Annotated in this window: 51 protein-coding genes (2 of these 51 only partly in view); 38 read left to right on the forward strand and 13 right to left on the reverse strand. The window is 44.6% G+C overall.

Annotated elements, in window-relative coordinates:
• Positions 1-488 carry the 3' end of a chorismate synthase gene (gene aroC / locus FKN93_RS01435; protein WP_170904301.1) on the forward strand. It extends 598 nt beyond the left edge of the window, so the window shows 488 of its 1,086 coding nt (coding positions 599-1,086); its start codon lies beyond the left edge, outside the window; it ends in the stop codon at positions 486-488.
• A gap of 98 nt (positions 489-586) precedes the next feature.
• Here the strand turns inward: aroC and FKN93_RS01440 are convergent, their stop codons facing one another.
• Entirely contained in the window at positions 587-1,213 is a 627-nt protein-coding gene (locus FKN93_RS01440; protein ID WP_170904302.1) for a trimeric intracellular cation channel family protein, read from the reverse strand.
• Between the two features lie 198 nt (positions 1,214-1,411).
• On the opposite strand from FKN93_RS01440, the gene FKN93_RS01445 reads away from it, so the two are divergent.
• The 3 genes from FKN93_RS01445 to FKN93_RS01455 all read left to right on the forward strand — a co-directional run bounded on the left by FKN93_RS01445 (position 1,412) and on the right by FKN93_RS01455 (position 2,853).
• The gene (locus FKN93_RS01445; RefSeq protein ID WP_040904143.1) at positions 1,412-1,942 is read left to right on the forward strand and encodes an elongation factor P hydroxylase; all 531 of its coding nucleotides are present in this window, start codon (positions 1,412-1,414) and stop codon (positions 1,940-1,942) included.
• Between the two features lie 10 nt (positions 1,943-1,952).
• Complete coding sequence (locus FKN93_RS01450) at positions 1,953-2,210, forward strand: YfcL family protein (RefSeq protein WP_004394778.1); 258 nt, start codon at positions 1,953-1,955, stop codon at positions 2,208-2,210.
• A 118-nt stretch (positions 2,211-2,328) separates the two neighbouring features.
• On the forward strand, positions 2,329-2,853 hold the full coding sequence (locus FKN93_RS01455) for an NADPH-dependent FMN reductase (protein WP_004394779.1): 525 nt from the start codon (positions 2,329-2,331) through the stop codon (positions 2,851-2,853).
• Between the two features lie 107 nt (positions 2,854-2,960).
• Here the strand turns inward: FKN93_RS01455 and mnmC are convergent, their stop codons facing one another.
• Positions 2,961-4,985 (reverse strand): bifunctional tRNA (5-methylaminomethyl-2-thiouridine)(34)-methyltransferase MnmD/FAD-dependent 5-carboxymethylaminomethyl-2-thiouridine(34) oxidoreductase MnmC, encoded by a 2,025-nt coding sequence (mnmC, locus tag FKN93_RS01460; RefSeq protein WP_170904303.1) that lies wholly within the window; start codon positions 4,983-4,985, stop codon positions 2,961-2,963.
• Positions 4,986-5,111: 126 nt separating this feature from the next.
• On the opposite strand from mnmC, the gene fabB reads away from it, so the two are divergent.
• The 3 genes from fabB (at position 5,112) to FKN93_RS01475 (ending at position 8,732) form a co-directional block, all read left to right on the forward strand.
• A complete protein-coding gene (gene fabB / locus FKN93_RS01465; protein ID WP_004394781.1) occupies positions 5,112-6,323 on the forward strand; it encodes a beta-ketoacyl-ACP synthase I in 1,212 nt (403 codons plus the stop codon).
• A gap of 266 nt (positions 6,324-6,589) precedes the next feature.
• Positions 6,590-7,735 (forward strand): 4-phosphoerythronate dehydrogenase, encoded by a 1,146-nt coding sequence (locus FKN93_RS01470; protein ID WP_040904146.1) that lies wholly within the window; start codon positions 6,590-6,592, stop codon positions 7,733-7,735.
• On the forward strand, positions 7,719-8,732 hold the full coding sequence (locus FKN93_RS01475) for an aspartate-semialdehyde dehydrogenase (RefSeq protein ID WP_004394783.1): 1,014 nt from the start codon (positions 7,719-7,721) through the stop codon (positions 8,730-8,732). Before FKN93_RS01470 ends, FKN93_RS01475 begins: the two co-directional genes overlap by 17 nt.
• 79 nt (positions 8,733-8,811) lie before the next feature.
• Here the strand turns inward: FKN93_RS01475 and fcrX are convergent, their stop codons facing one another.
• On the reverse strand, positions 8,812-9,258 hold the full coding sequence (gene fcrX / locus FKN93_RS01480) for a ferric iron uptake transcriptional regulator FcrX (protein WP_004394784.1): 447 nt from the start codon (positions 9,256-9,258) through the stop codon (positions 8,812-8,814).
• 256 nt (positions 9,259-9,514) lie between these two features.
• Here fcrX and FKN93_RS01485 point away from each other — a divergent pair, with 256 nt between their 5' ends.
• Entirely contained in the window at positions 9,515-10,024 is a 510-nt protein-coding gene (locus FKN93_RS01485; protein WP_040904148.1) for a DUF4442 domain-containing protein, read from the forward strand.
• A gap of 6 nt (positions 10,025-10,030) precedes the next feature.
• Here FKN93_RS01485 and FKN93_RS01490 read toward each other — a convergent pair whose 3' ends face one another.
• Positions 10,031-10,915, reverse strand: a complete 885-nt coding sequence (locus tag FKN93_RS01490) for a LysR family transcriptional regulator (RefSeq protein ID WP_040904150.1) — start codon at positions 10,913-10,915, stop codon at positions 10,031-10,033.
• Positions 10,916-11,039: 124 nt separating this feature from the next.
• Here FKN93_RS01490 and FKN93_RS01495 point away from each other — a divergent pair, with 124 nt between their 5' ends.
• Together FKN93_RS01495 and FKN93_RS01500 are read left to right on the forward strand one after the other, a co-directional pair.
• On the forward strand, positions 11,040-11,450 hold the full coding sequence (locus FKN93_RS01495; protein ID WP_040904151.1) for a CidA/LrgA family protein: 411 nt from the start codon (positions 11,040-11,042) through the stop codon (positions 11,448-11,450).
• Positions 11,450-12,145: an LrgB family protein gene (locus tag FKN93_RS01500; protein ID WP_170904304.1), complete on the forward strand. Its 696-nt coding sequence runs from the start codon at positions 11,450-11,452 to the stop codon at positions 12,143-12,145. Before FKN93_RS01495 ends, FKN93_RS01500 begins: the two co-directional genes overlap by 1 nt.
• Positions 12,146-12,210: 65 nt before the next feature.
• Here FKN93_RS01500 and fldA read toward each other — a convergent pair whose 3' ends face one another.
• Both fldA and FKN93_RS01510 read right to left on the reverse strand, forming a co-directional pair.
• Entirely contained in the window at positions 12,211-12,738 is a 528-nt protein-coding gene (gene fldA / locus FKN93_RS01505) for a flavodoxin FldA (protein WP_004394788.1), read from the reverse strand.
• Between the two features lie 114 nt (positions 12,739-12,852).
• A complete protein-coding gene (locus tag FKN93_RS01510) occupies positions 12,853-13,617 on the reverse strand; it encodes an alpha/beta fold hydrolase (RefSeq protein ID WP_040904153.1) in 765 nt (254 codons plus the stop codon).
• Positions 13,618-13,709: 92 nt separating this feature from the next.
• On the opposite strand from FKN93_RS01510, the gene seqA reads away from it, so the two are divergent.
• Entirely contained in the window at positions 13,710-14,246 is a 537-nt protein-coding gene (gene seqA / locus FKN93_RS01515) for a replication initiation negative regulator SeqA (protein ID WP_004394790.1), read from the forward strand.
• 107 nt (positions 14,247-14,353) lie between these two features.
• Positions 14,354-16,000, forward strand: coding sequence for a phosphoglucomutase (alpha-D-glucose-1,6-bisphosphate-dependent) (gene pgm / locus FKN93_RS01520; protein ID WP_170904305.1), 1,647 nt, complete (start codon positions 14,354-14,356; stop codon positions 15,998-16,000).
• A 63-nt stretch (positions 16,001-16,063) separates the two neighbouring features.
• On the opposite strand, the gene FKN93_RS01525 is transcribed toward pgm, so the two are convergent.
• Complete coding sequence (locus FKN93_RS01525) at positions 16,064-16,816, reverse strand: DUF1853 family protein (RefSeq protein WP_170904306.1); 753 nt, start codon at positions 16,814-16,816, stop codon at positions 16,064-16,066.
• A 93-nt stretch (positions 16,817-16,909) separates the two neighbouring features.
• On the opposite strand from FKN93_RS01525, the gene FKN93_RS01530 reads away from it, so the two are divergent.
• Entirely contained in the window at positions 16,910-17,668 is a 759-nt protein-coding gene (locus tag FKN93_RS01530; RefSeq protein ID WP_161438117.1) for a Nif3-like dinuclear metal center hexameric protein, read from the forward strand.
• An 87-nt stretch (positions 17,669-17,755) separates the two neighbouring features.
• Here FKN93_RS01530 and FKN93_RS01535 read toward each other — a convergent pair whose 3' ends face one another.
• The gene (locus FKN93_RS01535) at positions 17,756-19,045 is read right to left on the reverse strand and encodes a citrate synthase (RefSeq protein WP_115152656.1); all 1,290 of its coding nucleotides are present in this window, start codon (positions 19,043-19,045) and stop codon (positions 17,756-17,758) included.
• Positions 19,046-19,442: 397 nt separating this feature from the next.
• Between FKN93_RS01535 and sdhC the strand changes: the two genes are divergently transcribed.
• From sdhC to FKN93_RS01585, 10 genes are all read left to right on the forward strand, one after another.
• Positions 19,443-19,835, forward strand: coding sequence for a succinate dehydrogenase cytochrome b556 subunit (sdhC, locus tag FKN93_RS01540; protein WP_040904155.1), 393 nt, complete (start codon positions 19,443-19,445; stop codon positions 19,833-19,835).
• Positions 19,829-20,173: a succinate dehydrogenase, hydrophobic membrane anchor protein gene (sdhD, locus tag FKN93_RS01545; protein ID WP_040904157.1), complete on the forward strand. Its 345-nt coding sequence runs from the start codon at positions 19,829-19,831 to the stop codon at positions 20,171-20,173. The genes sdhC and sdhD overlap by 7 nt, the downstream gene beginning before the upstream one ends.
• Positions 20,174-21,940 (forward strand): succinate dehydrogenase flavoprotein subunit, encoded by a 1,767-nt coding sequence (gene sdhA / locus FKN93_RS01550; protein ID WP_154170478.1) that lies wholly within the window; start codon positions 20,174-20,176, stop codon positions 21,938-21,940.
• A gap of 14 nt (positions 21,941-21,954) precedes the next feature.
• Entirely contained in the window at positions 21,955-22,665 is a 711-nt protein-coding gene (locus tag FKN93_RS01555; protein WP_004394796.1) for a succinate dehydrogenase iron-sulfur subunit, read from the forward strand.
• 85 nt (positions 22,666-22,750) lie between these two features.
• Positions 22,751-25,561, forward strand: coding sequence for a 2-oxoglutarate dehydrogenase E1 component (sucA, locus tag FKN93_RS01560; protein ID WP_170904307.1), 2,811 nt, complete (start codon positions 22,751-22,753; stop codon positions 25,559-25,561).
• A 28-nt stretch (positions 25,562-25,589) separates the two neighbouring features.
• Positions 25,590-26,798 (forward strand): 2-oxoglutarate dehydrogenase complex dihydrolipoyllysine-residue succinyltransferase, encoded by a 1,209-nt coding sequence (gene odhB, locus FKN93_RS01565; RefSeq protein ID WP_161425577.1) that lies wholly within the window; start codon positions 25,590-25,592, stop codon positions 26,796-26,798.
• Positions 26,799-26,970: 172 nt separating this feature from the next.
• Positions 26,971-28,137, forward strand: coding sequence for an ADP-forming succinate--CoA ligase subunit beta (sucC, locus tag FKN93_RS01570; RefSeq protein WP_154170483.1), 1,167 nt, complete (start codon positions 26,971-26,973; stop codon positions 28,135-28,137).
• Positions 28,137-29,009, forward strand: coding sequence for a succinate--CoA ligase subunit alpha (sucD, locus tag FKN93_RS01575; RefSeq protein WP_004394800.1), 873 nt, complete (start codon positions 28,137-28,139; stop codon positions 29,007-29,009). Before sucC ends, sucD begins: the two co-directional genes overlap by 1 nt.
• A 369-nt stretch (positions 29,010-29,378) precedes the next feature.
• On the forward strand, positions 29,379-30,539 hold the full coding sequence (locus FKN93_RS01580) for an aminotransferase class I/II-fold pyridoxal phosphate-dependent enzyme (protein WP_170904308.1): 1,161 nt from the start codon (positions 29,379-29,381) through the stop codon (positions 30,537-30,539).
• Entirely contained in the window at positions 30,536-31,954 is a 1,419-nt protein-coding gene (locus tag FKN93_RS01585; protein WP_170904309.1) for a Na+/H+ antiporter NhaC family protein, read from the forward strand. The genes FKN93_RS01580 and FKN93_RS01585 overlap by 4 nt, the downstream gene beginning before the upstream one ends.
• A 55-nt stretch (positions 31,955-32,009) precedes the next feature.
• Here FKN93_RS01585 and znuB read toward each other — a convergent pair whose 3' ends face one another.
• Together znuB and znuC are read right to left on the reverse strand one after the other, a co-directional pair.
• Entirely contained in the window at positions 32,010-32,798 is a 789-nt protein-coding gene (gene znuB / locus FKN93_RS01590; RefSeq protein ID WP_158138756.1) for a zinc ABC transporter permease subunit ZnuB, read from the reverse strand.
• Positions 32,791-33,576 (reverse strand): zinc ABC transporter ATP-binding protein ZnuC, encoded by a 786-nt coding sequence (gene znuC / locus FKN93_RS01595; protein ID WP_170904310.1) that lies wholly within the window; start codon positions 33,574-33,576, stop codon positions 32,791-32,793. The genes znuB and znuC overlap by 8 nt, the downstream gene beginning before the upstream one ends.
• 78 nt (positions 33,577-33,654) lie before the next feature.
• Here znuC and znuA point away from each other — a divergent pair, with 78 nt between their 5' ends.
• From znuA to FKN93_RS01620, 5 genes are all read left to right on the forward strand, one after another.
• Positions 33,655-34,542, forward strand: a complete 888-nt coding sequence (znuA, locus tag FKN93_RS01600; RefSeq protein ID WP_158138755.1) for a zinc ABC transporter substrate-binding protein ZnuA — start codon at positions 33,655-33,657, stop codon at positions 34,540-34,542.
• 480 nt (positions 34,543-35,022) lie between these two features.
• The gene (locus FKN93_RS01605; protein ID WP_170904311.1) at positions 35,023-38,343 is read left to right on the forward strand and encodes an AraC family transcriptional regulator; all 3,321 of its coding nucleotides are present in this window, start codon (positions 35,023-35,025) and stop codon (positions 38,341-38,343) included.
• Between the two features lie 684 nt (positions 38,344-39,027).
• Positions 39,028-39,255, forward strand: a complete 228-nt coding sequence (locus FKN93_RS01610) for a FeoA family protein (protein WP_154170489.1) — start codon at positions 39,028-39,030, stop codon at positions 39,253-39,255.
• Complete coding sequence (gene feoB / locus FKN93_RS01615; RefSeq protein ID WP_170904312.1) at positions 39,255-41,525, forward strand: Fe(2+) transporter permease subunit FeoB; 2,271 nt, start codon at positions 39,255-39,257, stop codon at positions 41,523-41,525. The genes FKN93_RS01610 and feoB overlap by 1 nt, the downstream gene beginning before the upstream one ends.
• Positions 41,522-41,752, forward strand: a complete 231-nt coding sequence (locus FKN93_RS01620) for a FeoC-like transcriptional regulator (protein WP_154170493.1) — start codon at positions 41,522-41,524, stop codon at positions 41,750-41,752. The genes feoB and FKN93_RS01620 overlap by 4 nt, the downstream gene beginning before the upstream one ends.
• A gap of 78 nt (positions 41,753-41,830) precedes the next feature.
• Here the strand turns inward: FKN93_RS01620 and FKN93_RS01625 are convergent, their stop codons facing one another.
• Both FKN93_RS01625 and argS read right to left on the reverse strand, forming a co-directional pair.
• The gene (locus FKN93_RS01625; protein ID WP_170904313.1) at positions 41,831-42,259 is read right to left on the reverse strand and encodes an HIT domain-containing protein; all 429 of its coding nucleotides are present in this window, start codon (positions 42,257-42,259) and stop codon (positions 41,831-41,833) included.
• 111 nt (positions 42,260-42,370) lie between these two features.
• Positions 42,371-44,104, reverse strand: coding sequence for an arginine--tRNA ligase (gene argS, locus FKN93_RS01630; protein ID WP_154170497.1), 1,734 nt, complete (start codon positions 44,102-44,104; stop codon positions 42,371-42,373).
• Positions 44,105-44,310: 206 nt separating this feature from the next.
• On the opposite strand from argS, the gene FKN93_RS01635 reads away from it, so the two are divergent.
• On the forward strand, positions 44,311-44,910 hold the full coding sequence (locus tag FKN93_RS01635) for a VOC family protein (RefSeq protein ID WP_170904314.1): 600 nt from the start codon (positions 44,311-44,313) through the stop codon (positions 44,908-44,910).
• Here the strand turns inward: FKN93_RS01635 and FKN93_RS01640 are convergent.
• Positions 44,902-47,679 carry an insulinase family protein gene (locus FKN93_RS01640; RefSeq protein ID WP_170904315.1) on the reverse strand — a complete coding sequence of 926 codons (2,778 nt, stop codon included), beginning with the start codon at positions 47,677-47,679 and terminating at the stop codon, positions 44,902-44,904. The two genes, FKN93_RS01635 and FKN93_RS01640, sit on opposite strands and share 9 nt — an antisense overlap.
• Positions 47,680-47,909: 230 nt before the next feature.
• Between FKN93_RS01640 and sixA the strand changes: the two genes are divergently transcribed.
• The 9 genes from sixA to FKN93_RS01685 all read left to right on the forward strand — a co-directional run.
• A complete protein-coding gene (gene sixA / locus FKN93_RS01645; protein WP_004394813.1) occupies positions 47,910-48,377 on the forward strand; it encodes a phosphohistidine phosphatase SixA in 468 nt (155 codons plus the stop codon).
• A 287-nt stretch (positions 48,378-48,664) separates the two neighbouring features.
• Positions 48,665-50,758 (forward strand): flagellar biosynthesis protein FlhA, encoded by a 2,094-nt coding sequence (gene flhA, locus FKN93_RS01650; protein WP_170904316.1) that lies wholly within the window; start codon positions 48,665-48,667, stop codon positions 50,756-50,758.
• 30 nt (positions 50,759-50,788) lie between these two features.
• Positions 50,789-52,255 carry a flagellar biosynthesis protein FlhF gene (gene flhF, locus FKN93_RS01655; protein WP_161426686.1) on the forward strand — a complete coding sequence of 489 codons (1,467 nt, stop codon included), beginning with the start codon at positions 50,789-50,791 and terminating at the stop codon, positions 52,253-52,255.
• Positions 52,256-52,268: 13 nt separating this feature from the next.
• The gene (locus FKN93_RS01660; protein WP_170904317.1) at positions 52,269-53,156 is read left to right on the forward strand and encodes a MinD/ParA family protein; all 888 of its coding nucleotides are present in this window, start codon (positions 52,269-52,271) and stop codon (positions 53,154-53,156) included.
• On the forward strand, positions 53,149-53,883 hold the full coding sequence (locus FKN93_RS01665) for an RNA polymerase sigma factor FliA (RefSeq protein WP_040904165.1): 735 nt from the start codon (positions 53,149-53,151) through the stop codon (positions 53,881-53,883). The genes FKN93_RS01660 and FKN93_RS01665 overlap by 8 nt, the downstream gene beginning before the upstream one ends.
• 45 nt (positions 53,884-53,928) lie before the next feature.
• Positions 53,929-54,297, forward strand: coding sequence for a chemotaxis response regulator CheY (gene cheY, locus FKN93_RS01670; protein WP_040904166.1), 369 nt, complete (start codon positions 53,929-53,931; stop codon positions 54,295-54,297).
• 120 nt (positions 54,298-54,417) lie between these two features.
• The gene (locus FKN93_RS01675; RefSeq protein ID WP_004394818.1) at positions 54,418-55,134 is read left to right on the forward strand and encodes a protein phosphatase CheZ; all 717 of its coding nucleotides are present in this window, start codon (positions 54,418-54,420) and stop codon (positions 55,132-55,134) included.
• 9 nt (positions 55,135-55,143) lie between these two features.
• On the forward strand, positions 55,144-57,462 hold the full coding sequence (locus FKN93_RS01680; RefSeq protein ID WP_170904318.1) for a chemotaxis protein CheA: 2,319 nt from the start codon (positions 55,144-55,146) through the stop codon (positions 57,460-57,462).
• A gap of 34 nt (positions 57,463-57,496) precedes the next feature.
• Positions 57,497-57,671: the beginning of a chemotaxis response regulator protein-glutamate methylesterase gene (locus FKN93_RS01685; RefSeq protein WP_004394820.1), read on the forward strand. Its footprint extends 944 nt past the window's final position; 175 of the gene's 1,119 nt are visible here — the first part of the coding sequence; its start codon is at positions 57,497-57,499; its stop codon lies off the right edge, out of view.

Consider the following 57,671-nt stretch of genomic DNA (forward strand, 5'->3'; position numbering starts at 1 on the left):
GTGATTCGATTGGTGCCAAAATTCAAGTCGTGGCAACCAAAGTTCCCGTAGGCTTAGGTGAACCGGTATTTGATCGACTCGATGCGGATATTGCTCATGCACTGATGAGCATTAATGCGGTTAAAGGGGTAGAGATTGGCGACGGCTTTGATGTGGTGCGCCAAAAAGGCAGCGAACATCGTGATTTGCTCACCCCGGACGGCTTTGCAAGCAATCATGCCGGGGGGATTTTGGGCGGAATTTCTTCAGGTCAAGACATTGTTGCCAATATCGCCTTAAAGCCGACGTCGAGTATTACCGTGCCTGGACAAACCATTACCCGTCAAGGTGAGCCAACGGAGCTTATCACCAAAGGGCGACACGACCCTTGCGTGGGTATTCGCGCGGTACCGATTGCTGAAGCGATGTTAGCCATTGTGCTGATGGATCACTTGCTGCGTCATCGTGGTCAAAATCAATCAGTACACACTGAAACGCCTATTTTATAATGCTAATCGACACACTCAGCGCCCGTCACAGGGCACTGAGTGTTGTGAGTTATTGACCAACAACGGGTTCAGAGGTTCTGGCTCTTAAATTATGGTAATTAGTGCAGCGGTTTATCGGTTTCAACTAAATGGAATGATGGTAAGCGCCATTTAAAACGCACCGCGGCCATGCGCAGAAGATAACCGACCACTAACGTTGCAATGGTATTGGTTGTCTCATTGATGCCAAGTTCTAATAAGGTGAGATAAAGCCCTGATGCAATCAACGCTACAGAAGCGTAAAGCTCATCATGCAGTACCAGTGGTGGTTGGCGGCAGATTAAATCACGCAACAAGCCACCAAATACCCCAGTGACTAAGGCCGCGACCATACAGATCATCACATGATGCCCCATTTCTAAGGCGACTTTGGTGCCGATAATGCTAAACACGATCAATCCTAACGCGTCCAAGCGAATAAATAACCCTTTGAGTTTAATCACCCAACGATAAATCCCAGTGGTTAATACACCGGCTAAGCAAGTAATCGCCAGATACTCAGGATTTTTTACCCAGCCAAGCGGATAATGACCGAGAAGAATATCACGCACCGTGCCACCACCAATCGCCGTTGCGCTTGCCACTAGCATAACGCCAAACCAATCCATTTTCCGACGACCAGCACTAAGAGCTCCGGTCATTGCTTCTGCTGTGATGCCAATAATGTATAGAACGCTAAGTAGCATAGTTAACCTTATCACGTATTGATTACTTGAGCCGAAAAAGGCGCAAGTGTAGAGCGAATCGAGCAGTTTGACGAATGAGTTTTTATAGGGCGAAAAGGGCAGCCAGATTACTTAATCTAATAATTTTGTTTGAACGCTTTACCCTAAAGGAAAAAATCGCGAGAATGCTGGCCATTAAGCCGACGAGAGTAGCTGTTGATGACCCATCAGTATCAAGATTTAATCGCTATTTTTAATCAAACTTTTTTTACCGACTACCAGACTCAACTTGAGCTAGGCGGTGACGAACCCGTATATTTACCCGCCGATGAACAGACGCCATATCATCGGATCATTTTTGCGCGCGGGTTTTATGCGTCGGCACTGCACGAGATCGCTCATTGGTGCGTTGCTGGGCCTGAGCGCCGCTTACTAGAAGATTTTGGCTATTGGTATGAGCCGGATGGTCGTTCAGCGCAAGTACAAGCGGAGTTTGAGCGGGTAGAAGTAAGGCCGCAGGCTTATGAGTGGATTTTAGCGCAAAGCGCAGGATTCCCCTTTACGGTAAGCTGTGACAACCTACATGGTGATCATGAGCCTGATAGGTTGGTGTTTATGCACAAGGTTCATCAACAAGTGTTGGGGATACTAAAAACTGGTTTGCCTCCTCGAGTGGCGCGATTATCACAGGCTTTACGGGCGTTTTATCACACTCCGCCGTTGAGCGCTGATCAATTTATAGTGAAATAATGAGAAGACGATGATTATTGAATTTGAAGAACAATTATTGGACCGAATTGATGCCCGTATTGAGTCGGCGTCTGATGATGAGTTATTTGCTGGTGGTTATTTACGCGGGCATATTTCTTTATCGGCCGCGGCTTGTGAAGAGCAAGGTATTGATGATATTGAGCGATTAAAAGCACGTATTGAGCAAAGTCTTGAAGAAGCACGTTCGGAGCTGACACCTGCTGACCGGGCGATCGTTTATGCGTTATGGCGTGAATTGAGTGCTTGATATTCTTGATGAGAGTTCTTATTCGGAAAATTTGAATATCATCGTATAATTTTTGTAGTTGCGATAACAATGACCAATGTTTACTCTGTGCTTATTATATAAACCATGAGGTTATCCTATGAAAGTTATCGCATTTGGCGCGAGCACCAGCTCTCAATCTATCAATCAAGCGCTAGCCACTTACGCGGCAAAGCAAATTGAGGGTGCGCAAGTTACCGTATTGAATATTAATGATTATTCTGTACCGATGTTCAGCGAAGATCGAGAGAAAGAGCTAGGGCAAGCGGAAGGCGCACAAGCCTTTTTACGTGATTTAGCGCAAGCCGATGCCTTTGTGATTTCTTTTGCTGAGCATAATGGACATTATCCTGCCGCTTATAAAAATTTGTTCGACTGGACTACTCGTATTGATCGTGAGCTGTTTAAAGGTAAGCCAGCGGTGTATCTTGCTACGTCACCAGGCCCCGGTGGTGCTCAGTCGGTGCTAGCCGCCGCCGTTGCCTCAGCGCCATTTTTCGGTGGTAATGTTAAAGGCTCGCTTTCTGTCCCTAGCTTTTATGATAATTTCGACTTGGCAGCTGGTGAAGTGACTAACTCAGAGATTGCCGAAAAAATTAAAGCTACAGTAGCATTACTAGGTTAAGTTTTTTCGTATCCGTTGTATTCATGAAGCCTCGCTTATCCAGCGAGGCTTCATGATTTTAAGGGCGCAAAAATCGGCTTCAGGCGCTGAAACCGCAGCGTATAAAGTTAAGCCCCTTTTTCTGTGATTGCCTTACCTTTCTTTAATTTACGTACCCACATCCGGCTCGGATGCAGAGAGGCTAGCACATCGACAGGCAAAGGCAGTGGTTCACCGCAGATCTGCGCGGCCAAGACTTCGGCCATCAGTGGTGCAGAGCTCAAACCTCGGGAACCTAAACCCAGTAAAGCGTACAATTGAGGGTATTGGCTAATGGTTGGGATTTGATGCTCTCTTTTTTGTGGCAAATCTGCGTATTGCTCAATGATTGCATCACGTCGTCCCACATTACCCACAAAAGGCAAATGATCGCGACTGACACAGCGAACCCCTTGACGAGATTGGTTGTCTGATGTGTCCACCGCCATCGGCCAAGTTTGATTCGCTAGGCAACGGGTTAAACGCGCACTATTTTCTTGCTGTGCTTTGGCATCGAAGGTTTGGTCAAGGTGCTGTCTATCGTAACTGGCACCAATACAATGGGTGCCATGACGCGGGCTGCTTGGGGTCATGTAGCCGTCATAGCACAGTACTGAACGCAGCGCTTGTAAAGTGTGATTGGTCGGCGCATGACTGACTTGGCCTTTGACTTTGCCTAGTGGTAAATGCTCAGTTTGAGCAAAGGCATCAAATTGATGGCCATTAGCGATCACCACACATTGATGCTGAAACGGCTGACCTTGAGCATTCAATTGCCACGTTCTCGTTTCGGCTTGCCAGGCTAACGAGTCAATCGCTTGTTGATAATGGGCGGTAACCGATCCTTTGCTGACTAAATCGGCTAACAGTGCTTGAGTGATCTCTACCGGGCATAACCATCCACCCAGTGGATAATGGATGCTCGGCATATCCACCGCAAGGCCAATGTGCTGGCTGGTTTGTTCTGCAGTGAGATAATGCACGAGTTCGCTTGGGAATTCACCTTGGGTAAGACGCGTTAATTTATCGGTGGATTTTTCATCCCACATTAACTGAGTCACGCCACACCAATCGTATTCAAAATTGACTTGCTGAGCGAGACGTTGCACAAATTGACGAGTAAACAGAAACGCTGGCGCAAAGACGCGGGACACATTGCTATGTTGGCCATTTAATAGCGGATAAATGGCTCCCTGTCGATTGCCAGAAGCCCCCTGCGCGGGCGCTTTATCGGCGCAATATAAGGTCACAGAAATGCCGCGTTGAGTTAAGGCATAGGCGAGTGCTGCGCTGGCAATACCACCGCCGATGATCGCCACATCGTGGACAGATTCTGTCGCTTCAATCTGATAATAAGGTTTAATATTGTGGTACGGTTTTTTATGCTCAATCTTGCCAGCCAGCATTTCTCGTTTGGTGCCAAAACCTTTCACCTTTTTCATGCTAAAGCCAGCTTGATTGAGCCCTCGGCGGACAAACCCAGCAGCGGTAAAGGTAGCGCAGGTACAATTTTCTTTGGCCAATTGGCTCATGCCATCAAATAAAGCTTGGCTCCACATGTCAGGGTTTTTACTGGGCGCGAAGCCATCGAGAAACCACGCATCAACCAAGCCACGTTCGGAAACGGCTACTTGAGGTAAGCTGGTTTTGATATCGCCAAACCACAAGTCTAAAATAATCGCCCCATCCGCCAAAATAATTCGATGGCATTCAGGTAGTGCCAAAGGATAGGCTTGATGCAACTGCTCGGCGTAGTGAGCGAGCTCTGGCCAAGCTTGATGTGCTTTGATCAGATCGCTTTTATTGAGCGGATATTTTTCAAAGCTGATAAAGTGCAAGGTCTTAATGGTTGCATCAGGATTTTGCTGGCGAAACTGGTCAAAACATTGCCACGTAGCGAGAAAATTGAGTCCAGTGCCAAAACCCGTTTCAGCAATCACAAAATGGCGTTGGTCATATTCTCGCCATCTTTGTGGGAGATGATTCTGATTGAGAAAGACGTAGCGTGTCTCTTCTAAGCCATTGGCATTGGAAAAATAGACGTCGTCAAATTGGTCTGAGACCGGCGTTCCGGCGTCATTCCACGCCAATTGTGCGTGAGTAATGGAAGTCATAAGCGATGATTTCTAGCAAATAAGGCATTTATAGAGCAAGATTGTACGGATTTATAGGAAAGCTGACCACTTCTGTTACTTATCTTGGTTATCATTTAGCGGAATTTTGAATTATAGGAATGTCACATGAAACGAGTCGTCATCACCGGGATGGGAATTATTTCCAGTATCGGTAACAACGTCCAAGAAGTTTTAGCGTCTCTTAAAGCCGGCAAATCAGGCATCACTGCTTCCGAGCAATTTAAAGAGCAGGGGCTACGTTCACAAGTTTGGGGTGATTTAAAGATAAACCCTGCTGAGCATATTGATCGCAAACAGATGCGTTTTATGGGCGATGCGGCGGCTTATGCTTATCTTTCTATGGAGCAAGCGATTGCTGATGCTGGATTGACGCCTGAGCAAGTGTCGAATGACCGTACCGGCATCATTGCGGGTTCTGGCGGTGCATCTTCACTTAACCAATCCATTGCCGTGGATACGCTACGTGAGAAAGGCGTTAAGCGTATTGGGCCGTATATGGTGCCTCGTACCATGTCTTCCACGGTGTCGGCTTGTTTGGCTACACCGTTTAAAATTCGTGGCGTTAACTATTCGATTAGCTCAGCCTGTGCGACTTCAGCACACTGTATTGGTAACGCGATGGAGCTGATTCAACTCGGCAAGCAAGACATTGTGTTTGCTGGTGGCGGTGAAGAACTGGATTGGACATTGACGATGATGTTTGATGCCATGGGCGCGTTATCCACCAAATACAATGACACACCAGAGAAAGCGTCTCGCACCTATGACGCTGATCGCGATGGTTTTGTGATTTCAGGCGGCGGCGGCATGCTGGTGATTGAAGAGTTAGAGCATGCTTTGGCACGCGGTGCAAAAATTTACGGCGAACTTGTGGGTTATGGCGCAACCTCTGATGGCTACGATATGGTTGCGCCATCTGGTGAGGGTGCGGCTCGTTGTATGCGAATGGCGATGCAAAATGTCGATAGTGTTGATTATGTCAACACCCATGGTACATCAACACCAGTCGGTGATGTAAAAGAACTGGGCGCGATTCAAGAAATTTTTGGCGGTAATAGCCCTGCTATTTCTGCGACTAAAGCCATGACTGGTCACGCATTAGGCGCAGCAGGGGTTCATGAAGCGATTTATTCGACCTTGATGCTGCATCATAATTTTATCGCACCGAGTATTAATATTGATACTCTGGATCCGGCTGCAGAGGGGCTAGATATTGTCACGCAACCACGTGAACAAGAGCTCAATAGCGTTATGTCAAACAGTTTTGGCTTTGGTGGTACCAACGCCACATTGGTGATCAAAAAGTACCAAGCATAATCACCATTTGAGGTGAACCGTTTCCAGAGCCGATCGGCGTAGCCGATCACACAGACGCAGACTCTGTCCTATTGAGAGCAGGACGAGATCCTTTTGTTCTGGGTATTTGCCCGGTAGCCTTTGGCTCCGGGTATTTTTATGCTCGACACACAGAATGCTTTTCTGCACAATGCCCAACAAAATACCCATCACGTGTTGGCAAATAAGACCCCATGGTTTTTGGCCTATCATGATCCTAAAGACAACCCAATAGTGTGAATTCGGCTATGAAAATCTTGATCGACGAAAATATGCCTTACGCTGAGCAGCTGTTTAGTCAGCTCGGTGAGGTAATTCTTAAACCAGGTCGCACATTAACCGCTGACGATTTGATCGACATTGATGCGTTAATGATTCGTTCGGTGACAAAAGTAGATGCAGCTCTATTAAGTAAAGCGAATCGATTGGCTTTTGTCGGTACGGCAACGGCTGGGATGGATCACGTTGATCAAGCGCTATTGGCTGAGCGAGGGATATTTTTTACCGCCGCACCAGGCTGTAATAAAGTCGGCGTTGCAGAGTATGTGTTTAGTGTCTTAATGGTACTTTCTCAGCAGCAAGGTTTCTCTATTTTTGATAAAACGATTGGTATTATTGGTGCAGGCCAAGTCGGTAGCTACTTAGCCCATTGTTTGACTGGGTTAGGACTCAACGTTTTGATCAATGATCCTCCCAAGCAAGCACAAGGGGATACGCGAGCATTTACACCACTGGAGCAACTATTAACTGAAGCGGATGTGATTACCTTGCATACGCCGATCACTCAGCAAGGTGAGTGGCCTACTCACCATTTAATTAATGAGCAGGTGTTGGCTGGTTTACGAGGCGATCAAATTTTGATTAATGCTGCGCGAGGTCCAGTGGTCGACAATGACGCATTAAAAGCTCGTTTACAACAAGGCGATGGCTTTACCGCAGCCTTAGACGTGTTCGAATTTGAACCGCAGGTGGATTTAGAGCTCCTGCCGTTGTTAGCGTTTGCGACGCCTCATGTTGCTGGTTATGGCTTGGAAGGGAAAGCGCGCGGTACCACCATGGTGTTTAACCAATACTGTGAGTTTTTAGGCCAAGCGCATTGGGCTAATCCATCCAGTTTACTGCCGACGGCTCCTGTACCTGAAGTGGTGCTGAATCGAGCTTGGGATGAAGCAACGTTGCTCAACTTAACGCAACTTATTTATGATGTTCGACGAGACGATGCTCTGTTTCGCCGTCAAATACATCAACCTGACGCGTTTGATAAAATGCGCAAACAGTATTGGGATAGGCGTGAATATAGCGCAATTAAGCTAGTAGGTGAGGCATCGTGTCAATTAGAACTGCTAGCGCAACTCGGATTTACAATAGAGGTTACAAATGAGCCAAGAATTTAATGTTGCGATTTTCGGTGCAACGGGTGCGGTCGGTGAAACCATGCTGGAAGTATTGCAAGAGCGTAAATTTCCTGTTGGTGAACTTTTTCTACTCGCGAGTGAACGTAGTGAAGGGAAAACCTATCGCTTTAATGGAAAAACCGTACGAGTACAAAATGTTGAAGAGTTTGATTGGTCCTCGGTGCATATTGCGCTTTTTTCGGCAGGTGGTGAGCTTTCTGCTCACTGGGCACCGATCGCTGCCGATGCGGGCGTAATCGTTATAGATAACACCTCTCATTTTCGTTATGACTACGATATCCCTTTAGTGGTTCCAGAAGTCAATCCACAGGCGATTGCCGAGTTTCGTAACCGCAACATTATTGCTAACCCAAATTGTTCCACCATTCAAATGTTGGTGGCGTTAAAACCCATTTATGATGCGGTAGGGATCGAGCGAATTAATGTCACGACTTACCAGTCTGTATCTGGAGCCGGTAAAGCAGGAATTGATGAGCTAGCAGGACAAACGGCAAAACTACTGAGTGGCATTCCAGCTGAGACGCATGCTTTTAGTCAGCAAATTGCCTTTAACTGTATCCCGCAAATCGATCAGTTTATGGATAATGGTTATACGAAAGAAGAGATGAAGATGGTATGGGAAACCCAAAAAATCTTCAATGATCCTTCGATCATGGTTAATCCAACCTGTGTTCGCGTCCCGGTATTTTATGGTCATGCCGAAGCATTGCATATTGAGACTCGTAGCCCCATTGATGCCGAGCAGGTAATAAGCCTATTGGAACAAACGGCAGGGATTGAAGTTTTCCAAGGGCAAGACTACCCGACTCAAGTGCGTGATTCCGGTGGTAAAGATACGGTGTTGGTTGGACGCATCCGTAATGATATTAGCCATCATAGCGGGATTAATTTGTGGGTGGTAGCAGACAATGTTCGTAAAGGGGCAGCAACCAACGCGGTACAGATTGCGGAAGTATTGATCCGAGATTATCTGTAAATAGTCGCGGCGTTATCGATACCCTCGTCGATATTGAGTGAACAAAAAAACCACCTCGCGGTGGTTTTTTTCGGTTATCTTATCGAGCTTTATGCGCGGAAGGGTTGTTTTTGCAACCGCCATCAGCACATTTGCCATAAAGATATAAACTGTGATTAGTTAGCTGAACATTGTAACGCGCAGCGATCTCTTTTTGACGCTGTTCGATTACCTCGTCAGAAAACTCAATCACTTCGCCACAATCAAGACAGACGAGATGGTCATGATGGTGTTGGGTTGAGAGTTCGAAAACTGATTTTCCACCTTCAAAATGATGACGAGTCACGATACCAGCGTCATCAAATTGGTTTAACACGCGATAAACGGTCGCAAGGCCGATCTCTTCACCGAGATCAATCAGCTTTTTGTACAGCTCCTCAGCACTAATATGTTGGCACTCAGGCTGCTGCAATACTTCTAAAATCTTTAGCCGTGGAAGGGTTACTTTAAGACCTGCATCCTTTAGCGCTTGGTTATTGTCTGACATATACTTTCCCGTTGATGATCTGCAGTCGTAAACAGAGGTCAATGTTGTTCCACATTATAGGCCACTCGATTAAAACAATAAACCACGAACTTCAAAGGGTTACTGTAATTACTACAAAATCGAGTTTCATCACGGAGAAATCTGATCTGACCAGTTACAATTATGCAACATTAACTTGTGTGTAGCTTCGCTGAGTGAGGTGCTCATTGAGCATCACGATCAGTGAAGATGAGATAGAGTCTAAGGCACGGATAGCATGAATAAAACACTTGAGAAGTTGTATAAACCTAATATTGTGAAGTGGGCATTAAATAGTTGGCCACCTTTTTGGGGATCTGGGATAAAAATCGAGTCAATCAGCGAAGACTTTCGTGAAGCTAGATTGCGTTTAAAGCTTCGTTGGTGGAACAAAAATGCCAATCGTTCCCAATATGGTGGCAGCATCTTCTCTTTAACGGATCCCGTATATTCATTAATGCTGATGGGGATTTTAGGTCGCCAGTATTATGTTTGGGATAAAGAAGCGAGCATTAATTTCATTAAGCCGGGACACAGTGATTTGTATGCTGAGTTTTTGATTTCTCAAGCTCAACTGGATGCGATATTAGTGGCGACGGCAAATGGCGATAAATGCTTTCCTGAATTTATTATTCACGTCAAAGACAAACAGGGTGATGTGGTTTCTGAAGTGCATCGTAAGTTGTATGTTCGTAAAAAGCCTAAGTATCGTCAAGAGAGTGATTATCAAACCGATAACGCTGCATAATGGTGTTCAGCGAGACGATGGATGAGTATGACAAAGTTGTATCCAAGCTTCTGCAGTGCGAGAGACGTAACGTTCACTATGCCAAATAACACTTAATGTCCAGTCAATACTGGGATTGAGCGGCTTAATTAAGACGCCTTCATTTTGGATTCTTAAGCAGAGTGGTTCGGGTAAAAAGGCCACTCCGATGCCACTTTTTACAAGCGCAACGAGAAAATCCCATTGGCTACTTCGCGCCGCAATTTGTGGGGTAAATCCATGCGCTAGACATTGCTGATGCACATAGTCACTAAGAGTAAACTCTTCAGTGTAAAGATAAAAAGGCGCTTCTTTGAGTGATGGCCAATCAATCGTTGTCATGGCAGTCCAAGGCATGGTTTGCGGTAATACGGCATAAATTGGGTAACTGTCTAATACTAAAGTGCTGAGATGTTGCTCTGCGTGGCGCGATAGCATCGTAATGGCAACATCCAATTCTCCATTAAGTACCGCTTGTTCTATTTTTCGCCCGCCATACTCGACGATCGTCATTTCTACGGCTGGGTAGGTTTGTCGATATTGTCTAATCAAGCCAGCATAAAGATGCCCCACCATAGGAGGAATACCTAGCCGAAGTTGCCCTCCTTGGAGTTGGTGCAGATCGATCAGTTCAGCTTCTAGCTGAGTAAAGTGGGTCAAAATCTCTTGTGCACGTAAATACACAATGTGTCCTGCATCGGTTAGCCAAAATCGATGGCCTTGACGATGGAGTAATGGCTGCCCGATCTCTTGTTCAAGGCTACGGATCATTTTGCTGATCGTCGGTTGGGTAACAAAAAGTTTCTCCGAGGCACGGGTAAAGCTCTGTTGATTGATGAGTTCAACAAAATAGCGTAGGGCTTTAATATCCATAAGAAAGTGATTCTCTGTGTTAATTGATTCCATATTGGCATAATTTTTATAATAAAAATTCATTTTATGAAATTTTAATGCTCTCTATACTGTGATTAATTTCACACAATGAGCGAATGATGCCATGAGGAAGATTGAAACTGTTTTGCTGACCATTGGGCAAATTGTTGCGTTAGGTTTGATATGGGTAATCGCCGATCGTTTGGTTGATTACTTACACTTGCCTATCCCTGCCAATCTCACAGGTATGTTGTTACTGCTGACGTTGGTGTTCAGTAAGATTGTTAACGTTGAATGGCTGCGACGAGGTGCGGCTTGGCTTTTAGCGGAAATGTTACTGTTTTTTGTTCCGGCGGTCGTAGCCGTGGTCAATTATCAGCCGCTGGTGCGTGAACAGGGCGGACGAATTATCTTAGTATTAGTGCTGAGTACCGTTTTAGTGATAGCGGTGACTGCGTGGGTCGTGGATAAATTATACCGCCTGGAGCTTAAATTAGCGCGCCGAAAAAGTAATAAGTTAACAGGAGCCTTATAATGTTGCACTCTGTCTCATTACTCGGCATGACGTGTTTGGTACTGACTTTAGCACTCTATTACGTCTGTAAAATGCTCTATCAGCGCAAACGAACAATTTTTTTGATGCCTTTATTGCTGGCCCCATTACTGTTGGTGCTGATTGTTATTGGTATGGATATTCCTTATCCATCGTATATGGAAGAGTCTCGCTGGCTATTATGGTTACTTGGGCCTGCCACCGTCGCCTTTGCGATTCCTGTGTACGATAATCGGCTTTTAATTCGACGTCATTGGTTGTCATTATCGGTTGGTGTGGTGGTTTCCGTGATTGTGGCTGTGAGCAGTACCGTCTTACTGGCACGCTGGTTTGAATTACCAGAGTTACTGCAGCGTAGCTTAGCCATGCGCTCGATAACGACCCCTTCTGCCGTGGAAGCAACACGTGCCATTGGCGGTGAAAGTGACTTAACGGCCCTGTTTGTGGTACTCACGGGTGTTATTGGAATGGCGGTTGGTGAAAGTATATTAACTTTCTTATCGATTCGTTCTCGATTTGGGCGTGGGGCTAGCTTAGGGGCTTCTGCCCATGGTGCAGGCACCGCGAAAGCGTATCAAATGGGAAATGCAGAAGGGGTGGTATCGAGTGTCGTCATGATGATAGCCGGTATGGTAACGGTACTGATTGCGCCCTTTTTAGGCCAGCTATTGTGGTAAATAGATCCAATAATTCATAAAGAGTTTGTGTTAAAAAAACCGCCCAAGTGAGGGCGGTTGCTGGTTTAGTCTTCTAGCTCAGCTAAGCACATTTCTTCGTATACTTGCTGAACCCAAGCGGTCACACGTTGCTCGGTCAACTCTGGTTGACGGTCTTCATCAATGCATAGACCAACAAAATGATTATCATCGACTAATGCTTTAGACGCTTCAAACTCATAACCTTCCGTTGGCCAATGACCAATAATCGTTGCGCCTTTGGCTTGAATGATGTCTCGAACGGTGCCCATAGCATCACAGAAATACTCTGCGTAGTCTTCTTGATCACCACACCCAAAAATAGCCACGAGTTTAGTCGAAAAATCAATGGCTTCTAATTCAGGGAAAAAATCATCCCAATCACACTGTGCTTCACCATAGTACCAAGTGGGAATGCCAAGCAGTAAAAGATCAAAGTTATCAATATCTTCTTTACTACTTTTCGCGATATCTTGTACGTGAACCAGTTGTTTGCCGAGTTGTTTTTGAATCATTTTTGCAATAGCTTCGGTGTTACCTGTATCGCTACCAAAAAAGATACCTACACTTGCCATAGAGTCTTTACCTTTAAATCAATCTGCTTGCGCGAACTATACCACTGTTATTTGTTAAAGTTAATCCACCTATTGACTTTCAAATTTCCCTTAACTTGTTATGGATTAAGCGCTTTAGACAATAAATTTACGAATCGCACGGAGCACTTCTGCTGGTTTTTCAGCATGTAACCAGTGGCCAGTATTGGCGATAACATGTGCTTTGGCGTGGCTAAATTGTTGCTGGATAGCGGGTTGATGCTCTGCCATTAAATAGTTTGAATCTGCCCCTTTAATAAATAAGGTCGGGGTTGAGTTACAGGCAATCGGTTCCCAACCAAGAATATTCCAGTAGTTGGCTTTAATCGCAGGTACATTAAATCGCCAAGTCATGACGCTATCTTGGTTGACCAAGGATTTCCCCAGAAATTGGCGAACGCCTTCCTGATCGATATGCTGGGCTAAAAGGGTCATCACTTCACTGCGAGAGGACGGTTTTTGTTCTAAAACCGCATCGAGACCATCGATCACCTGTTGATGACGATGCACGGTATAGGCAACGGGTGCCATGTCTAGCACGATTAACCGTTGAACGATATCGGGGGCAAGATCGGCTAATTTCATCGCTACTTTACCGCCCATGGAGTGACCAATGATCGTCGCTTGAGTGATAGCCAACTCGGTGAGCAGTTGATCGACATCGCGCGCCATTAACGCGTAGTTATGTTCTGAAGCGTGAAACGATTGTCCATGGTTACGCAAGTCAATACTCAGTACCTGATGATCGTGTTTCAGATCTCTCGCGAGTAGTCCTAAATTGTCCAAATTACCAAATAAACCATGGATCAGAACGACGGTGTGACCCTCACCTTCTAGTTTGTAATTAAGCAGTGCTGACATTTTATCTTATTAGTAATGGGTTTAACGTAGAGTATCGGTAAAGATCTCGCTATAATCCCCCAGAGTTTAAACATAGAGATTGTGAAAAGCGAATGAAAACAATTGAGGTTGATGAAGATCTATACCGTTATATTGCCAGTCAAACCCTACATATTGGTGAGAGCGCTTCCGATATTTTACGTCGCTTATTGAAGGTTGATAGTCAGCGTTTTTCGGCGATGCCTGCTATCACTGCTCCTAAAGGGTTAGTGGTCAGTAAAGATGCGGCTCAAGAGACAAAAGTTGATAGCGTTAAGGCGATGCGCGAGTTACTGATTTCAGATGAATATTCTGCACTGAAAAAAGCCGTTGATCGTTTTATGTTAGTCCTATCCACACTCTATCGTATCGATCCAGCGAGCTTCTCTGATGCCATGATCGTTAAGGGACGCAAGCGAGTTTACTTTGCTGATAACGAAGCGACGTTGCTCGCGAACGGGCAGACGACGAAACCAAAAGCTATTCCAAATACGCCGTTATGGGTGATTACGAATAACAATACCAGCCGTAAACAGCAAATGGTTGAGCAAGTGATGCTGAAAATGAATTTCCCTGCGGATATTATTGAAAAAGTGACCTTGTCTATTTAACGTGGCACGATCAGCAGCGAAAAGTCTGACTAGAACCTCATACTGGGCATGTAAAAATGCGTATTATGAGGTTTTTTATTGATTATTATTTTTAAAAGGATGTCATTATGGCTATGCACCCTCGTGCAGGACAAAAAGCACAGCAACAAGATTTACATAATATTCCGGCTTTAGTTTCTCATTACTACCTTTTACAACCTGATGCGAGTAATCCGCAGCATAAGGTTGAATTTGGTACTTCCGGCCATAGAGGGTCGGCTGATAAATTCACGTTTAATGAACACCATATTTTAGCTATTGCGCAAGCGATCGTTGATCTACGTACTGAGTTGGGTACGACCGGACCTATTTTTGTCGGTAAAGATACCCATGCTTTATCTGAGCCAGCCTTAAGTAGTGTGCTCGAAGTGCTTATTGCCAATCAGGTTGAGGTCATTATTCAACAAGATAACGGTTATACGCCAACGCCGGGTATCTCTCATGCTATCTTGACCTATAACTTGCAACATGCCGATAAAGCAGATGGTATCGTGATCACCCCATCACATAATCCGCCTCAAGATGGCGGTATCAAATACAATCCTACCCATGGTGGACCCGCGGAAGGTGAGCTTACCAAAGCGATTGAAAATCGAGCCAATCAGCTAATTGCCGATGGTTTGAGCGGGGTGAAACGCGTGGCTATTGTTGAAGCGAAGCATTCACCTTTATTGAAGCAGGTTGATTTAGTGAAACCTTATGTTGACGACTTAGTGAATGTTGTCGATATGGCCGCGATTCAGAAAGCCAAACTGAAGATAGGTGTCGACCCATTAGGTGGCAGCGGAATTGATTATTGGCGACAAATTGCTCAAACGTACGATTTAGATTTAACGTTAGTCAGTGAAGCGATTGATCCTACGTTCCAATTTATGTCACTGGATAAAGACGGCGTGGTGCGTATGGATTGCTCATCTCCCTATGCGATGGCTGGTTTATTAGCACTGAAAGACCAATACGATTTAGCGTTTGGTAATGACCCTGATTATGATCGTCATGGGATTGTTACCCCACAAGGTTTAATGAACCCTAACCATTTTCTGGCGGTTTGTATTGACTATCTTTACCGTCACCGCTCTGCTTGGCAATCTGATGTTGCTGTGGGCAAAACTCTTGTTTCTAGTGCGATGATTGATAAAGTCGTTGCGGATTTAGGCCGCAAATTGTGTGAAGTGCCAGTCGGATTTAAATGGTTTGTTGATGGCTTGTATAACGGTCGTTTTGGTTTTGGTGGAGAAGAGAGTGCTGGTGCTTCTTTCTTACGTCAAGATGGCACCGCTTGGTCAACCGATAAAGATGGGATTATTTTATGTCTACTCGCGGCTGAAATAACCGCGGTGACGGGTAAAAACCCTCAGCAATATTACGATCAATTAGCAGCGAAACATGGTGAGTCGCACTACAGCCGAATTCAAGCTGTAGCCAATGGACCTCAAAAAACGATCTTGAGTCAGCTTTCCGCCGAGATGGTGACCGCTCAAACCTTAGCCGGAGATATGATCACCGCCCGTTTAACCCATGCTCCAGGTAATGGAGCTGCGATTGGTGGTTTAAAAGTGACAACTGATTACGGTTGGTTTGCGGCTCGTCCATCAGGGACAGAAGATATTTATAAAATCTACTGTGAGAGTTTTAAAGGTGCAGAGCATTTAAAACAGATCGAGCATGAAGCGCAAGAGATTGTTAATCAAGTCTTTAAAAATGCGGGATTATAATTAATCATATCTCGAATTTAGCTTAAGACAGGCCATGAATTAACGTTCATGGCCTGTTTTTTATTATGTGGTGGCAGGCCAGTCATTGGGCATAATAAACCAAAATATTCCTGACTGACTTTGGCAATGAACAAAACCTAAGTCTTCACCTTGGTAACGTGGGCTTTGTTTATCTCGGCCCGTTAACCATTGTGGTTTTTCTAATCGATACAAGGGCTCGTCAATCAATGACTGTTGATGTTGATAACACCAATGACCCTGAATTTGAGAAGGATTGAGCGGGTGGCCTAAACATTCGTTGGGTACGGGTTCTGGTTGAAAAGGGTTAGTATAAAGACGACCTTGCATGAGCAAATGGGGCTTCGCATTAGCCCATAACGGATAATGTTTACAAAACGCTTCGTTGCTTGAAAGGGGAAGTTGATGGTTGAGCATATGATTTAACTTGAGATCAAGTCTATCTTCTGCATTGGGCCCATACCAATTCCCTTGATGAAGAAGATAGAATTTAACGGCCACTTCCCAATGTTCGTATTGCTCTGTTTTGCGGTTTTTGGCAATAAAATCAATCGAACCTAACGTTGTGCCTTGTTGATTTAGCTGAATCTCTTCTGAAACGGCGTTATAGCGAGGCGTGGCAGTGAATAGTTGTTGACATAAAAATTGATAAATAAATCCCAGTCGCTGATTACCTTGATAAGTTGGCCACTGCTGATAAGACGGTTGAATGAAAGGAACTTTAGAGACTATTGGCTCTGACCCTTGAAAGAGTGGAGGAGTGGTTACCACCCATTGCATAAGCTGTTTTATATCCATTGTGAGCACCATCTACGGTTACCATTCCGTTTTCGACATTCTAGCCTGAAATTGTTATAAACACGTCATAACAATAGTGTAATGGAACGAAATATGAACAACTTACAGTTAGAAGCGTTGTTAAATGAGATCTTGTCTCCACAATTAGTGAAAGATTACTGTCCTAACGGCTTGCAAGTGGAAGGTAAAGCCGAGATAAAAAAAATCATTACTGGAGTGACGGCGTCGAAAGCGCTCATTGAACAAGCCATTGAGCATCAAGCTGATGCTTTACTTGTCCATCATGGTTATTTTTGGAAAGGCGAGCCAGAAGCGATTCGTGGCATGAAAGGGCAGCGATTACGACAGCTGATTAAACATGACATTAATTTGTTTGCCTATCATTTACCGCTGGATATTCATCCGCAATTGGGTAATAACGCTCAGCTCGCTCAGTTACTTGGGATTGAAGTGGAGGGCGGCCTAGAAGGGCATGCACAATCTGTCGCTATGTACGGTTGTCTCAATCGCCATTACTCTGGTGATGAGTTTGCCCAGCATCTGCAAACGGTACTTCACCGTCAGCCATTGCATATTGCTCCAGAGCAAACGGATAAACCGATTAAAAAGATCGCTTGGTGTACGGGGGGCGGGCAAGACTATATCGAACTGGCTGCTCAGCAAGGAATGGATGCGTTCATCTCGGGTGAGATTTCTGAACGAACTACTTATGCGGCACGAGAATTAAATATTCATTATTTTGCTGCAGGCCATCATGCTACCGAGCGTTATGGTGTTAAAGCATTAGGTGAGTGGTTGAGCAAAGCGCATGGCCTTTCTGTTGAGTTTATCGATATTGATAATCCGGTATAAATAAAAAAAGCGAGAGTCGATCTCGCTTTTTATTGTGTTACTGATTAACTAGGCAAGAACGATAGGCTAGCCTAGTTGGTGCCTCACTTATTGGCGTTCATGTAATGGCACAAACTCACGAAGTTTTTGACCTGTATAAAGCTGACGAGGACGGCCTATCTTGTTGTTGACGTCTGAATGCATTTCATTCCAGTGCGCAATCCAGCCAATGGTGCGTGACATGGCAAAGATAACGGTAAACATGGAGACTGGAATACCGATGGCTTTGAGAATAATCCCAGAATAGAAATCAACGTTCGGGTAGAGTTTCTTCTCAACAAAGTAGGGGTCAGAGAGCGCAATACGCTCAAGCTCCATCGCTACATCAAGTAGCGGATCACTAATATTGAGTTCTTTAAGAACATCATGACACGCTTCGCGCATCACCGTTGCACGTGGATCGTAGTTTTTGTACACCCGATGACCAAAGCCCATTAAGCGGAACGGATCATCTTTATCTTTTGCTCGGGCGACGTACTCAGGAATTTTATCGACAGAGCCAATTTCCTCTAGCATGCGTAAGCAAGCTTCGTTGGCTCCGCCATGGGCTGGACCCCACAGTGATGCGATACCTGCGGCAATACAGGCAAAGGGGTTGGCACCTGAAGAACCGGCTAAACGAACGGTTGATGTTGATGCGTTTTGCTCATGATCTGCATGCAAAGTGAAGATTTTATCCATAGCACGAGCGACGACAGGATTGACTTCATATTCTTCACACGGATTAGCAAACATCATGTGCAGGAAGTTTTCTGCGTAGGTTAAATCGTTACGTGGATAGATAAATGGCTGACCAATCGAGTATTTGTAACACATTGCAGCCAAGGTTGGCATTTTTGATAATAAACGATAAGCAGCAATTTCTCGGTGTGTATCGTTATTGATATCCAGTGAATCGTGATAGAAAGCCGCTAACGCACCTACCACCCCACACATCACCGCCATTGGGTGTGCATCGCGGCGGAAACCATGGAAGAAGCTAGCAATTTGCTCGTGAACCATGGTATGGCGAGTAACGATTTTCTTAAACTCTTCGTATTGTTCACGGTTAGGGGCTTCACCATAAAGAAGGATGTAACACACTTCTAAATAATCAGCATTATTGGCTAACTGTTCGATAGAAAAGCCGCGATGTAACAAAATGCCTTTGTCACCATCGATATAAGTGATTTGAGATTCACAAGATGCAGTGGCAAGAAAACCCGGGTCAAAAGTAAAGTAGCCATTTGAACCTAATTGACGAACGTCGATTACTTGAGGACCTATTGTCCCATCCATAATCGGCAGCTCAATGGGCGCTTTACCTTCAATGTGAAGGGTCGCTTTCTTATCTGCCATAGACAATCTCCTTTGTTTATTATTTAATCCGTCCAGGATGTTTGTGTGTCATTCTTGTACGTCCGATCGTTATTAAAGTCAATTTTTCTCCTCCGATGTGTGCACTTACTTTGATTTTTTATACATATAAAGTTAAAAATCTGTTCTGTGTAGCAAAATTTGTTACATCATTTGTTGTATAATGTTGCCAGCCGTATAAAGGCGTAGCAAATTTTGGTAAAAACCTTATAAATTCAAAGCTCAAAACAATTCAAGGTAAAAATACTCAACCTTGTTGTTAACATTTATTTTACAATTAAGGTGGGCTTATCTTGGCTTATATGTTGATTAAATGTTAAGTTTTGTCGGTTTGTTGCCAAATTTCATTGATAACTATAAATGCTTCAATTAGAGCTGAGTGAGCAAGCCCGTGAAAGAAAGAAAGTCAAGACCGGTTAATCTAGATCTGCAGACTATACGCTTTCCGATCACCGCCATCGTTTCTATCCTGCACCGTATCGCTGGGATCATAACGTTTGTGGCGGTCGGTATATTGTTATGGTTACTGTCCCTCTCTTTGTCATCACCAATGGGATTTATGGAGGCAAGTCATATCGTTAATGGCTTCTTCGTCAAGTTTGTTCTTTGGGGCATCTTAACGGCGTTGGCCTATCATATTGTCGGTGGTATACGTCATCTTCTTATGGATATGGGGTATTTTGAAGAGTTAGAAAGTGGCGCATTGAGTGCCAAGATATCATTGGTAATCACGTTAGTGTTATCAGTGCTAGCGGGGGTATTAGTATGGTAAAGCATGTTTCTTCATTTGGTCGTAATGGGGTACACGATTATCTCTTAATTCGTGCTACTGCAATTATTATGACTCTTTATACCCTTTACGTAGTATTGTTTTGTGCTTTCACTGATATTACCTATTTAACATGGACCCAATTTTTCTCTAGCACTTTCACTAAAGTGTTCACCATGTTGACCTTAGTTTGCATTCTGATTCATGGTTGGATAGGGCTCTGGCAAGTATTGACCGATTACGTAAAGTGCTCAAAGTTACGTAGTGTTTTGCAATTGGTCGTTATTGCCGTGTTATTTGGATACTTTTTCTCTGGCCTATTTGTACTGTGGGGTGTGTAAGTGACTATTCCTGTTCGTGAATTCGATGCCGTGGTTATCGGTGCTGGTGGTGCAGGCATGCGTGCTGCACTTCAAATTTCTGAACAAGGCCTAACCTGCGCCTTGTTGTCTAAAGTGTTCCCAACTCGTTCACACACGGTTTCTGCTCAGGGTGGCATTACCGTTGCTTTGGGTAACTCGCACAAAGACGATTGGCAGTGGCACATGTACGATACCGTCAAAGGTTCAGATTACATTGGTGATCAGAACGCGATTGAATACATGTGTAAAAATGGTCCTCAATCGGTGATTGAACTTGAGCGCATGGGGTTGCCATTTTCTCGTTTTGAAGACGGTTCGATTTATCAACGCCCATTTGGTGGCCAATCGAAAGAGTTTGGTGGTGAGCAAGCTGCTCGTACCGCTGCTGCTGCTGACCGTACGGGTCATGCGTTATTACATACCCTATATCAGCAGAACATTAAGTATAAAACGACGATTTTCTCCGAGTGGTATGCTCTGGACCTAGTGAAGAACCAAGATGGTGCGGTGTTAGGTTGTACAGCGTTGTGTATGGAAAGTGGTGAAATTTGCTACTTTAAATCGAAAGCGACGGTACTGGCTACTGGCGGCGCTGGGCGAATTTATGCGTCAACGACCAATGCGCACATCAATACTGGTGACGGTGTAGGCATGGCCTTACGCGCTGGTGTACCCATGCAAGATATGGAAATGTGGCAATTCCACCCAACAGGGATTGCTGGCGCTGGTGTGTTAGTAACAGAAGGGTGTCGTGGAGAAGGTGGCTATCTATTAAATAAAGATGGTGAACGTTTCATGGAACGCTATGCACCTAATGCGAAAGACTTGGCTGGCCGTGATGTGGTTGCTCGTTCAATGATGATTGAAATCCGTGAAGGCCGTGGTTGTGATGGCCCATGGGGTCCACACATTAAGCTGAAACTAGACCATTTAGGTCGAGATGTTCTTGAATCCCGTCTACCAGGTATTTGCGAATTGTCTCGGACTTTTGCCCATGTTGACCCGGTTAAAGAGCCGATTCCTGTCATTCCTACTTGTCATTATATGATGGGAGGAGTACCGACTCAGGTCTCTGGTCAAGCCATCAAACAAGATAGAAACGGCAAAGATATTGAAGTGCAAGGTCTGTTCGCTTGTGGCGAAATTGCCTCGGTTTCAGTACATGGTGCAAATCGTCTTGGTGGTAATTCATTATTAGATTTAGTGGTCTTTGGCCGCGCGACAGGATTACACCTTGGTGAAACGCTAGCCGCACAAAGTGAAGCTCGCCCAGCAACCGAGTCAGATATTGAAGCGTCATTAGCGCGAACCATGCGTTGGGAAAACAGTACCGGTGGCGAAGACCCAGTACAAATTCGTAAAGATCTTCAACGTTGTATGCAAAACAACTTCTCGGTATTCCGTGAAGGTGATGCGATGGCAACCGGACTTGAAGAGTTAAAAGTGATCCGTGAACGTCTGAAAAACGGACACTTGGCCGATAAATCAAAAGAATTTAATACTCAGCGTATCGAATGTTTAGAGTTAGATAACTTAATGGAAACGGCGTTTTCTACCGCAGTAGCGGCCAATTATCGTACGGAAAGCCGAGGTGCGCATGCTCGTTTCGATTATCCAGAACGTGATGATGCGAATTGGTTGTGCCACTCGATTTACGATCCAGAAACCGAACAAATGAATAAGCGTGATGTCAATATGACGCCGATTCATCGTGATGCTTTTCCACCTAAAGCACGTACATACTAAGGGAGGACTCAATTATGAAACTTAACTTCTCTTTGTATCGTTACAATCCTGATGTTGATAGTAAGCCATACATGAAAGAGTATGTGCTCGACGTCGCAGAAGGTTCAGACATGATGGTGCTCGATGCACTGATCTTACTGAAAGAACAGGACCCATCGATTGCTTTTCGTCGTTCTTGCCGTGAAGGTGTGTGTGGTTCTGATGGCTTGAACATGAATGGTAAAAACGGTTTAGCCTGTATTACCCCGCTTTCGGCTTTGAAAGGCAGTAAAATAGTTATTCGCCCATTACCGGGCTTACCGGTAGTGCGTGATTTAATCGTCGACATGACACAGTTCTACGATAACTACGCCAAAGTGAAACCATTTTTGATTTCTGATGGTGAAATTCCTCCTTCTCGTGAGCATCTCCAGTTACCGGAAGATCGCGCACATTTGGATGGATTGTATGAATGTATTATGTGTGCATGTTGTACAACGTCTTGCCCCTCTTTTTGGTGGAATCCGGATAAATTTATCGGTCCGGCGGGATTGTTGGCGGCTTATCGTTGGTTAATTGATAGCCGCGATACGGCAACAGATGAGCGCTTGTCAAATCTTGATGATGCATTTAGCGTTTTTCGTTGCCATGGCATCATGAATTGTGTAAGTGTTTGTCCTAAGGGATTAAACCCGACAAAAGCAATTGGCCATATCAAGTCGATGTTGGTCAACCGCTCGGTTTAGATGAAAAATTGCAGGCCTTCGGGCCTGCCTTTATAGCTCGGCATAGACCGCAGCAAACGTGAAAACTACTGGTTAAGGGAAAATAATGCACAACGGCGTGATGAAGGCATGGCTCGAGTCTTCACACTTGGCTGGCGCCAATGCAACTTATGTAGAAGATCTCTACGAACTGTATCTAAGTGATCCCGATCTGGTGAGTGAGGAGTGGAAACGTGTTTTTGATGGTCTGCCTATGCAGCCTGATCATGTGGTTGAACAACCACACTCGCGTGTCCGTGACTACTTCCGTCGGCTTGCCCAAGAGACAAAGCATTACAATGTCCAAGTTAGTGATCCTGAAGTCGATGCAAAACAAGTAAAAGTTCTACAGCTTATTAACGCTTACCGTTTCCGCGGTCATGAAGCTGCCCAATTAGATCCTCTTGGTTTATGGAAACGCCCACCAGTGGCGGAACTCGATCCCTCATTCCATAACTTAACTGAAGATGACATGGAAGAAACGTTCAACGTCGGCTCTTTTGCCGTTGGCGCGGATACCATGAAGTTGAAAGATATCTACCAATCGTTAAATAAAATCTACTGTGGCTCAGTGGGTGCAGAATACATGCACATCATTGATACTGAGCAAAAACGATGGATTCAACAGCGTCTAGAGCCTGTATTAGGTCAGCCGACTTTCACTTTAGAAGAAAAGCGTACGTTCTTAGATGAATTAACGGCTGCAGAAGGTTTAGAGCGTTATCTTGGCGCTAAATTCCCCGGCGCAAAACGTTTCTCACTGGAAGGTGGCGATGCGTTAATTCCGATGATGAAAGAGTTAATTCGTCATGCGGGTACTCATGGCATGCGTGAAGTGGTAATCGGTATGGCTCACCGCGGACGCCTGAATATGTTGGTTAACGTATTAGGTAAAAAGCCGCAGGATCTGTTTGACGAGTTTGCTGGTAAGCACGATGAAACGTGGGGCACCGGTGATGTTAAATATCACCAAGGTTTCTCCGCAGACTTCGCAACCCCTGGCGGTGATGTTCATCTAGCGTTGGCATTTAACCCTTCGCATCTAGAAATTGTTAATCCGGTGGTGATTGGTTCGGTTCGTGCTCGTCAAGATCGTCTAGGCGATTCTGAGGGGAGTCGAGTGTTACCAATTACTATCCATGGTGATTCAGCGATTGCTGGACAAGGTGTCGTTGCTGAGACGTTTAACATGTCTCTCGCTCGCGGCTACTGTGTCGGTGGAACGGTTCGAATTGTTATCAATAACCAAGTCGGTTTTACCACCTCCAATCCTCGCGATACGCGCTCAACCATGTACTGCACTGATATTGCGAAGATGGTTCAGGCTCCGATTCTTCATGTTAACTCGGATGACCCAGAGGCGGTTGCCTTTGTTACACGTATGGCGCTCGATTACCGTAATGAGTTTAAGCGTGATGTAGTGATTGAATTGGTTTGTTATCGTCGTCATGGCCATAACGAAGCGGATGAGCCTAATGCGACTCAGCCGTTGATGTATCAGAAAATTAAGAAGCATCCGACGCCACGTAAAATTTATGCGGACATTCTAACTGAGCGCAACGAGTGTGATTTAGAAACCGCGACTCAATTAGTGAATGAGTACCGTGATGCGCTGGATCATGGTGAAGTGGTGGTTAAAGAGTGGCGACCAATGACCATGCATTCTGTGGACTGGTCTCCCTATATTAATCGTGAATGGAATGAAAATTGGGACAATCAATTCCCTCTTGTTCGCCTAAAAGAGTTGGGAGAAAAAATTTGCCAGTATCCAGACAGTCATAAGCTGCAAAGTCGAGTTGAGAAAATATACCATGATCGAATGAGCATGGTTTCTGGTGAAAAAATGCTCGATTGGGGAATGGCTGAAACTCTTGCCTATGCAACATTGGTTGACGATGGTAAACGTATTCGCATTTCTGGTCAGGATTCTGGTCGTGGAACATTCTTCCATCGTCACTCGGTTTTACATAATCAAGCCGATGCCAGCACTTATGTTCCTTTGGCGAACATTCATACCAAACAAGGTCCATTTGAAGTCATCGATTCTGTGTTATCAGAAGAAGCAGTATTGGCTTTTGAGTATGGCTATGCAACAGCGGAGCCTGGCGGTTTAACCATTTGGGAAGCGCAGTTTGGTGACTTTGCTAATGGTGCACAAGTTGTCGTTGACCAGTTTATCTCTTCAGGCGAACAAAAGTGGGGCCGATTGTGTGGCTTGACCATGTTGTTACCTCACGGCTATGAAGGTCAAGGACCGGAGCACTCTTCTGCGCGTTTAGAGCGATACTTACAGCTTTGCGCGGAGCAAAACATGCAGGTGGTGATTCCTTCAACGCCAGCTCAGGTTTATCACATGCTACGTCGTCAAGTGGTGCGTAAAATGCGCCGTCCATTGATTGTCATGTCACCGAAATCTTTGCTACGTCATCCACTTTGTACCTCAAGTATGGAAGAGTTGGCTAACGGTTCGTTTTTACCAGCGATTGGTGAGATTGATCCGTTGGATGCAGCAAAAGTTAAGCGAGTTGTTTTCTGCTCTGGCAAGGTCTATTACGATTTGCTCGAGCAACGCAGAAATAATCAGCAAGATGATGTGGCTATTGTTCGTATCGAGCAACTGTATCCGTTCCCGATTGAAGAAGTACAAGCGGCAATCGCACCTTATACCAATGTCGTTGATTATGTCTGGTGTCAAGAAGAGCCACAAAACCAAGGCGCTTGGTACAGTAGCCAACACAATTTCCGCGCCGCTATTCCTGTAGGGGCGGATTTAAAATATGCGGGTCGACCAGCATCAGCATCACCGGCGGTGGGCTATATGTCGGTACACTTGAAACAGCAGAAAGCGTTAATTGAAGACGCTTTGACCCTAGCCTAAGAACAAGAAGTAAAAGGAAAAGACCGATATGACAGTTGAAATTCTGGTTCCAGATCTACCTGAATCAGTAGCAGACGCCACCGTAGCGACATGGCATAAACAGCCAGGTGATGCTGTCGCTCGTGATGAAGTGCTGGTTGAAATTGAAACCGACAAAGTAGTGTTGGAAGTACCCGCTCCTGAAGCGGGGATACTTGAGTCGATTTTAGAGTTAGAAGGTGCCACCGTGCTGTCTAAGCAGCTACTGGCGCGAATTAAACCAGGTGCCGTTGCTGGTGAACCAACAGCAGACTCGACCGCATCGACAGAGCCGTCTCCGGATAAACGCCATAAAGCCGTACTCAGTGAAGAGTCTAATGATGCGTTAAGCCCAGCGGTACGCCGTTTGCTGGCGGAGCATAATGTAGAGCCCGATCAAGTCAAAGGTTCAGGTGTGGGTGGTCGCATTACACGTGAAGATGTCGACGCCTACTTAGCGAAAAACCAAGCGGCAGCTCCAACAGCACAACCAGTAAGTGCGCCACTACCAGTGGCCGCTCGCAGTGAAAAGCGTGTACCAATGACTCGTTTACGCAAACGCGTTGCTGAGCGTCTGTTAGAAGCGAAAAACAGTACCGCGATGCTGACGACGTTCAATGAAGTCAACATGAAGCCGATTATGGAACTGCGTAAACAGTATCAAGATCTGTTTGAGAAAAAACACGGCATTCGTCTTGGTTTTATGTCTTTCTACGTTAAAGCGGTAACTGAAGCCTTAAAACGCTATCCTGAAGTCAATGCATCAATTGATGGTCAAGACATTGTTTATCATAATTATTTTGACATCAGTATGGCAGTATCAACCCCTCGTGGTTTAGTGACGCCAGTTCTAAAAGATTGCGATATGCTCAGTCTGGCGGAAATTGAAAAGGGTATTAAAGAACTAGCGCTGAAAGGCCGTGATGGTAAGTTGACCGTGGAAGAGTTAACGGGCGGTAATTTTACCATCACTAACGGTGGTGTGTTTGGTTCATTAATGTCAACGCCGATCATTAACCCACCACAAGCGGCAATTTTGGGGATGCATAAAATCCAAGATCGCCCAATGGCGGTTGATGGTAAGGTTGAAATCTTACCAATGATGTATCTCGCACTGTCTTACGATCACCGTTTAATTGATGGTCGTGAGTCGGTTGGCTTCTTAGTGACAATCAAAGAGCTACTTGAAGATCCTGCACGTCTGCTTCTAGACGTGTAATGTTAGTCGGTGAGGGCTTCGTCCTCATCATTAACTCGTAAAAAGCCGGGCTAGCTCAACGCCCGGCCTTGTTTAAAGCCATTTGGCTACTCACTCAGAGTACCCCTACAGACGTAAAGTCCAACCATGTATTGGGCTCTATGGAATAAAAATACATAAATGGAATAACACAATGAATTTGCATGAATACCAAGCAAAACAGCTATTTGCCGAATTCGGTTTGCCAGTCCCTGAAGGTTATGCCTGTGATACCCCACAAGAAGCCTTTGAAGCAGCAGGACGGATTAGTACAGTAAAGAAAGTCGTCAAGTGTCAGGTTCACGCCGGTGGGCGTGGTAAAGCGGGTGGAGTCGAACTGCATGAAAGTAAAGATGCAGTGAAAGCCTTTGCTCAAAAGTGGCTTGGTAAAAACCTAGTAACTTATCAAACGGACGCTAATGGCCAGCCCGTGTCTAAAATCCTAGTTGAAGAAGCATCAAGTATCGCCAATGAGCTTTACTTAGGCGCGGTTGTTGACCGCGCGACACGTAAAATCGTGTTTATGGCTTCAACAGAAGGCGGAGTAGAAATCGAGAAAGTTGCAGAAGAAACACCAGAGCTTATCCATAAAGCGGCTATCGATCCATTAGTCGGTGCGCAAGCTTATCAAGGTCGTGAATTGGCATTTAAGCTTGGTCTGCAAGGTGACCAAATTAAGCAGTTTGTAAAAATATTCATGGGCTTAAGCGAGATGTTTACGCAGTATGATCTTGCTTTGCTAGAAATCAACCCATTGGTGATTACCGGTGAAGGTAACTTATTGTGTCTCGATGGCAAGATCAATATCGACTCCAATGCTTTATACCGTCAGCCTAAATTGCGTGAAATGCACGATGCGACTCAAGAAGATGCTCGTGAGGCTCATGCCGCTCAGTGGGAGTTGAACTACGTCGCTCTCGATGGCAACGTCGGTTGTATGGTTAACGGTGCTGGCCTAGCGATGGGAACCATGGATATTGTTAATCTGCATGGTGGTAAACCTGCTAACTTCTTAGATGTTGGTGGTGGCGCAACCAAAGAGCGTGTGGCTGAAGCGTTTAAGATCATTTTGTCTGATGACAATGTTAAAGCCGTATTGGTGAATATTTTTGGTGGTATTGTACGCTGCGACATGATTGCCGAAGGAATTATTGGCGCGGTGAAAGAAGTCGGTGTTGAAGTGCCAGTGGTTGTTCGTCTTGAAGGGACTAACGCTGAACTTGGTCGTGATGTGTTGGCAAAATCGGGTTTAGATATCATTGCAGCAGAGTCGTTGACTGACGCTGCGCGTAAAGTTGTTGCTGCTGCGGAGGGCAAATAATGTCGGTATTAATTAACAAAGACACCAAAGTCATTTGCCAAGGATTTACGGGTGGTCAAGGTACTTTCCATTCTGAACAAGCACTAGCTTATGGCACACAAATGGTGGGTGGTGTTTCTCCAGGTAAAGGCGGTCAAACTCATCTTGGTCTACCGGTATTTAATACCGTACGTGAAGCGGTTGAAGCGACCGGTGCAACTGCCACTGTGATCTATGTTCCTGCTCCGTTTTGTAAAGACGCGATTTTAGAAGCCATTGATGCTGGTATCGAGCTGATCGTGACCATTACTGAAGGCATTCCGACCATAGACATGATCGATGTTAAAGTTAAGTTGGAGCAAACTGGGGTACGGATGATTGGTCCAAACTGCCCAGGTGTGATCACTCCAGATGAGTGTAAAATTGGTATCATGCCAGGACACATTCATAAGAAAGGCAAAGTCGGCATTGTCTCGCGCTCAGGTACTTTAACTTATGAAGCGGTCAAACAGACCACGGATGAAGGTTTTGGTCAATCGACTTGTGTTGGTATCGGTGGTGACCCCATTCCTGGTTCTAACTTTATTGATATTCTGAAACTGTTCCAAGACGACCCTGAGACGGAAGCGATTGTGATGATCGGTGAAATCGGTGGTACAGCGGAAGAAGAAGCGGCTGCGTTTATTAAACAGCATGTGACTAAGCCTGTTGTTTCTTATATTGCTGGTGTTACCGCACCTCCGGGTAAGCGTATGGGCCATGCTGGTGCGATTATTTCTGGTGGTAAAGGCACCGCAGAAGAGAAATTCGCTGCGCTAGAATCGGCAGGCGTTAAAACAGTAAAAAGTTTGGCGGATATTGGCCAAGCGTTACGTGAAGTCACCGGTTGGTAAAGACGTAAACTTCCGTTGCTTATATAGAGCCTCCCTGCTGCGGAGGCTTTTTTATTATTTTTAGAATATTTCCAAACCACTAGGAATAGTGAGTAGACGGCAAGTAAGTGAGCCCTTATAGCTAAAGATAACGGTGTCGAATATAGCCAACACCGCTGACGTTTCAATCGTAAGGATATAACATAGAAGCGAATTCTATTTTCTGCACTGAGCAGAAAAGTAATACAATGTTACTTCTTGTCTCATTTGGAAACTCTATGCCTTTTTATGAGCTAGAACGAGCTATCAAATAGAATAATTTCACTGCCTTCTTTTGCATTATCAGTAATGCATTGTTTAAAACTCATCAAATCTTATGTGGATGAAATCATGAAAAAACCAAGCTTTGCTACATTGGCAGTCCATGGTGGCGATCAGCATGATGCTGGTCACAATGCAGCCTTCCCCCCTATTTACACCGCGAGTAGTTTTATTCAAACCGATCTCGAACAGTCTGCTGATTATGGCTACTCACGAGTGGCAAATCCAACGCGTTACGCTTACGAAAGTGCACTTGCTGCCTTAGAGCAAGGAACTTATGCGACAGCAACGGCTTCTGGTATGGCAGCGACCGCATTAGCGCTTGAACTGTTAACTCAAAATGCGCACATCATTGCCATGCGTGGTGTTTATGGTGGTACACATCGTTTATTTGAAAAACTACGTAGACATAACAATGGTTTAACGGTCGATTATGTCGATTTGAACGACTTAGCTGCCATTGAGTCGGTGATGCAAGACAATACCGCGATGATTTGGATAGAAACGCCAACCAATCCATTATTAGAGCTGGTGGATATCCAGCAAGTGTGTGCTTTTGCCCGTCGTCATGGTGTATTGACCTGTGTTGATAATACCTTTGCTACCGCTTGGAATCAGACGCCATTAACTCTCGGTGCCGATCTGGTGATGCTATCGACCAGTAAATACATTGGTGGTCATTCGGATATGATTGGTGGTGCGTTGATTACTGCCGATCCTGAGCTAGCGAAACGGATAGATTTTGCCAAAACAACGGTAGGTGCCATCGCGTCACCTTTCGATGCTTATCTTGCTTTACGCGGCTTAAAAACTCTCGATTTACGTATGCAGCGTCAGTGTGATAATGCATTGCAAGTGGCACAAGCGCTCAGTGGTCATTCTGCGATAGAAGCAGTCTATTACCCAGGTTTAGCAACGCATCCTCACTATGCATTATGCCAATCACAAATGCGTTCAGGAGGAGCCGTCGTTACCATTCAACTCAAAGGTAATCGCACAGATAGCCAACGCTTTTTAAGTCGATTACGTTATTTCATTTTGGCTGAATCACTGGGTGGTGTAGAAAGTATGATCAACCATTCGGCATCAATGTCCCATGGTTCGATGAGTGAAACAGAGCGTCAAGCGATGGGGATTTTTGATACTACATTTCGTTTATCGGTAGGAATTGAAGACAGTGATGACTTAATTGCTGATTTGCTCAATGCGCTTTCCGCGGAGCCCGTATGACGGATTACGGTGTATGGACATTATTGACACCGCTGGTAACGATTGCTCTAGCAGTGCTGACTCGGCAAGTGATTTTGTCTTTATTGATCGGTGCTGTGGTTGGTTATACGGTGATTGCTGGTTTTAACCCCTTAGCCGGTATTGCCGATGCATTAGACAGTTATATCAATGTATTTGCTAGCGCAGGGAATACTCGCACCATTTTATTCTGCTTTATGGTCGGGGGGATTATTCGGCTGATTCAAATTACAGGGGGAACGCAAGCGATTATTCACGGATTAACAGAGCGAGCCCAACTGGTCAAAAGCCCTATCGCGGTACAGTTGTTAGCCATGTTAACCAGCATGGTTATTTTTATTGAAAGCTCAATTTCTTTAATGTCAGCAGGAACGGTGAGTCGTGACTTAGCCGATCATTATCGAGTATCACGCGAGAAAATGGCCTATGTGATTCAATCTTCGTGTGTGGCCACCTGTTCAAGTGTAATGATCAATGGCTGGGGGGCGGCAATGATGGCAATCATCGGCGTACAAATCAGTCGAGGCTATTTAGAGGGGGAGCCTTTTTCTATCTTGCTTGCTTCGATGCCTTATAACTTGATGGCGTGGTTATCGTTACTCGGTGTGCTGTTTTATATTTTTTCGGGAGTGAGTTGGGGGCCGATGGCCAAGGCTGACAAGCGGGCATTGCAAGGACAAGTATTGAGACAAGGTGCTTTACCGATTGCTGGTAACCAACAAGTTGAACCTGTCACTGTTAACGGTAAAGCAAGCTATTTTATCGTACCACTACTGACCATTATTTTTATGGTTCCATTGGGATTATGGGTTACCGGAAATGGCAATATTACCGCAGGCTCAGGATCGACAGCTGTCTTTTGGGCGGTGATGGCGGGTACTTTGATTTCACTGGTTTATTTTGTCTGTGGTCGAGTTTTATCGTTGGATGCTTTTTTTCGCCACTTACTCGCTGGATATTCGGATATGATCCCATTGGGAGCCATCATGTCATTGGCTTTTTTGGTCGGGGATTTATCTGCCGATTTGCAAACTGGGCAATACATTACCCAATTGATTGATGGAGTATTACCTGCAGAGCTTTCGGCAGCGTTTGTATTTCTGATTGCGGCGGTGATGTCTCTGGCAACTGGAACGTCATGGGGAACGTTTGCGATCATGATTCCGATTGGCATTCAAATTGGTGTCGCAGCCGATCTCGACCCACATTTATTGATTGGCGCTTCGATATCAGGTGCGATATTTGGCGATATGACCTCTCCGATCAGTGATACTGGTATTGTATCTTCTATGGCGACGGGCAATGACCATATTGACCATATCCGTACCCAGTTTCCTTATATCCTTGTGATTGGTTTGATAAGCTGTGTGCTTTTTGCCTTTTTAGGTAGCTGGTAGGGGTAATATAAGGGCCTGTTTTATCAGGCCTTTATATTTTGGTTAAGCATACGGGTTAAGATGAACGGCGGCCAAGTGTTTGACTGAGCATAAACATCATGGTTGCGCTAACCACCACAGAAGGGCCGGCTGGGGTATCAAATTGCCATGAGAGCGAGATTCCAATCAATACAGAAATAATGCCGATTAGCGAGGCCAATAGGGCCATCTGCTCTGGCGTTTTGGCGATGCGTCTGGCTGTAGCGGCTGGGATAATCATTAATGAAGTCATGATTAACGCGCCAACAAACTTCATCCCGACGGCAATGACTAATCCAATCAGTAGCATCAATACCAGTCGCATTAATTCAATGTTGACCCCTTCAACACTGGCCAATTCTTCATTAACGCTACTGGAAAGTAGCGGTCGCCAAAAGAGATAAACCGCAAGGCTCACCGCAGCGACGCCACTCCAAATAAACCATAAATCCGCAGGACTGACGGCCAGTAAATCGCCAAATAGATAACTCATCAAATCAATACGTACATTATCGAGAAAGCTCACGGCAATGAGCCCCAGTGAGAGAGAGCTATGAGCAAGAATTCCCAGTAAGGTATCGGTGGCAATTAATTGCTGGCGTTGCATGGTCACTAATATAACAGCCAGACTTAGACTGCACACCAGCAGTGCCAAATAGAGGTTGATATCGAGTAAAAAACCGAGTGCCAAACCAAGCAATGACGCATGAGCGAGAGTGTCGCCAAAATAAGCCATACGCCGCCAGACGACAAAAGAGCCGAGAGGGCCAGCAATAATCGCGATGCCAATTCCAGCAGCGATAGAAGGAAGTAAAAACTCAATCATGGTGATGATGACCGTGTGAATGATGTGAACAGGCTTGAGCGTCACCCTTAACCGGTTGTCCAGCTAAATCATGATGATGCTGATGTTTGTGTTGATAAAAAGCGAGGGTTTCTCTGCTACGATGACCAAATAATGCGAGATAGCTTGGATGTTGAGAAATATCCGCTGGTGAACCCGAACAACAAATATGGTGATGTAAACAGATCACTTCATCGGTTTTGGCCATCACTAAATGTAAATCGTGCGAGACCATGAAAACGGCGCAGTTAAATCGCAAGCGAATGGTGTTGATAAGATCATACAAATCGATTTGTCCTTGAACATCGACTCCTTGCGCTGGCTCATCAAGCACTAATAAATCAGGACGTTGTAGCAAAGCTCGTGCTAATAGCGCACGCTGATTCTCACCACCAGATAATTTATGCATATCGTGGTTAATAAGATGCTCAGCGCCAACTAAACGTAGCGCCTCTAATTGTTCTTGTTGACTGTATTTTCCAGCCAAACGAAGAAAGCGACTGACACTGAGGGGGAGCGTATCGTTTAACTTCAATTTCTGTGGCACATAGCCAATTTTGAGAGTCTTATCTCGTGAAAGAGTGCCAGAATTTTGTTGATGTAAACCAAGTAACACGCGGACTAACGTCGATTTTCCCGCGCCATTCGGGCCTATTAAGGTGGTTATTTTACCTCTGGATAGAGACAGGCTAACCTTATCTAGAACTCGGCGCTGATTGAAATCAACACAGATGTCATGCATTTCAATGAGTGTTGACATGAAAGAAACTCGTTTGCAATTGGGTGATGTTATAATGTAACATTTCGCAGTCATCAACGCTACCAGCAGGAAATTACCATGCTATCTCGATTCACACTGTGTACTTTGCTCATTGCTTTTCCCTTCTCGGGTTGGGCGAGCAGCATTTTGACCAGTATTAAACCGATTCAAATGATTACTTATGAGCTTACTGAAAACGTCAGTCAACCGGAGGTATTGCTGTCTGCGAATGCGTCGCCGCACGATTATGCCCTGCGTCCTTCAGATGTAAAGCGGATTCGTGAAGCTTCATTAGTGATTTGGTTTGGTCCAGATCTTGAACCTTTCTTAGAGCGTTCTTTAAGCCAGCATCCTAATGTACTAACTCTCAGTCAGATCCCTAATTTAGAGCTCCGAGCTTATGGAGAAGAGGAGCATCATCACCATGATCATGATGGACACAGTCATGGTACTCATGACCCTCATTTTTGGCTTGGAGTAGCGCAAGTAAAACAAGTGGCTCAAGCGATAACGCAGCGTTTAAGCGAAATGGATCCAGAGCATCGTCCACAGTATGAGGCGAATTTAGTTCGCTTTCTTGACCAACTCGATACGACGGATCAATCGATCGCTAAGCAGTTAGCGGCGGTTAAATCTAAATCATATTACGTTTTTCATGATGCCTATGCCTATTTTGAGCAGCATTATGGCTTAAATAATATTGGTCATTTTACCGTAAGCCCAGAGCGTAAACCGGGCGCTAAAACGTTGATCAGCATTCGCCGTTCATTAACTGATAATCAAGCCAAATGTGTTTTCTCTGAGCCACAATTTCAACCCGCAGTGATCGAAACCGTTGTCCGTGGTAGTAACGTTCATATTGGTGTGCTTGATCCTTTAGGCTCTAACATTCCCGTTCAATCAGGGAGTTATTTTGAGTTTCTACACCAGTTATCGAATAGTTTTTATAACTGCTTATCTCAATAACGATTGCTTATGATAAGAAGCTGTCGAGGTGTTACCCCGCAGCTTCTGTGACTAAACCGTCTCTTTTTTGACTTAACGCGTCAGTAGTGTTAGCGATCTACGACTTTGCTAATTACCCTCTATATCGCCGATAAGCATGATTGATGCTGATATCCGCTGATCTTTTGTTTAGAGATGCTTACTGATCTCGCACTTTTGGAAGTTGGCTGATAATTACGCTTCATATCAGTAGCCAAAATCTGTCTATTGACATGTGTTCGGTATAAAATGCCCATTACTTTTCTTGATGCTGATGATTTTCGGAGCGACATATTGCCGAAATCAACGCACCAAATTACCGATCCCACAATAACAAGGTCGTGGTTCAGTTGTCATTAATTGAACAGTGGTTAGGCTGTTTTGGTTAATTAATTTTCTCTGAGAAATAACCTTGCAGTGTCGTGTCGGTTTGCCTGTCTACGATTCAGTAAAGGACGCATTTTGCAGCACATTATTCTGCTTATATTTTCTATTTTTAGTTGGAGTCTTTTACCCGCTCACGCGCGAGATAGCGCGCCTGCGGTTTTTTATCCGTTACCAACGCTTGTTCAAGGTAAAACCTTTATTGCACAGAATTTATTTCTTGGTGACGAAGGAGGGCTATGGATTCACGATGTACACGGAAACGTCATGTTTTTTGATGGGCAAACGATGTTGCCTAAGCAAGGATCGCTGTTTCGTGATAAGCAGCAGCAACTGGCTTACGCACAAGGGCGTTTTTGGACTTTTATCGATAATGAACTGTACCAAACACGACCCGGTTCTGAGTCAGAATTGGTGCTGAGTTTAACCCCGGGGGTATCTATAGAAAAAATCGGTGCTTCAAATGGTTATATTTGGCTCAGCGATGGGGCATATTTTTATACGTATCATTTACAAACCAAGCAACTCAAAATTTACTCATTAGCGAAACTGTATCAGCTTAATCAAGCCAGCCAAGTGGAGATTAATGACGCCGAATTGGTGCATTATAAGTGGGTGTTAGCCACCAATGTCGGTACGTATATCTCTGAGGCTCAAGCTTTTTCACATATTCGTCCCTCTGGAAAAAATCCAGTCCAGACGCTCTATTTTTCTCCCCAAAAAAATCATCTATTAGTAGGTACTCATAAAGGGGCTTTATTGATTGATATTTTTCACTCCGAATACCCATTAAAAAAAATAGGTGATGGTCAAGTCTTTGCGATCATTGAAGCCGAAGGAGAGTATTGGATTGGTAGTGATAAGGGATTATTTGTCTATTCCTTAGCGACGGAGAAAACGACCCAACTGATCAGTAATGGGCAGGGGCCTTATGGCTTACCTGAAGGGCGAATCTACGCTCTCGCTAATGATCAGCATGGGGGGATTTGGATTGCGACTCATCAAGGTGTTCGCTATTTTTCTCTTTTCAGTCAGAAATTTACGCGCTATTTAGCCGATGATATTACTCATGAACGTCTCAATAGCAAACTGAAACGCTTGCGTCCTATACCAAGTAGTAACCAATATTTAATGGTCACTCAGGATGGCTTATATCTATTTGATGGGCAGCAACAGGGCAAAAAATCACTGGTGTACTCAGGGCAGGTTAATGATGTCTTATTGCTAGAAGATCAGCTATGGATCGCCAGCGAACAAGGCTTAATATTACGTTCATTCAAGCAAAATCGTGATCAGCCAGAGCCGTTGCCCTTTATCTTACGTCATTCACCGATTCAGCATTTGACCGTCGATAATGAGGGGCGGTTATGGGGGGTCTCAAACAATCAGCTTTGGTCTTATCATCCTGATTCGCAGCATTACACGGATTTTGGTCACAATTGGTTGCTGGATAATAAGCAAGACATAGCGGTTACGGCTTTATACAGCAGCCGTGAACATGGCTTATTGATTGGGACTCGGCATGGTATTTATACCTTAAGAAATGGCCAAATTACTTATGACAAACGAACGGCCAACTATGGTACCAACCTTGGTATCAGCGAAACTGCAACGGGAGAGGTATGGTTTGTCAGTGAGCGGGGGGTATTTCGACGTTTAAACGATCAACTATCGTTATTCGCTGTGCCTTTGATTGACGATAATATTCGTCTTAAATGCCTTGTGAACAGTGGACAAGGGATGTGGTTAGCCTCCTCTAAAGGTCTCACTCTCTATCATGCGGATGGTTCGATTGATAAACATTTTGGTTCTCCTCATGGCTTAATCAATAATGAGCTAGAAAGCGGCGTTTGTTCCGCTTCTTATACTCAAGAGCAGATACTCTTTTCATCGATGTTTGGGCTCTTGGCTATTCAAACGACGCCACTCGCAAATGCCGAGCCTCCTCATTCCTCACTCATTTTTAGTCAGGTCAGTGTCAACTATCAACCGATACAGATTGGTGGCGCTACTTTGGTGCCGTTACACGTGGCCTATGGACAAGCCATTAGTTTTCAATTTGGTGCATTACCCGATGCCAGAGGGCAAGCGTTAGAATTCAGTCTCAATGATGATCCATGGCAGCGATTTGAAGGGCCGCAGCTAACGCTTGATCATCTTTTACCTGGCCACTACACCCTATCATTGCGACATATTGGAGAAGAGAGAGTTGATAAAACATTAAATTTTCAAGTATTAAAACCGTGGTATTTCTCCAACTGGGCGATAGTTGGCTATGCCTCTAGTTTATTGTTGGTTGGTGGCTTATTGACAGGATGGCGTTCTCGAGTGATGGATCGAGTGAATCAGGATCTTAAACAGCAGATTGCAGATAAAACACGTCAGTTACAACAGCAAAGTAAGATGCTACTAAGTCATAACTTATTATTACGCAAACAGATACAGATTCGTCATTTGTGGTTAGAGCGTTGGCAACGTCAAAATCAGTCACTGCTTAAACAGTTAAGCGTTCAAACTCACCAGCACCATTCTCCCGAGATAACTGCGTTGATTGATCAACTGACGGAGCAAATAGTGCAAATCGGCGCCTTTAATTCATCAGGCGAGTCAATGACCATCAGCTGTTCGTTATCTTTAGTACTTGAGACGGTGCTGCATGGTTGGCACAGTGAATTTGAACGAGCCAACATTAAAATTGATTATCATCCAAGTGATCTTTTGCCGGATGTATTGGTCAAACAAGCGGGATTGGATGTTATCTTTAATGCATTGTTATCGGATGCATTAAAGCGTTTGTATGCCCATCAGACATTGACCATTGAGACAATAGAACGTGAAGGACATGTTGTGGTGCTGATCAAAGACTATGGCTCGGCATCCGGCTTACTGGATAAACTGATGGTGATTTCCAACGGTAATGTTCAATTTTCCCTTGATGAGCTGGTGGCTTTATCAGGCGGAAATTTATCGATTCACTCGTCCAGTGAACGAAACTTAATCGAGCTGATGTGGCCACAAGTTATCTCTGTCGAATCGACACCTGCGGCGCTATTATCAGCAAAGCCACAAAGTGACAGTGAGTTAGAGTGGCTACGAAAACTCAATCATATTGTTGCTGAGCGCTATGCTGACGCAGAATTTACAACGTCTGATATTGCGAAAAGAATGTATCTGTCGGAGCGCAGTTTACAACGACGGATGAAGTATCTAACGGGCAAAACATTTAAAGAATATTTAACGGAATATCGCTTAGAGCAAGCCTGTAGTTTATTGATGAGTGGTGAAAAAGTCGCGCAAGTTGCCTTTTTATGTGGATTTAATGATCCGTCTTATTTTAGTCAACGTTTTAAACATCAATATGGATTATCTCCCTCTCAATTTGCTGAAGAGTCACAATGATCGAAACGGCCGCACTTGCGACTGGCTTAGCATCACGTCCCGTTAGCGGCTTTCTCTTTCGCTCTGCAGAGCGTTATCCACGGGTAGGAGCGCTTATCTATGAGTTACTAGGCTGTGTTGAGAGGTGTGGAGATACCGTTGAGTGATTTTTTCATTAGAGGTTAAGCGAGGAGAGTGGGGTTGAAGTGTCAATGAAGAAAAAAATATCGTGGTATAGCCGGGGGACTATACCACGGGTGTCAATGACACCTTCGCTTGCTGCCGGAGTGATATGGGCAGTGCCATATCACCTCTGGAGTTCTATCTTCGGGTCAATTCCCGCTGACCTGTTCAATATAATAACCTCTGCTTTTTTTGCTTATAAAATTAACGCCAACCTCACCTAATAAAAGCGCCATCATTAAGATTAACTCTCTATCGTATTGTTTTTTATGGATTATTTCCCCTTGTTGTATTGTTTTTATCCTTAATGGTTGAGTCGTCCTTGTGGCAAGAAAATAATTTTGACGTTTTTAACGAGTCAATTTTTAGCGGAAATGACAATTTTGAACGTTTATCGATGCTCTGTAGGCCAATATCAATTAATGCAATCTTTGATTTCACACAATGATTAGCACTTATTTACAGCGTATTATCCAGTAATAGCAATCCTTCTCATTAACAATATTGTTTGTGTGGCCCCTAATGAAATTGTCTGAATTAAAAGCAGGTGAGTCCGGACTCATCACGGCATTGAATGAACTGTCGATCGATGTACGTAAAAAATTAATGGTAATGGGGATACTGCCCAATACGTTAGTGACATTAATCCGTCGTGCCCCGATGGGCGACCCTTTACAAATTGAAGTTCGGGGTGTGTCGATGGCCGTTCGAGAGAGTATCGCTGCTGCGGTTGAGGTGGAGAAAGCCTAATGCAATATCAAATTTTGACCGTAGGTAACCCCAATAGCGGTAAAACCACCCTATTTAATGGGTTAACGGGAGCAAAACAGCAAGTTGGTAACTGGGCAGGCGTCACGGTTGAGAAAAAGACGGGGCGTTACACACACTCAGGTGATGAATTTTATATTACCGATTTACCAGGCATTTATGCTCTAGATAGTGGCAATGATAGCAATAGTATTGATGAATCCATTGCCTCACGAGCCGTGCTGACTCATCCTGCGGATGTAATTATCAATGTAGTCGATGTCACCAGTTTAGAGCGCAGTTTATACATGACACTGCAGCTACGTGAGTTGGGTCGTCCAATGGTTGTGGTTTTGAATAAAATGGATGCGCTGAAGCGTGAGCGGCAAACCATTGATGTTAAAAAACTAGAGCAAGTATTGGGCTGCCCAGTGTTGGCGCTTTCTGCTAATAATAAACAGCAGGTGATACAGTTCAAACAACAGCTGCATAAGAAGGTTGTGCAAGGCATTGCTTTAAAGCAGTTAGAATTAGACTATGGCCAAGCTTTTGAACAAGCGATTAGTGCACTATTGCCTCTATTTGAGGGACAAGAAGTCTCTGCTCGTTCTTTGGCGATAAGAGCGTTAGAAAACGATCTGATGGTGATCAATGGTGTCTCAGAATCAGAACGCTTAACGGTGGTTGATGTACAGCGAGAGTGTCAATTTGATATTGATTTACATGTCGCGGATGTTAAATACACATTTTTACACCACTGTTGTCAACAAGTGCGCCGTAGTGAGGGTAAGCTGAGCCACAGTTTCACGGAAAAAGCAGACCAGATCATTTTAAATAAATGGGTCGGCGTGCCTTTCTTTTTTGTCGTCATGTACTTGATGTTTATGTTCTCCATCAACATTGGTAGTGCATTTATCGACTTCTTTGATATTGGGGTTGGTGCACTTTTGGTTGATGGCGGTCATTATTTGCTCGATGATCATCTTCCTATTTGGTTGGTGACATTAATCGCCGATGGTCTAGGTGGTGGTATCCAAACGGTAGCGACTTTTATCCCTGTAATTGCTTGTTTGTATCTGTTCTTGGCTATTTTAGAAAGCTCTGGCTATATGTCTCGTGCCGCTTTTGTACTGGATAAAGTGATGCAGAAAATAGGCTTGCCAGGTAAAGCCTTTGTGCCACTGGTATTAGGTTTTGGTTGTAACGTTCCAGCGATAATGGCGACACGAACCTTAGATCAAGAGCGTGAGCGTAAACTCGCTGCTGCGATGGCTCCTTTTATGTCTTGTGGTGCTCGTTTACCAGTTTATGCTTTGTTTGCTGCGGCATTTTTCCCACAAAGTGGACAAAATATTGTTTTTGCACTCTATCTGCTTGGTATTGTCGCCGCGGTCTTCACAGGATGGGTATTGAAAAAGACCTTATATCCGGGATCAAGTGACAGTTTATTGATGGAGATGCCTGATTATGAATTACCGACGTTACAAAATGTGCTGATCAAAACTTGGCAGAAACTGAAACGTTTTGTGCTTGGCGCTGGGAAAACCATCGTTATCGTTGTGACCATTCTTAGCTTTTTAAATTCACTCGGTACCGATGGTTCATTTGGTAATGAAGACAGTGATAACTCGGTGTTGTCTAGTGCTGCCCAAGTCGTAACGCCTTTATTTGCTCCAATTGGAATTAATCAAGATAACTGGCCAGCGACCGTTGGGATCATCACTGGTATTTTTGCTAAAGAGGCAGTCGTCGGGACGCTGAATAATCTTTATACCTCGGTAGATGCCGAAGACGAAGAGTTCGATTTATGGGCAAGCTTACAAGAAGCGGTGTTATCGATTCCTGAAAACTTAATGGGACTTAATTTTGCTGATCCTCTGGGTATTGAAGTCGGTGATTTGTCCGACACTAGCGCCTTAGCGGAAGAGCAAGCTGTCGATGCTTCAATTTTTGGTAATCTACAACATCACTTTGTAAGTGGTTATGCGGCCTTTTCTTACTTAATTTTCATTTTGTTGTATACGCCTTGCGTTGCGGCGATGGGAGCTTATGTTCGAGAATTTGGCGCTAAGTTTGCAAGGTTTATTGCGGTTTGGACAATGGGCTTAGCGTATGGTGCTGCTGCGCTCTTTTATCAGGCGACTCATTTCAATGATCATCCTGTCACCAGTTCGCTATGGATTATCGGGATCATTGGTTCATCGTTAGCGATTTATTATTGGCTTAAGAAAGTCGGCCGAGAGTCGCAATCACTACAGGTACAAATGGCATGATTTTATCTGAGCTAAAGCAATGCATTGAACAACAAGGTTATGTGACTCGTAAAGAGCTCGCCCAACGTTTTGCTTTAAGTGAAGATGGTGTCGATGCGATGCTTGAAGTGTGGATAAAAAAAGGAGTGATTTCACGCTTAATTGATACCAATGCGGCTAACTATGTGACTCGTGTGCGCTATTGCCCAAACCGAGTCAATGGATTATCGATGACGGTCACGATGTAATGGATGAACGCCATCGCGAATGAAATAACAAAGCCGTACTGTCGATGTACGGCTTTTTTGTCAATGAATGTTTTGAGGTTAAGCTTTAGAGAATAAGTGACTCAGCGTTAAGATACCTTGCAAACGAGTTAACATTGCTTGTTGCTCAACAGCGTCGCGTTGCTGCCCGTTGGTATTTCCCCATATTGGTCCTGGCCAAGCACAGTCACTGGTAAAGCGTGCAATATGATGGATATGCAATTGAGGCACAATATTACCGAGTGCACCGAGATTAATTTTATCGGGTTGGAACAAAGCTTCAAGCGTTTGACTGACGGCTTGAGATTCCAGCAAAAACTGCTGTTGTTCGGGCATCGGTAAATGATGCAGCTCTTTCAGATGTTCTCTTTTAGGTACTAGGATCACCCAAGGTACCGCTGATTCTTTATGTAATAACGCAACACACAGTGGGAAGTGGCCAATAATATCAGTATCTTTTGCCAGTTGTGGGTGAAGTTCAAACGGCATCGCTATTCTCCATTAGAGATGATTTTTCGATGTAATAAAGGCTGACATCACGCCAGCCTTTTTTAGATGTATTTTAATCCGTCATCTTTGTCGTTGACGATAAGTTTTTAGTTACATCCGCTCTAGAGTATTAATACCTAATAGGTCCAAACCTTGTTTGATGGTTTTTGCCGTCAGCGCGGCGAGTTTCAAGCGGCTTTGCTTGCTCTCTTCATTACTGGCAACCAAGATTGGACAAGCCTCATAGAAACTAGAGAATTGACCGGCTAATTCAAATAAGTAACTGCACATGATGTGCGGCTGACCTTCGCGGGCCACCGCTTGTACCGCTTCTTCAAACTGCAGCAGTTTAGCAATTAAGGCTTTCTCTTTTTCTTCACCAATGATGATCTGGCCACTAAGCGCATCCATGGAGATACCCGCTTTAGCGAAGATAGAGGCAACGCGAGTGTAAGCGTACTGCATATAAGGCGCGGTATTACCTTCAAATGCCAGCATATTATCCCAATCGAAAATGTAATCGGTGGTGCGATGCTTAGAGAGGTCGGCATATTTTACCGCAGCCATAGCGACAGTGGTTGCAATGCTGTTTTTCTCATCAGCCGTTAAATCTGGGTTTTTCGCTTCAATCAGTGCCGCTGCACGCACTTGCGCTTCATCGAGAAGATCGGCAAGACGTACGGTTCCGCCCGCACGAGTTTTAAACGGACGCCCATCTTTACCCAGCATCATGCCGAACGCGTGATGTTCAAGTGACACATGTTCAGGAATGTAGCCCGCTTTACGTACGATAGTCCACGCTTGCATGAGGTGCTGATGTTGTCTGGAGTCGATGAAGTACAACACTCGGTCCGCGCCAAGTGTTTCATAACGATATTTTGCACAAGCAATATCGGTAGTGGTATACAAGAAACCACCATCACGCTTCTGGATGATAACGCCCATTGGCTCACCATCTTTATTTTTGTATTCATCTAAAAAGACAACTTGAGCGCCGTCATCTTCTTGAGCAATGCCTTTTTCTTTTAGATCAGCGACGATACCCGGTAGCATATCGTTGTACATGCTTTCGCCCATGACATTATCACGTGATAATGAGACATTGAGGCGGTCATAGTTTTGTTGGTTTTGAATCATGGTCACATCGACCAGCTTCTTCCACATCTCTAGGCAAAAAGCATCACCACTTTGCAGTTTCACCACGTAGTTACGTGCTTTAGCGGCAAATTCTTCATCTTCATCGTAGAGCGTTTTTGATTCGCGATAGAAAGCTTCTAAATCGGCCAGCTCCATTGAAACCTCACCCGATTGCTGTTGGACTCGCTCAAGGTTGGCAATCAACATACCGAACTGAGTACCCCAGTCACCGATATGGTTAGCTCGAATCACGTTATGGCCTAAAAACTCCAGCGTACGAACGACGGCATCGCCGATGATTGTCGAGCGTAAATGACCCACGTGCATCTCTTTCGCCACATTGGGTGCTGAGTAATCAACGACAATGGTTTGTGGTTCCGCTTTATTGACGCCGAGATGAGCATCAGCGAGGGCTAATTCGGCTTGCTGAGCAAGAAAGGTCTCACTCAAGAAAATGTTAATAAAGCCCGGGCCCGCGATTTCGGTTTTACTGGCAATGCCATCGAGATCCAAGACATCAATGACCTTCTGTGCGAATTCTCGCGGATTCATCCCTAACTGTTTAGCGACGCCCATCACGCCGTTAGCTTGATAATCACCAAATTGTGGTTTTGCAGATTGACGAACTGCTGCAGGGCTTCCTGCAGGTGCACCAGCGGCTTCAAGAGCCTGAGAGACTTTATCATTAATCAGTGCTTGAATATTCACACGCGTGTCCTTTGATTCTGGAAACTGGTTTGGTATGCATTTTATTCACTACGGGGTAGCGAGTGCATATCTCGATTCTGTTGATAATTTACGGCCCATAATAACAATTTTATGGGGAGGCACATAGGGCGAAAATTAGGTATTTTTCTACTTTAACGAGGAATCTTGATACTATCAGCTGAAAATACCGATTTTGGATGATTATTATGTCTGAATTACTCATCAATTCTGGTCTTCACCCTGAGCAGATGAAATGTGAAGTTGATGATTTCATGGATAAAATTCATGAATTATGCAAGATCTTACACATTGATATCTCATCATTAGCGATTGATCATATCGCGCTTAGAATCAATCAGTGGCCATTGGCGCAAGCCGCTCATCAAGCTTGGTTAGAGTATGGTTCCTTACTCTCTGAAGCGAAGATCAACGGTCGCCCCATCGTCGTATTGGATTTATATCAACCTATCGTTCATAAGCATTGGTCGATAGCGTGTTTAGAACTGCCTTATCCTGCCGAAGGAAAATGTTATCCAACACAAGGTTGGGAGCATATTGAATGTGTTTTTCATGCTAATGCTACAACCGCACAGGCGTATCTGCAGGCTATTTTGCAACATTTTCCTGAATTAGCGGAACATTGGGATTCATTAGCGGCATTAGGGGTTAAGACAAAACTTTCTCATCCACAAGGTGAAGGTGAGCGGCTTGCAAACCCAACCGTTGCTTTTAAATGGCAGGGAGTGTGCCTTAAACTGCATCCTCACAGTTTAAGGCAAGTGATTGAGTCCGAAAGATTAACCTAAATCATACACTTTTGGGCGTAATTGAAACTCTGCTATTGAATCAATTGGTTGCCCTAGTGTGAAAGGCGGAGCGTGGTGGTGGGCTTGTCCTTGGGTATGCATAATTAAACGGTTGGCCGTTCTGGGTTTTAATTGATTGACCACAAAGCGGATCATATCAGAACGACTAAGGCGTTTGAGCTCTTCTAGGACCGTCTCACGTTGATCAAAGCTCCAGTCTTTATTACCGATTGCTACCCATAATCGTTGCGCTCGGCTTCTTAAGGTTGGATCGGCAGCGGCGATTTGGTTCCATAACCCTCGTTTACTGCTGTGCCATTGATATTCGTTTAATTCGAGCAATACCATGTAAAAAGCGTTTAAAAATTCATCGATTGAATTGATCAGTTCAATCGGTGCTGCATGTGGAGATTGAACGTAAAGGACAATGCCAGGGTGACGGTTAAGGGGCATGTTGCCAGTACCCACCATATAACCGAGCTGCTGCTTGGTCCGTATTTCATGAAAAAATGTCGCTGACATTAGATGATTAGCGAGTGAATACAGGGCGATGCTACGAGGCTGACTATCTGGCGATTGGTAATACACCACTACGGCTGAATCATCTTGATTGCAATGAACTTCATGTTGAAAAGAACCATGATTGCCCAGCGTGATCAATGGGCGTAACGCTTCTTGATAAGCTTGATCGTTCACTCGTAAGGCCGTTTTTAGCATTTCGCCCAGGGTCAGCGCTTCTTGGGCTAACCAATCACCATACACGAACATCTCAACATGCAGCTTGGAGAGGATTAACTCAACAAAGGGCGCAAGATGCTCAAGCTTGATACTTTCGAGAGCGTTAAGTAAATCACTATAGGGAGGATTATTCGGTTGCAGTAATCCGGTCATCGCATTAAATAGCTGTGAAATAGGACGATCATGCGCTGCATTACGCCAGTTACGATGTAATTGCTGTTTAATCATAGCGAAACGCGCTGGCTGAAAGTCACGTTGAGAAAATTTATCCAAAATCATCTTCATCAGTTGCGGTTGCTTTTGACTAAAGCCAGAAAGAGAGAGGGTAACACCGCCTTGATGGGCATAGAGGTTATAACTCATACCGGCGATTTCCGCTTGATAGGTTTGGGTGGCTAAACTATCTAAGAACATCTCTACACATAAGCGAGTCATAACGATGTGACGAGTGCTTGATACGGCATGAGGGCTATCGATGGCCATATAGATCACACCTTTCGGAACCTGAAATTCAGTGTCTTGTTGATGCCATAATCTAAAGCCGGGTAATTCTTCAATAATCTGTGGTTGCGCAGTAGGATTGACGAACGGCTTGGGTTCTAATTGTTCGCAAATAAATGGGTTTTTACCGGGTAATCTCACTGGAAAATCAGTGACGATCGTGTGGTATTTAGTTAATTGCTGTTGAGTAAAGGGGCGACAAGCATAAGGCGTTCCATACCACTGTGCATTACGATCATAGCTGAGTCCTTTAGCGACTAAGGTTGCTCGTAAGTTCTCTGGTACCAGATAGCTGAGAATAGTGTTCAGTAAAGGTTCATCATAGGCTTGCATCATGTAATCACCATACATGATGTCCTCAGGCTGGTAATGTTGCATATTGATCACTAAGTGGCTGACAATATCGAGAGGGCGTGAGGTTTCTTGAAAACGGAAGACGGATTCAAGAACGGCTCTTTTTTCTAGATAGCGCCACTCATTAAGCCCTTCACGGCCAATCAGCGCTAAAGTTTGAAACAGCATCTGAATAATATCATCGACGTGCTCAATGCCTTGCTGAGTTAAGGTGCAACTGATAGCAAACTCTCGGTAATTGCTGCCACTGGCTCCCCCTCCCGCAGAGAGGGATGTGATCCAATTGCGCTCTCTTAATGCCAATAATAAGCTGCCTTCCCCTTCATAACCCAATAAATGGGCAAAATAGGAGAGGGGTTTGTATTGATAATAGGCATCCGTACTCGGCATTGGGAAACTTAAGATCAGCTTGCGGGTTTCTTTTAATGGCTCAACATACAGCCATAATCCGGTATGTTTTTGTCCAACAAAGGGTTGCTGAATATTTTTATCGGCTTGTTGAGTATTAATAATGGTAGCAAAACCTTGTTCCACCGAGTGTTGTAACTCATCCAGTGATTGTGGGCCAACGATTGCTAGTGTCATGATATCAGCTGAGTAATAAGCTTGATAAAAAGCGATCACTTCATCACGAATGGATTGGCCGTTTCTATCGGCGAGAGTCTGTTGATTACCGACGGAAAATTTAGCAAAAGGGTGAGCTGGATTAATGGTTTCTTTGTGGACTTGATATAAACGTCTGGAGTCATCGTTTAATTTCATCTTAAATTCAGAATCAACTGCTTGACGTTCTTTATCTAGGGCTTCAGCATTGAATAGTGGAGCTAAAAAAAACTGACTGAAACGATCCAGTGCTTTGGCAAAGGCATTAGGATCGACATCAAAAAAGAAGCAACTATGCTCTGTTCCTGTCCAGGCGTTGTTGCTTCCACCGTGCTGACTAATAAAATTTTGAAACTCGCCTACTTTAGGGTATTTTTCAGTCCCTAGAAACAGCATATGTTCTAGATAATGTGCCATGCCAGGTCGGTCACTAGGATCATCAAAATGCCCCACTTTAACCGCCAATGCCGCTGCGGATTTCTGTGCATCAAGTTCATGGATCAGTAAAACACGTAATCCATTCTTTAACGTGAGATAACGATAATGATGATTATCATTGGGGCTTATATGCACAGAGGGTCTCCAAACGGGAAATGAATAGTAAGTATGGCGCTGAAACAACAGCCTGCCAATTGACGGTGAGTAAATTTTTGAACAAACGGTCATTTTCATCGTGATAACAACTTTTTAGCAGAGTGTTAGCTTCATCGATGTCTTTGAGCCGTAGACTGTTATAATCATGACTATGGTCAATATGCCCTAGCAAAAAAGAGCATGCCGACAATAGGTTAATAGGTAAAAATATGAAAATTGTGATTATGCGTCATGGAGAAGCTGAACATTATGCGGACAGTGATGCAGAACGAGCGTTAACCGAAACAGGACAAACAGCGTCTGCTGCGGTTGCTCGTGTGTTTGCTAAGCAGTCAGGATTAGACCAATTTGATAAAGTATTGGTGAGTCCTTACTTACGTGCTCAGCAAACTTGGCAGGCCATTTCGGGATGTTTTTCGGTAGCTAAGGTAGAGACCTGTGACGATATTACGCCTTATGGTCAAGCTGAAGATGTGTTTGAGTATCTTGTGGCTCTGATTCAAACGGAACAACTCGAGACACTGCTGATTATTTCTCATTTGCCTTTGGTCGGTTATTTAGTGGCGGAATTGGTCGCCGGTCTCCCTGCGCCAATGTTTCCTACCTCTGGTGCGATCGGTTTAGAGTTTGACCCTGAGACAAAGCAAGCCAGTGTATTGTGGAATGTTTATCCTTAATCGGCACCAATACCAATAATTGTTATCTATCACCCAAACAACTTGACGCTGAAACTTCACGTTGTTTGGGTGGCAAGCTGCCTTGGGTTTTAGGCAGCTTTTTTTATCATTCACTATGCTGATGAGGCTGATCTATTCTGATGGTCATGGTGAAGGAGATCATTATTCAGATGAATCGTCATATTCTTGACATACACAACTGGACTAAAACTTGCATCTTTGCTGCTCTGTAGGATCTCGTACACCGTTTTGTCGTAACTTTCCATTAACTTATTACTTGCAGGCCTATGAAATTTACGCTGCCATTTGCTCATAAATTACCTAAGATTCCACAACGCAGTCTTCCCGCGATTGGTGCGCCAGTCATGGTACTGGCTACGTTGGCCATGGTGGTCTTACCGATACCTGCGTTTTTACTCGATTTATTTTTTACCTTTAACATTGCGTTATCGATGGTCGTGTTATTAGTGACTGTCTATACCCGACGCCCACTCGATTTTGCTGCGTTTCCAACCGTATTGTTAATTGCCACGTTATTACGTTTAGCATTGAACGTGGCTTCAACTCGTGTGGTGTTATTACACGGACATGAAGGTTCTGGTGCGGCTGGTAACGTCATTGAAGCCTTTGGTAGCGTAGTTATTGGTGGTAACTACGCGGTTGGTTTGGTGGTATTCCTTATTCTGATGATCATTAACTTCATGGTCGTCACCAAAGGTGCGGGACGGATTTCAGAGGTGAGTGCACGCTTTACTCTTGATGCTTTACCCGGTAAGCAGATGGCAATTGATGCCGATCTAAACGCTGGTCTGATTGATCAAGAGCAAGCGAGAACTCGTCGTTTTGAAGTAACAAAAGAAGCGGATTTCTACGGGTCAATGGATGGTGCTTCAAAATTTGTTAAAGGTGATGCCATCGCTGGGATCTTGATTCTGTTCATCAATATTGTCGGTGGCTTAATTATCGGGATGATCCAATACGACTTGAGCTTTAGCCAAGCAATGGAAATCTATATTTTGTTGACCATTGGTGACGGTTTAGTGGCGCAGATCCCTTCGTTACTGCTTTCTATCGGTGCGGCCATTATGGTTACCCGCCAAAATACCGATCAAGATATGGGTGAACAGCTCATTTTCCAGCTGTTTGATAATCCTAAAGCCTTAACAATTACCGCGGGCATACTTGGCATAATGGGGGTTGTTCCTGGTATGCCTCATTTTTCTTTTTTACTACTTGCCGTTTTAGCCGGGGGCGCGGCTTATTGGTTGCAACGAAAACAGGCAAGAGAGAAAGAAGAAGCGAAGTTGCCCGTTAAAGCCGAAGGCGACGCTCCGACATTACGTGAATTATCGTGGGATGATGTACAGCCTGTCGATGTTATTGGTCTGGAAGTTGGCTACCGTTTGATCCCCTTAGTCGATAGAGATCAAGGGGGCGAACTGCTGGAGCGTGTTAAAGGGGTACGCAAAAAACTGTCACAAGATTTTGGTTTTCTAATTCCTCCGGTACACATTCGCGATAATCTTGAGCTGACACCAAATAGCTACCGAATTACTCTCATGGGCGTCGCGGTGGGCGAAGCTGAAATTAGACCCGATCAAGAACTCGCCATTAACCCAGGGCAAGTGTATGGAATGATCGACGGTGAACACACTTACGATCCCGCTTTTGGTTTAGAAGCAGTGTGGATACGTGAAGAGCAGCGAGAGCATGCTCAAGCACTGGGTTACACGGTAGTTGACGCTTCTACGGTATTAGCGACTCATCTAAGCCAATTGCTCACCAATAACGCTGCACAATTAATTGGTCATGAAGAAGTACAAAACTTACTTGAGCTACTTGGACGGGCTGCACCGAGATTAGTCGATGGTTTTGTCCCTGATCAGTTATCATTAGGCGTTGTGGTTAAAGTATTACAAAACTTACTCAATGAAGCGATCCCGATTCGAGATATCCGCACGATTGTTCAAACCTTGTCTGAATATGCGAGTAAGAGTCAAGAACCTGACATTTTGACCGCTGCGGTGCGTATCGCATTGAAACGATTAATTGTTCAAGAAATCAATGGTATAGAACCAGAATTGCCGGTTATTACGCTGATTCCTGAGCTGGAACAGATATTGCATCAAACTATGCAAGCTTCAGGCGGAGAGTCTGCAGGCATTGAACCTGGTTTGGCGGAACGTTTACAAATGGCGCTTAGCCAAGCGACTCAAGAGCAAGAGCTTAAAGGGGAACCCGCTGTATTATTGACTTCTGGCGTCTTGCGTTCAACGTTAGCCAAGTTTGTCAAAAATACGATTCCAAATCTCAGAGTTCTCTCCTATCAAGAGATCCCGGATGAGAAACAGATTCGGATTGTACAGGCAGTGGGTAACTAACCACTTTAACCAACAGTACGGATATCTGCCTTGAAAATTAAACGATTTTTTGCGAAAGACATGCGAATGGCGCTGCTGCAAGTGAAAGAAGAGCTTGGAGCGGACGCGGTGATCATGTCGAATAAAAAAGTCGCAGGAGGTGTCGAAATTGTCGCCGCGGTCGATGCGGATTCAGCTTCATCTGCCCCTGCAGCGACGAAACAGTATCGTGCTTCGCCTGCTCAGTATGATAATCGTAAGCCAAGCCCATCAACGCGCAATAGCGCAAGAGAGCTGGAAGACGACCGAGTCAGCTTAAAAGCCAGCAATGCGAATGGCGCTTCTATGACTCAGCGTTTTGCCAGCATGCTGAAACAGTACAGCCAAACACCAGATACCGAACATCGCGCCGAAAATGAAGACTCATTAACGGCCTTGTTGCAGCGCAACCAGACCAAAACGGCCCCTAATCGACAATTGGCGAATGAAAGCGCACTCGCAAAGTTAATGGCCGAAGAGAATCCCACTCCTCGTCAACGCCCACGTCTAGACTCTTCGCGTTACGAACCGAAACGAGATAATGAGCCAACATTAACTCAACAAGAGTTAGAGAGCATGCGCGAAGAGATGAACTCGATTCGTCGCTTGCTTGAGCACCAAGTGTCGGGATTAATGTGGCAAGAAGTGGAACGTCGCGAACCCCTGCGAGCGATGTTGATTAAACGTTTAGAGCGAATGGGCCTCTCTTTGGAATTGGCTGATCAATTAGCCTGTTATATCCCTGAAGAAACACCACCACCGAAAGCGTGGAAGGCGTTACTTGGCTTAGTCTCCGATCAAATTCCTGTGGTGAAAAAAGACATCTTACAACGCGGTGGTGTCGTTGCTTTACTTGGCCCCACTGGGGTTGGTAAAACCACAACGGTCGCTAAATTGGCAGCTCGTGCGGCGATGGAGTATGGCTCAGATAATGTGGCATTAATAACCACCGATACTTATCGAATAGGCGCTCATGAACAACTCTCGATTTATGGTCGAATTATGGGATGTCCAGTAAGAGTTGCTAAAGATTCCAAAGAGTTAGCCGATGTAATTCATCAGTTACGTAATCGACGCTTGATCCTTGTTGATACTGCGGGAATGGGCCAGCGTGATGTACGTTTATCTGAACAATTGGATACCTTAATGCAAGAGAGTGATGAAGTGATTCACAGCTACCTTGTATTACCCGCTACAGCACAGCGTAAAGTGCTACAGGAAACCATTGAGCACTTTCGAAGAATTCCTCTTTCTGGGTGCATTATGACTAAGCTCGATGAGTGTTTGAGCTTGGGAGAGTTTGTCAGTGTTGTCGTTCAAAATGCGTTACCCGTTGCTTATATTGCCAACGGACAACGCGTACCCGAAGACATAGTGATTGCTCAGCCAAAGTACATGGTGGCAAAAGCAAATGAGTTACTAGAGAAGTCGACAGAGAATGAACCTCATTACTGGAATAGCGATTCAGAGAGATTCTAGGCGGCGGACAAATATGACGAATAAAATGATATATGATCAAGCAAGCGGCCTACGCCGTTTAACTCAACCTTCAGTCACGAAAGTGATCGCCGTAACCGGTGGAAAAGGCGGAGTTGGCAAGTCTAACGTAGCGCTTGGTATGGCTATCTGTATGGCCCGCCAAGGAAAAAAAGTCATGGTGTTGGATGCCGACTTAGGATTAGCTAATGTTGACGTTATGCTAGGGATTCGGCCTAAACGTAACTTAGGTCACGTATTAGCAGGTGAATGTGAATTAAAAGACTCCATTGTTGAAGGTCCGCATGGTATAAAAATCATTCCTGCGACATCCGGTACTCAATCGATGACCGAGTTAACTCATGCTCAGCATGTCGGGTTAATCAGAGCGTTTGGTTCACTTGAAGATGAGATGGATATTCTACTGGTTGATACCGCAACAGGGATTTCTGACATGGTCGTGAGTTTCTCTCGTGCGGCGCAGGATGTGGTTGTGGTAGTATGCGACGAACCGACTTCTATCACCGATGCATATGCCTTGATCAAACTTTTGAGTAGAGAACATCAAGTTGAGCGATTTAAAATTGTCGCTAACATGGTGAGAAGCTATCGTGAAGGGAGAGAGTTATTCGCAAAATTGACTTTAGTCACAGAGCGATTTTTAAATGTCGGGTTAGAACTCGTCGCCTGCATTCCTTTAGACGATAATGTACGACAGGCAGTAAAAAGACAGAAAATTGTCGTTGATGCTTATCCTCGCTCTCCAGCTTCATTGGCCATTAATTCATTAGCCAATAAAGCACTCACTTGGCCAATACCACGTACGCCAAGTGGTCATTTGGAGTTTTTTGTAGAGCGACTGCTTAATCGAACTGAACCAGTAGAGGAACCTTTTGGTGAATAAAGCGCTGACTTACGATCAATACGGTAATATGACTAGCCAGAAGCTATTTCTGGAAAAATATGCTGTATTGGTTAAGCGTATAGCTCATCATTTAATCGGGCGTTTGCCACCTAGCGTACTTATTGAAGATTTAATGCAAGCTGGCATGATCGGCTTGCTTGAAGCGCAAAAAAATTACGATGGAAGTAAAGGGGCAAGTTTTGAAACCTATGCAGGGATTCGAATTCGTGGTGCAATGTTGGACGACATTCGCCGCGGAGATTGGGTTCCCCGCTCGGTTCACAAGCATAATCGAGAGATCAGTCAAGCTATCGCGATATTAGAGGGTGAATTATGTCGCGACCCAAGTGATGCAGAAATTGCGCAGCATTTAGGGATGTCTCTTGAACACTATCACAACGCATTAACGGATATTAGTTGCTCAAGGATAGTGGGTATCGAAGATCTTGGCGTATCGGATGATGCTATTTCGCCATTGGATGATGCGGAGGACAATGCCCCTTTTCAGGGGGTGGCCGACGAATTATTCCGTAAAGCATTGGTTGAATCAATAAAATCACTTCCAGAACGTGAAGCTTTGGTACTTTCGCTCTATTATGATGAAGAGCTAAACTTAAAAGAAATCGGTGAAGTAATTGGCGTGAGCGAGTCCCGCGTGAGTCAAATACTGAGCCAATCTATGCAACGTCTGCGAACTAAGTTGAGTTCTTGGACACAAAACGACTAAATATCACTGACTTTGAACTCAGTGGAGGCAATTTTGAATAAAAATATGAAAATCCTTATTGTTGACGATTTTTCAACAATGCGCCGTATAGTAAAAAACCTACTTCGTGATTTGGGTTTTAATAATACCCAAGAAGCGGACGACGGTTTGACGGCGTTGCCAATGCTAAAAAAAGGTGGTTTTGATTTTGTGGTCACTGACTGGAACATGCCGGGTATGCAAGGCATTGATCTGCTCAAAAATATTCGCGCAGATGCAGAGCTTAAGCACTTACCTGTACTGATGATTACCGCAGAAGCCAAGCGAGAGCAAATTATAGAAGCTGCTCAAGCGGGGGTTAATGGCTATATCGTGAAACCATTTACGGCTGCTACGCTAAAAGAAAAGTTAGATAAGATTTTTGACCGCCTATAATTTTAAAGCACGGGTCAAAAGTTCATTGAGAATTTTTTGCATGTAGGCGGCAACGTTAATCATACAAAAAATAGTCAGCGAACAGGTATTTATCCATTATGTGAGCAAGGCTAAGACAGGATGATTTCATTAGAACAAGCAAAAGAACTCGTTCAACTATTAGAAAATGGTCAGCAAGATAGCGCCAATACACTGGTTCAACAAGTGTATGAATCTGAAGGCAATCCAATGCTAAAGGAGATCGGCGTATTGACTCGCGATCTGCATGATTCTTTGCGCCAGTTTCAAGTTGATGAGCGAATGAGTCAAATTGCTAACGACGAAATGCCTGATGCCAGAGATAGATTGCATTATGTCATTGATAAAACTGAAGTCGCTGCCAATAAAACAATGGATGCGGTTGATCGCTGCTTACCGATAGCCGACAACCTACATGGAAGTTTGCTACTCATTCGACCACAGTGGAATGCGCTTATGCGCGGTAAAATTGACTTGAATGAATTTAAAGCACTTTGCCATCGTATTGATGATCTTCTTTCGCAAATAGAAGGCAATAGTAGTGAGCTTCGAGGGCAATTAACCGAAATTTTGATGGCGCAAGATTTTCAAGATTTAACGGGACAAATTATCCGCCGAGTGATCACCTTAGTCAATGAGGTGGAAGGTCGCTTAGTAGAGATCTTGACCGTATTTGGTAAAAATCAATTACAACAATCAGGAAAAGTTGAAAAAGCACCTTGTGAGCCAGAGGGACCAATCATTAATCCTCATGAGCGTACAGATGCAGTTTCATCGCAAGACGATGTCGATGATTTATTATCGAGTCTTGGATTTTAGGGGTAAAGTATGAGCTACGATTTAGACGACGACATTCTTCAAGACTTTCTGGTTGAAGCTGGCGAGATTCTCGAGTTGTTATCAGAACAGCTAGTAGAGTTAGAAAATAACCCACAAGACCGCGAACTTCTTAATGCCATTTTCCGCGGTTTTCACACTGTAAAAGGCGGCGCTGGCTTTCTCTCGCTCACCGAACTGGTAGAAACCTGTCACGGTGCAGAAAACGTGTTTGACTATTTACGTAATGGTCAACGTAGTGTCAACGCTCGTTTGATGGATGTGATGCTACGTGCTTTGGATACGGTGAATGAGCAGTTTCAAGCGGTACAAAATCAAGAGCCATTGCAGCCAGCTGATCCGATCTTAATTCAAGAATTGCATGATATGTGTAAGCCTGAATCTGAGGATGAACCTGAAGGTGCGGCGTCGGCTGACACGGTTGAAGACATCGAACCTGAAGCTGACTCCGAATCTCATGTACCAGCGCCTTCTGAAGATGTGACCGCTCAAGCCTCGAGTAACGCTCATATCGATGCTAACTCGATTGATGATATTAGTGATGATGAGTTTGAAAGCTTACTTGATGAGTTGCACGGTAAAGGTCGTAGTCCTGGTGCGGAAAAGGCGGCCAGTGAAGCTGCCAAATCTCAGCCATCACCAGCATCAGCACCTGCTGCTTCAGGTGATATTACTGATGATGAGTTTGAAAAATTACTTGATGAGCTGCATGGAAAAGGCAAAAGTCCCTCATTACATGGTTCTGGAGAAGCCCCCTCTCCAACGGTATCGTCACAACCCGCGGTAAAAGCAACACCATCGAATGTGAACGCTAATGGCGATATCATGACCGATGAAGAGTTTGAACGTTTATTAGATGAGTTACACGGCAGTGGTAAAGGACCATCGATCGAAGAGCTAGAAATGGCTACGCGCCCAGCGGTAGCCAATACTACTCAGGCAGCAAAAGCCGCTGCACCAGCCAGTCCATCTATTGAAAAGAAACCAGTAGAACAACCTAAGCCTAAAGCTGCTGCCCCTGCCGCTGCGCCAGCACCAGCTAAACCTGCTCCAGTCGCTAAGGCAACGGATACCAACTCAGACAAGAACGAGTTAGTTGCTGCTGGTTCTGGCGGTGCTAAAAAACCTCAAGTAGAGGCGTCAGTTAGGGTAGATACCTCGACGCTTGACACCATCATGAATATGGTGGGTGAGTTGGTATTAGTGCGTAACCGACTGTTGAGTCTTGGCCTTAATAGTAATGATGAAGAGATGTCTAAAGCGGTCTCTAATCTTGATGTGGTGACGGCAGACTTACAAGGCGCGGTAATGAAAACGCGCATGCAACCGATCAAGAAAGTATTTGGTCGCTTCCCTCGCGTTGTTCGTGACTTGGCTCGAACCTTGAACAAAGACATTGTTTTAGAGTTGAAAGGGGAAGAAACCGATCTGGATAAAAACTTAGTAGAAGCGCTTGCCGATCCATTGATTCACTTGGTACGCAACTCCGTTGACCATGGTATTGAAATGCCCGACGACCGTGTTGCGGCAGGGAAACCGCGTACGGGTAAAGTTATCCTCTCTGCGTCTCAGGAAGGCGACCATATTGAGCTGGCGATCGTTGATGATGGCGGTGGTATGGATCCCGATAAACTGCGAGCGATTGCGGTTAAACGTGGCATGATGGATGAAGATGCGGCTTCTCGATTGACGAATAAAGAGTGTTTTAACCTGATTTTTATGCCGGGCTTTTCCAGTAAAGAGAAAATTTCTGATATTTCTGGACGCGGCGTAGGGATGGATGTGGTGAAAACCGCGATTAATACCCTTAACGGTTCGATTGATATTGATTCTGAACTCACGAAAGGGACCAAAATCACCATTAAAGTTCCGTTAACTCTGGCTATTTTGCCAACGTTAATGGTGGGAGTGGCAGGTCATCCATTCGCTTTACCGCTCGCGAGTGTTAATGAAATCTTCCACCTTGATTTACGCCGGACCAATATTGTCGATGGTCAGCTAACGATTATTGTGCGTGAAAAATCCATTCCGTTGTTCTATCTACAAAATTGGCTAGCCCCTCAGGCGGGTAAAGTCGAGCCTCGTAAAGGCCATGGCCATGTAGTTATTGTACAAATTGGTAACCAACGCGTTGGCCTAGTTGTGGATACATTAATTGGCCAAGAAGAGGTGGTGATTAAGCCTCTCGATAAATTGTTACAAGGTACGCCTGGTATGTCTGGTGCTACGATAACCAGTGATGGTCATATAGCCTTGATACTTGATGTCTCTGATTTACTTAAGAAATACGCAGCTGCTTCGCGTATCTAGTGGTCGATAGACCACCCAAATGATAAGGGTAACTATGCCGATTAAAGTCTTAGTTGTTGATGATTCAAGTTTCTTTCGACGCCGAGTGAGTGAAATCATCAATGCTGAATCGCGCTTAGAAGTGATTGATGTGGCGACTAATGGCCGAGAAGCTGTCGATAAAGCCATGCGTCTAAAACCAGATGTCATCACCATGGATATTGAGATGC

Origin of the sequence: Vibrio sp. A8-1, from assembly GCF_013048685.1 — a bacterium.
Lineage (GTDB): Bacteria > Pseudomonadota > Gammaproteobacteria > Enterobacterales > Vibrionaceae > Vibrio > Vibrio metschnikovii.

Coding starts and splice junctions, on each gene's coding strand:
- FKN93_RS01440 (WP_170904302.1), bottom strand. CDS start 1,213: ATGCTACTTAGCGTTCTATACATTATTGGCATCACAGCAGAAGCAATG.
- FKN93_RS01445 (WP_040904143.1), top strand. CDS start 1,412: ATGACCCATCAGTATCAAGATTTAATCGCTATTTTTAATCAAACTTTT.
- FKN93_RS01450 (WP_004394778.1), top strand. CDS start 1,953: ATGATTATTGAATTTGAAGAACAATTATTGGACCGAATTGATGCCCGT.
- FKN93_RS01455 (WP_004394779.1), top strand. CDS start 2,329: ATGAAAGTTATCGCATTTGGCGCGAGCACCAGCTCTCAATCTATCAAT.
- mnmC (WP_170904303.1), bottom strand. CDS start 4,985: ATGACTTCCATTACTCACGCACAATTGGCGTGGAATGACGCCGGAACG.
- fabB (WP_004394781.1), top strand. CDS start 5,112: ATGAAACGAGTCGTCATCACCGGGATGGGAATTATTTCCAGTATCGGT.
- FKN93_RS01470 (WP_040904146.1), top strand. CDS start 6,590: ATGAAAATCTTGATCGACGAAAATATGCCTTACGCTGAGCAGCTGTTT.
- FKN93_RS01475 (WP_004394783.1), top strand. CDS start 7,719: ATGAGCCAAGAATTTAATGTTGCGATTTTCGGTGCAACGGGTGCGGTC.
- fcrX (WP_004394784.1), bottom strand. CDS start 9,258: ATGTCAGACAATAACCAAGCGCTAAAGGATGCAGGTCTTAAAGTAACC.
- FKN93_RS01485 (WP_040904148.1), top strand. CDS start 9,515: ATGAATAAAACACTTGAGAAGTTGTATAAACCTAATATTGTGAAGTGG.
- FKN93_RS01490 (WP_040904150.1), bottom strand. CDS start 10,915: ATGGATATTAAAGCCCTACGCTATTTTGTTGAACTCATCAATCAACAG.
- FKN93_RS01495 (WP_040904151.1), top strand. CDS start 11,040: ATGAGGAAGATTGAAACTGTTTTGCTGACCATTGGGCAAATTGTTGCG.
- FKN93_RS01500 (WP_170904304.1), top strand. CDS start 11,450: ATGTTGCACTCTGTCTCATTACTCGGCATGACGTGTTTGGTACTGACT.
- fldA (WP_004394788.1), bottom strand. CDS start 12,738: ATGGCAAGTGTAGGTATCTTTTTTGGTAGCGATACAGGTAACACCGAA.
- FKN93_RS01510 (WP_040904153.1), bottom strand. CDS start 13,617: ATGTCAGCACTGCTTAATTACAAACTAGAAGGTGAGGGTCACACCGTC.
- seqA (WP_004394790.1), top strand. CDS start 13,710: ATGAAAACAATTGAGGTTGATGAAGATCTATACCGTTATATTGCCAGT.
- pgm (WP_170904305.1), top strand. CDS start 14,354: ATGGCTATGCACCCTCGTGCAGGACAAAAAGCACAGCAACAAGATTTA.
- FKN93_RS01525 (WP_170904306.1), bottom strand. CDS start 16,816: ATGGATATAAAACAGCTTATGCAATGGGTGGTAACCACTCCTCCACTC.
- FKN93_RS01530 (WP_161438117.1), top strand. CDS start 16,910: ATGAACAACTTACAGTTAGAAGCGTTGTTAAATGAGATCTTGTCTCCA.
- FKN93_RS01535 (WP_115152656.1), bottom strand. CDS start 19,045: ATGGCAGATAAGAAAGCGACCCTTCACATTGAAGGTAAAGCGCCCATT.
- sdhD (WP_040904157.1), top strand. CDS start 19,829: ATGGTAAAGCATGTTTCTTCATTTGGTCGTAATGGGGTACACGATTAT.
- FKN93_RS01555 (WP_004394796.1), top strand. CDS start 21,955: ATGAAACTTAACTTCTCTTTGTATCGTTACAATCCTGATGTTGATAGT.
- sucA (WP_170904307.1), top strand. CDS start 22,751: ATGCACAACGGCGTGATGAAGGCATGGCTCGAGTCTTCACACTTGGCT.
- odhB (WP_161425577.1), top strand. CDS start 25,590: ATGACAGTTGAAATTCTGGTTCCAGATCTACCTGAATCAGTAGCAGAC.
- sucC (WP_154170483.1), top strand. CDS start 26,971: ATGAATTTGCATGAATACCAAGCAAAACAGCTATTTGCCGAATTCGGT.
- sucD (WP_004394800.1), top strand. CDS start 28,137: ATGTCGGTATTAATTAACAAAGACACCAAAGTCATTTGCCAAGGATTT.
- FKN93_RS01580 (WP_170904308.1), top strand. CDS start 29,379: ATGAAAAAACCAAGCTTTGCTACATTGGCAGTCCATGGTGGCGATCAG.
- FKN93_RS01585 (WP_170904309.1), top strand. CDS start 30,536: ATGACGGATTACGGTGTATGGACATTATTGACACCGCTGGTAACGATT.
- znuB (WP_158138756.1), bottom strand. CDS start 32,798: ATGATTGAGTTTTTACTTCCTTCTATCGCTGCTGGAATTGGCATCGCG.
- znuC (WP_170904310.1), bottom strand. CDS start 33,576: ATGTCAACACTCATTGAAATGCATGACATCTGTGTTGATTTCAATCAG.
- znuA (WP_158138755.1), top strand. CDS start 33,655: ATGCTATCTCGATTCACACTGTGTACTTTGCTCATTGCTTTTCCCTTC.
- FKN93_RS01610 (WP_154170489.1), top strand. CDS start 39,028: ATGAAATTGTCTGAATTAAAAGCAGGTGAGTCCGGACTCATCACGGCA.
- feoB (WP_170904312.1), top strand. CDS start 39,255: ATGCAATATCAAATTTTGACCGTAGGTAACCCCAATAGCGGTAAAACC.
- FKN93_RS01620 (WP_154170493.1), top strand. CDS start 41,522: ATGATTTTATCTGAGCTAAAGCAATGCATTGAACAACAAGGTTATGTG.
- FKN93_RS01625 (WP_170904313.1), bottom strand. CDS start 42,259: ATGCCGTTTGAACTTCACCCACAACTGGCAAAAGATACTGATATTATT.
- FKN93_RS01635 (WP_170904314.1), top strand. CDS start 44,311: ATGTCTGAATTACTCATCAATTCTGGTCTTCACCCTGAGCAGATGAAA.
- sixA (WP_004394813.1), top strand. CDS start 47,910: ATGAAAATTGTGATTATGCGTCATGGAGAAGCTGAACATTATGCGGAC.
- flhA (WP_170904316.1), top strand. CDS start 48,665: ATGAAATTTACGCTGCCATTTGCTCATAAATTACCTAAGATTCCACAA.
- FKN93_RS01660 (WP_170904317.1), top strand. CDS start 52,269: ATGACGAATAAAATGATATATGATCAAGCAAGCGGCCTACGCCGTTTA.
- cheY (WP_040904166.1), top strand. CDS start 53,929: ATGAAAATCCTTATTGTTGACGATTTTTCAACAATGCGCCGTATAGTA.
- FKN93_RS01675 (WP_004394818.1), top strand. CDS start 54,418: ATGATTTCATTAGAACAAGCAAAAGAACTCGTTCAACTATTAGAAAAT.
- FKN93_RS01680 (WP_170904318.1), top strand. CDS start 55,144: ATGAGCTACGATTTAGACGACGACATTCTTCAAGACTTTCTGGTTGAA.